At 61.7% G+C, this 57,671-nt stretch carries 48 protein-coding genes (1 of these 48 cut by a window edge); 21 read left to right on the plus strand and 27 right to left on the minus strand.

From position 1 onward, the window contains the following. Nucleotides 1–308: 308 nt before the first annotated feature. Nucleotides 309–1,757 (plus strand): histidine-type phosphatase, encoded by a 1,449-nt coding sequence (locus R4P70_RS26250; RefSeq protein ID WP_317832531.1) that lies wholly within the window; start codon nucleotides 309–311, stop codon nucleotides 1,755–1,757. On the opposite strand, the gene R4P70_RS26255 is transcribed toward R4P70_RS26250, so the two are convergent. Next, nucleotides 1,703–2,086, minus strand: coding sequence for a helix-turn-helix domain-containing protein (locus R4P70_RS26255; protein ID WP_070384744.1), 384 nt, complete (start codon nucleotides 2,084–2,086; stop codon nucleotides 1,703–1,705). The two genes, R4P70_RS26250 and R4P70_RS26255, sit on opposite strands and share 55 nt — an antisense overlap. A gap of 154 nt (nucleotides 2,087–2,240) precedes the next feature. Then, on the minus strand, nucleotides 2,241–2,699 hold the full coding sequence (locus R4P70_RS26260; protein WP_019746277.1) for a hypothetical protein: 459 nt from the start codon (nucleotides 2,697–2,699) through the stop codon (nucleotides 2,241–2,243). Between the two features lie 170 nt (nucleotides 2,700–2,869). On the opposite strand from R4P70_RS26260, the gene R4P70_RS26265 reads away from it, so the two are divergent. Continuing rightward, nucleotides 2,870–3,766, plus strand: a complete 897-nt coding sequence (locus R4P70_RS26265) for an oxygenase MpaB family protein (protein WP_069146724.1) — start codon at nucleotides 2,870–2,872, stop codon at nucleotides 3,764–3,766. A gap of 21 nt (nucleotides 3,767–3,787) precedes the next feature. Then, entirely contained in the window at nucleotides 3,788–4,285 is a 498-nt protein-coding gene (locus R4P70_RS26270) for a hypothetical protein (protein WP_317832534.1), read from the plus strand. Between the two features lie 7 nt (nucleotides 4,286–4,292). Here the strand turns inward: R4P70_RS26270 and R4P70_RS26275 are convergent, their stop codons facing one another. Beyond that, nucleotides 4,293–4,901, minus strand: coding sequence for a hypothetical protein (locus R4P70_RS26275; protein WP_042950232.1), 609 nt, complete (start codon nucleotides 4,899–4,901; stop codon nucleotides 4,293–4,295). Beyond that, nucleotides 4,898–5,362, minus strand: coding sequence for a GNAT family N-acetyltransferase (locus R4P70_RS26280; protein WP_317832538.1), 465 nt, complete (start codon nucleotides 5,360–5,362; stop codon nucleotides 4,898–4,900). Before R4P70_RS26280 ends, R4P70_RS26275 begins: the two co-directional genes overlap by 4 nt. A gap of 150 nt (nucleotides 5,363–5,512) precedes the next feature. Here R4P70_RS26280 and R4P70_RS26285 point away from each other — a divergent pair, with 150 nt between their 5' ends. Next, on the plus strand, nucleotides 5,513–6,088 hold the full coding sequence (locus tag R4P70_RS26285; RefSeq protein WP_232816822.1) for a hypothetical protein: 576 nt from the start codon (nucleotides 5,513–5,515) through the stop codon (nucleotides 6,086–6,088). Between the two features lie 10 nt (nucleotides 6,089–6,098). On the opposite strand, the gene R4P70_RS26290 is transcribed toward R4P70_RS26285, so the two are convergent. Genes R4P70_RS26290 through R4P70_RS26300 form a run of 3 tightly spaced genes read right to left on the minus strand, consistent with a single transcriptional unit; the run spans nucleotide 6,099 to nucleotide 9,469 of the window. Continuing rightward, nucleotides 6,099–7,034, minus strand: coding sequence for a tyrosine-protein phosphatase (locus tag R4P70_RS26290; protein ID WP_019746272.1), 936 nt, complete (start codon nucleotides 7,032–7,034; stop codon nucleotides 6,099–6,101). A 51-nt stretch (nucleotides 7,035–7,085) separates the two neighbouring features. Beyond that, a complete protein-coding gene (locus R4P70_RS26295) occupies nucleotides 7,086–8,249 on the minus strand; it encodes a hypothetical protein (RefSeq protein ID WP_317832542.1) in 1,164 nt (387 codons plus the stop codon). After that, nucleotides 8,246–9,469, minus strand: a complete 1,224-nt coding sequence (locus tag R4P70_RS26300) for a phosphotransferase family protein (protein ID WP_317832544.1) — start codon at nucleotides 9,467–9,469, stop codon at nucleotides 8,246–8,248. Before R4P70_RS26300 ends, R4P70_RS26295 begins: the two co-directional genes overlap by 4 nt. Nucleotides 9,470–9,593: 124 nt before the next feature. Between R4P70_RS26300 and R4P70_RS26305 the strand changes: the two genes are divergently transcribed. Continuing rightward, on the plus strand, nucleotides 9,594–10,217 hold the full coding sequence (locus R4P70_RS26305; RefSeq protein ID WP_003943532.1) for a TetR/AcrR family transcriptional regulator: 624 nt from the start codon (nucleotides 9,594–9,596) through the stop codon (nucleotides 10,215–10,217). 29 nt (nucleotides 10,218–10,246) lie between these two features. Continuing rightward, a complete protein-coding gene (gene rraA / locus R4P70_RS26310) occupies nucleotides 10,247–10,723 on the plus strand; it encodes a ribonuclease E activity regulator RraA (protein ID WP_003943552.1) in 477 nt (158 codons plus the stop codon). 15 nt (nucleotides 10,724–10,738) lie between these two features. Here the strand turns inward: rraA and R4P70_RS26315 are convergent, their stop codons facing one another. Further along, nucleotides 10,739–10,966, minus strand: coding sequence for an RNA-binding S4 domain-containing protein (locus tag R4P70_RS26315; protein WP_003943569.1), 228 nt, complete (start codon nucleotides 10,964–10,966; stop codon nucleotides 10,739–10,741). A gap of 88 nt (nucleotides 10,967–11,054) precedes the next feature. Here R4P70_RS26315 and lysX point away from each other — a divergent pair, with 88 nt between their 5' ends. The 4 genes from lysX to R4P70_RS26335 all read left to right on the plus strand — a co-directional run bounded on the left by lysX (nucleotide 11,055) and on the right by R4P70_RS26335 (nucleotide 17,408). After that, complete coding sequence (gene lysX / locus R4P70_RS26320) at nucleotides 11,055–14,411, plus strand: bifunctional lysylphosphatidylglycerol synthetase/lysine--tRNA ligase LysX (RefSeq protein WP_019746266.1); 3,357 nt, start codon at nucleotides 11,055–11,057, stop codon at nucleotides 14,409–14,411. 13 nt (nucleotides 14,412–14,424) lie between these two features. After that, a complete protein-coding gene (locus R4P70_RS26325; protein ID WP_020968026.1) occupies nucleotides 14,425–15,315 on the plus strand; it encodes an alpha/beta fold hydrolase in 891 nt (296 codons plus the stop codon). Nucleotides 15,316–15,393: 78 nt separating this feature from the next. Continuing rightward, a complete protein-coding gene (locus tag R4P70_RS26330; protein WP_020905658.1) occupies nucleotides 15,394–16,803 on the plus strand; it encodes a GGDEF domain-containing protein in 1,410 nt (469 codons plus the stop codon). A gap of 5 nt (nucleotides 16,804–16,808) precedes the next feature. Continuing rightward, nucleotides 16,809–17,408: a histidine phosphatase family protein gene (locus tag R4P70_RS26335; RefSeq protein ID WP_029254119.1), complete on the plus strand. Its 600-nt coding sequence runs from the start codon at nucleotides 16,809–16,811 to the stop codon at nucleotides 17,406–17,408. On the opposite strand, the gene R4P70_RS26340 is transcribed toward R4P70_RS26335, so the two are convergent. The 6 genes from R4P70_RS26340 to R4P70_RS26365 all read right to left on the minus strand — a co-directional run bounded on the left by R4P70_RS26340 (nucleotide 17,409) and on the right by R4P70_RS26365 (nucleotide 25,025). After that, nucleotides 17,409–18,398 (minus strand): ABC transporter ATP-binding protein, encoded by a 990-nt coding sequence (locus R4P70_RS26340; RefSeq protein WP_205907222.1) that lies wholly within the window; start codon nucleotides 18,396–18,398, stop codon nucleotides 17,409–17,411. It abuts the gene before it with no gap. Then, on the minus strand, nucleotides 18,398–19,495 hold the full coding sequence (locus tag R4P70_RS26345) for an ABC transporter ATP-binding protein (protein ID WP_020905655.1): 1,098 nt from the start codon (nucleotides 19,493–19,495) through the stop codon (nucleotides 18,398–18,400). The genes R4P70_RS26340 and R4P70_RS26345 overlap by 1 nt, the downstream gene beginning before the upstream one ends. Next, complete coding sequence (locus tag R4P70_RS26350; RefSeq protein WP_020968023.1) at nucleotides 19,492–20,586, minus strand: ABC transporter permease; 1,095 nt, start codon at nucleotides 20,584–20,586, stop codon at nucleotides 19,492–19,494. Before R4P70_RS26350 ends, R4P70_RS26345 begins: the two co-directional genes overlap by 4 nt. Then, complete coding sequence (locus tag R4P70_RS26355) at nucleotides 20,579–21,535, minus strand: ABC transporter permease (protein WP_019746259.1); 957 nt, start codon at nucleotides 21,533–21,535, stop codon at nucleotides 20,579–20,581. The genes R4P70_RS26350 and R4P70_RS26355 overlap by 8 nt, the downstream gene beginning before the upstream one ends. A gap of 92 nt (nucleotides 21,536–21,627) precedes the next feature. Beyond that, nucleotides 21,628–23,247 carry an ABC transporter substrate-binding protein gene (locus R4P70_RS26360; RefSeq protein WP_020968021.1) on the minus strand — a complete coding sequence of 540 codons (1,620 nt, stop codon included), beginning with the start codon at nucleotides 23,245–23,247 and terminating at the stop codon, nucleotides 21,628–21,630. A gap of 182 nt (nucleotides 23,248–23,429) precedes the next feature. Continuing rightward, on the minus strand, nucleotides 23,430–25,025 hold the full coding sequence (locus R4P70_RS26365; RefSeq protein ID WP_020905652.1) for a Na+/H+ antiporter: 1,596 nt from the start codon (nucleotides 25,023–25,025) through the stop codon (nucleotides 23,430–23,432). Nucleotides 25,026–25,051: 26 nt separating this feature from the next. On the opposite strand from R4P70_RS26365, the gene R4P70_RS26370 reads away from it, so the two are divergent. Together R4P70_RS26370 and R4P70_RS26375 are read left to right on the plus strand one after the other, a co-directional pair. Beyond that, entirely contained in the window at nucleotides 25,052–25,372 is a 321-nt protein-coding gene (locus R4P70_RS26370) for a UBP-type zinc finger domain-containing protein (RefSeq protein ID WP_317832552.1), read from the plus strand. 292 nt (nucleotides 25,373–25,664) lie between these two features. Further along, nucleotides 25,665–27,977: a transketolase-like TK C-terminal-containing protein gene (locus R4P70_RS26375; protein ID WP_317832553.1), complete on the plus strand. Its 2,313-nt coding sequence runs from the start codon at nucleotides 25,665–25,667 to the stop codon at nucleotides 27,975–27,977. An 83-nt stretch (nucleotides 27,978–28,060) separates the two neighbouring features. Here the strand turns inward: R4P70_RS26375 and R4P70_RS26380 are convergent, their stop codons facing one another. Beyond that, nucleotides 28,061–29,680, minus strand: a complete 1,620-nt coding sequence (locus tag R4P70_RS26380; RefSeq protein WP_092765199.1) for an ABC transporter substrate-binding protein — start codon at nucleotides 29,678–29,680, stop codon at nucleotides 28,061–28,063. A 361-nt stretch (nucleotides 29,681–30,041) separates the two neighbouring features. On the opposite strand from R4P70_RS26380, the gene R4P70_RS26385 reads away from it, so the two are divergent. Then, entirely contained in the window at nucleotides 30,042–30,944 is a 903-nt protein-coding gene (locus R4P70_RS26385; protein ID WP_020968018.1) for an SDR family NAD(P)-dependent oxidoreductase, read from the plus strand. A gap of 1 nt (nucleotide 30,945) precedes the next feature. Here R4P70_RS26385 and R4P70_RS26390 read toward each other — a convergent pair whose 3' ends face one another. Further along, on the minus strand, nucleotides 30,946–31,671 hold the full coding sequence (locus tag R4P70_RS26390) for a hypothetical protein (protein ID WP_092765197.1): 726 nt from the start codon (nucleotides 31,669–31,671) through the stop codon (nucleotides 30,946–30,948). Between the two features lie 150 nt (nucleotides 31,672–31,821). Further along, entirely contained in the window at nucleotides 31,822–32,694 is an 873-nt protein-coding gene (locus tag R4P70_RS26395) for a hypothetical protein (protein WP_317832557.1), read from the minus strand. 212 nt (nucleotides 32,695–32,906) lie between these two features. On the opposite strand from R4P70_RS26395, the gene R4P70_RS26400 reads away from it, so the two are divergent. Further along, nucleotides 32,907–33,467: a DUF732 domain-containing protein gene (locus R4P70_RS26400; protein ID WP_317832559.1), complete on the plus strand. Its 561-nt coding sequence runs from the start codon at nucleotides 32,907–32,909 to the stop codon at nucleotides 33,465–33,467. On the opposite strand, the gene R4P70_RS26405 is transcribed toward R4P70_RS26400, so the two are convergent. The 3 genes from R4P70_RS26405 to gltB form a co-directional block, all read right to left on the minus strand. Then, entirely contained in the window at nucleotides 33,468–34,364 is an 897-nt protein-coding gene (locus R4P70_RS26405) for a cutinase family protein (RefSeq protein ID WP_020905644.1), read from the minus strand. A gap of 184 nt (nucleotides 34,365–34,548) precedes the next feature. Next, nucleotides 34,549–36,000, minus strand: a complete 1,452-nt coding sequence (locus R4P70_RS26410) for a glutamate synthase subunit beta (protein ID WP_020968013.1) — start codon at nucleotides 35,998–36,000, stop codon at nucleotides 34,549–34,551. Further along, on the minus strand, nucleotides 35,993–40,591 hold the full coding sequence (gene gltB, locus R4P70_RS26415) for a glutamate synthase large subunit (RefSeq protein ID WP_020968012.1): 4,599 nt from the start codon (nucleotides 40,589–40,591) through the stop codon (nucleotides 35,993–35,995). The genes R4P70_RS26410 and gltB overlap by 8 nt, the downstream gene beginning before the upstream one ends. A 556-nt stretch (nucleotides 40,592–41,147) precedes the next feature. Between gltB and R4P70_RS26420 the strand changes: the two genes are divergently transcribed. Further along, nucleotides 41,148–42,593, plus strand: coding sequence for an NAD(P)/FAD-dependent oxidoreductase (locus R4P70_RS26420; RefSeq protein ID WP_317832560.1), 1,446 nt, complete (start codon nucleotides 41,148–41,150; stop codon nucleotides 42,591–42,593). Here R4P70_RS26420 and R4P70_RS26425 read toward each other — a convergent pair. Both R4P70_RS26425 and R4P70_RS26430 read right to left on the minus strand, forming a co-directional pair. Continuing rightward, on the minus strand, nucleotides 42,572–44,275 hold the full coding sequence (locus R4P70_RS26425; RefSeq protein ID WP_317832562.1) for a TerD family protein: 1,704 nt from the start codon (nucleotides 44,273–44,275) through the stop codon (nucleotides 42,572–42,574). The two genes, R4P70_RS26420 and R4P70_RS26425, sit on opposite strands and share 22 nt — an antisense overlap. Before the next feature lie 134 nt (nucleotides 44,276–44,409). Beyond that, nucleotides 44,410–44,892, minus strand: coding sequence for a hypothetical protein (locus R4P70_RS26430; protein WP_051649508.1), 483 nt, complete (start codon nucleotides 44,890–44,892; stop codon nucleotides 44,410–44,412). 361 nt (nucleotides 44,893–45,253) lie between these two features. On the opposite strand from R4P70_RS26430, the gene R4P70_RS26435 reads away from it, so the two are divergent. From R4P70_RS26435 to R4P70_RS26450, 4 genes are all read left to right on the plus strand, one after another. Next, complete coding sequence (locus R4P70_RS26435) at nucleotides 45,254–46,696, plus strand: phenylacetate--CoA ligase family protein (RefSeq protein WP_317832565.1); 1,443 nt, start codon at nucleotides 45,254–45,256, stop codon at nucleotides 46,694–46,696. A 50-nt stretch (nucleotides 46,697–46,746) separates the two neighbouring features. Next, nucleotides 46,747–47,799, plus strand: coding sequence for a ThiF family adenylyltransferase (locus tag R4P70_RS26440; RefSeq protein WP_317832567.1), 1,053 nt, complete (start codon nucleotides 46,747–46,749; stop codon nucleotides 47,797–47,799). A 275-nt stretch (nucleotides 47,800–48,074) separates the two neighbouring features. Continuing rightward, on the plus strand, nucleotides 48,075–48,290 hold the full coding sequence (locus R4P70_RS26445) for a LuxR C-terminal-related transcriptional regulator (protein ID WP_317832658.1): 216 nt from the start codon (nucleotides 48,075–48,077) through the stop codon (nucleotides 48,288–48,290). 118 nt (nucleotides 48,291–48,408) lie between these two features. Beyond that, nucleotides 48,409–48,798 (plus strand): hypothetical protein, encoded by a 390-nt coding sequence (locus R4P70_RS26450; protein WP_042920685.1) that lies wholly within the window; start codon nucleotides 48,409–48,411, stop codon nucleotides 48,796–48,798. On the opposite strand, the gene R4P70_RS26455 is transcribed toward R4P70_RS26450, so the two are convergent. From R4P70_RS26455 to R4P70_RS26465, 3 genes are all read right to left on the minus strand, one after another. After that, entirely contained in the window at nucleotides 48,790–50,133 is a 1,344-nt protein-coding gene (locus tag R4P70_RS26455) for a CHAT domain-containing protein (RefSeq protein WP_317832570.1), read from the minus strand. The two genes, R4P70_RS26450 and R4P70_RS26455, sit on opposite strands and share 9 nt — an antisense overlap. A gap of 77 nt (nucleotides 50,134–50,210) precedes the next feature. Then, nucleotides 50,211–51,650, minus strand: coding sequence for a hypothetical protein (locus R4P70_RS26460; RefSeq protein ID WP_317832572.1), 1,440 nt, complete (start codon nucleotides 51,648–51,650; stop codon nucleotides 50,211–50,213). Next, nucleotides 51,647–53,188 carry a hypothetical protein gene (locus R4P70_RS26465; RefSeq protein ID WP_042920693.1) on the minus strand — a complete coding sequence of 514 codons (1,542 nt, stop codon included), beginning with the start codon at nucleotides 53,186–53,188 and terminating at the stop codon, nucleotides 51,647–51,649. The genes R4P70_RS26460 and R4P70_RS26465 overlap by 4 nt, the downstream gene beginning before the upstream one ends. A 188-nt stretch (nucleotides 53,189–53,376) precedes the next feature. On the opposite strand from R4P70_RS26465, the gene R4P70_RS26470 reads away from it, so the two are divergent. Further along, complete coding sequence (locus tag R4P70_RS26470) at nucleotides 53,377–54,189, plus strand: hypothetical protein (RefSeq protein WP_317832573.1); 813 nt, start codon at nucleotides 53,377–53,379, stop codon at nucleotides 54,187–54,189. Nucleotides 54,190–54,191: 2 nt separating this feature from the next. Next, on the plus strand, nucleotides 54,192–56,639 hold the full coding sequence (locus R4P70_RS26475; RefSeq protein WP_317832574.1) for a tetratricopeptide repeat protein: 2,448 nt from the start codon (nucleotides 54,192–54,194) through the stop codon (nucleotides 56,637–56,639). Between the two features lie 23 nt (nucleotides 56,640–56,662). Here the strand turns inward: R4P70_RS26475 and R4P70_RS26480 are convergent, their stop codons facing one another. Together R4P70_RS26480 and R4P70_RS26485 are read right to left on the minus strand one after the other, a co-directional pair. Continuing rightward, nucleotides 56,663–57,277 (minus strand): vWA domain-containing protein, encoded by a 615-nt coding sequence (locus R4P70_RS26480; protein WP_042920700.1) that lies wholly within the window; start codon nucleotides 57,275–57,277, stop codon nucleotides 56,663–56,665. A gap of 14 nt (nucleotides 57,278–57,291) precedes the next feature. After that, nucleotides 57,292–57,671, minus strand: the 3' portion of a protein-coding gene (locus R4P70_RS26485) for an Hsp70 family protein (protein WP_317832576.1). The gene runs 1,159 nt beyond the window's last position; 380 of the gene's 1,539 nt are visible here — the last part of the coding sequence; the start codon falls outside the window, past its right edge — the gene reads right to left on this strand; its stop codon occupies nucleotides 57,292–57,294.

Raw genomic sequence — 57,671 nt, forward strand, 5'->3', positions numbered from 1 at the left:
AATCGGGGTAATGGAACAGTAATATGTGCTGAGTACCCACGGACAAACGGGAGACATCAGTGAGCAAGTTCGGACGTAAGAAGCAGCCCACGCCCAAGAGCTACCAGTGGCTGGCCATGACCCTCATCGCGTTGTCGCTCTCCGTGTCGATCGGGATTGCCGCCAAACCCTCCTGAGCTCCGCGAATCCGAAACTTGTAACCCCGCGTCCATCTACACATGGGCAAATAGGTGCAATTCGGACGCTTAGCTGTTCTAACTTTCCTTCCGTCGTGTCACCCCGGCACCGACGGAGAGGATCAACTCACCATGCGAAGCTCACGCTTCGGCGTGCTGGCTGCTGCCGGCGCTGTCGGACTCGTGCTTGTCACCAGCAGCGTCCAGTCCATCGCCACGGCGTCACCGTTCGGTTCGCTCGACGCCGGTTCGAGTTCCGGTTCGACAGAGACACCGACCGTCAGCGACGGCGGCTTCACGTCCAAGACGCCCTACACTCCCGGTCAGCGCATCGCCGACTATCAGGCGCCGCCGACCGGATATATCCCGGTGTACACGGAAAGCGTTGCGCGCCATGGCTCCAGAGCACTGTCGAGCCTGAAGTACGACGACCTGAGCCTGCAGCTGTGGGAAATCGCCGAAGCCGAGAACGCATTGACTCCCGTCGGCAAGGAATTCGGCCCGGCGCTTCGTGATCTCATGGCAGCCAACAAGAAGCTGGGGTACGGCAACCTCAGCGGACTCGGGGTGACCGAACATCGGCAGCTCGGAGCGCGCGTCACCGAGCGCCTCCCGCAATTGTTCGACGCCATCGCAGCGCAACAGGGCACCATCACTTTGACTTCGTCGGGCGTCGACCGTGCCGTGGACAGTGCCGAGAACTTCGCTCAGGGCCTGACCGGTGCGTTTCCGGCCGTCGCCGGCGATGTTGCGCCAGTGACCACGGATGCCGACCTTCTCTACTTCCACGACTCGGATGCAAACGCCGACTACAAGGACTACGAAGAGTCCGATCCTCGACTGAAAGCCGTCGACGACCAGATCGCCGATCTTCCCCGCACCCGCGAGGTCTCGCGGCACATGATGCTCAGGCTCTACTCGGAGGACTTCGTGAACCGGCTGAGTGCGGGCGAGTTCTCACTCGTCGACCGTGGCAAGGGCTCCAGCACGATCGACAACGAGGTCGACGCCGCGTACATGCTGTACAACACGTACATCATCACTCCGGGCATGGCCGAAGAAGGCACGTGGAATTTCGAGCGGTTCATCGACTCCGACGACGCTCAGTGGCTCGCGTACACGAACGACGCCGAGGACTACTACGCCAAGGGCCCTGGCTTCACCGGTGAAGACGTCACCTACCGGATGGCAACCGTCCTGCGCGACGAGTTCCTGCGCGGGTTGCAGGAACACACCGGCGACGCCGCCGTGCCGGGAGCGGACTTCCGATTTGCACACGCAGAAACGATCATCCCCTTCGCTGCGCTCCTGAAACTGCCGGGAAGCACCGCCTCGCAGGCCGAGGGCGATCTCTACACCTACGCGAACAACCCCTGGCGCGGAGCGAATGTCAGCCCGATGGCCGCCAACGTGCAGTGGGACGTCTACGCCGGACCGGACGGTGAGCGGCTGGTCCGAATGCTCTACAACGAGCGCGAGACAGCATTTGCTGCCCCGTGCGCTCCGGTGAGCGCCGGGAGTTTCTTCTACACGCCGGCCGAACTGGCCCGCTGCCTACCGGAGATTTCACCGGCGGCCTGAGGTCCGACAACTCGGGATCCAGCCAGCGGTCGACGAGGGCGCGCCCATGCCTGGTGCAACGCCAGCATGCGCGCCTTCTCGTCGTCTTCCATCAACAAGGCGTCGCAGATACGTACGATGACCGGAGCCGAAACACCAACGGACGTACCCTGTTCCAGCCGCTGATAGTGATTGAAACTGATGTCGGCTATCTGCGCGACATCACGCCGACTGAGGCCGTGCATGCGGCGAGCACCCTCGCAGCGCATGCCGACCTTTTCGGGCGCAAGACTGTTTCGTTTCTCGACGAGCATCTGGCTCATCAACTGACGCGCGCTCGACCCGTTCACGTCGCCACCTTTTCCATCCCTGAAATATGCTTTCAACTAACACGTTTCAGAATATGGGATGGGACGGGCACGGCGGTATCTCCGAGATGACAGATAATCACGCGATACCGCCAACCCTGTGCCCGTTCAGGCTGTGACGATCAGGGGCCGAAGATCAGGCTATGAACCTGCCGATCGTCGGATTCGACTGGCAGATGGGACTACTGCCCCAATTGATCGAACCGAACGCCGTCGCAACGACATTGCCGACGCCGGTATTCACCGTCGCAGAGAGATACGGGTACGCCCCTACCAGGTCGACGATTCCGGACTTACCCGTGTCGGTGTTGACCCACGCAACGGTCACCTGACCCGCCGCCGGAATGGGCGCGGCTGCCGGGAACGAATCGAAGCGAATATCACCCTTGGCGATGGGCGGATTGGACTCTGGTCCGGACTGGCCGGTGAGCCCGGTCAACGAGGCCAGTGACCCCTGATTCGGGCACCCGATGGTGACGGCGGCGCCGCCGAAAGGGTGGGGCGGATCAGCCGAGGCGACTCCGGCGAACATGACGCTCGCGGCAATCGGTAATCCGATGGCCGCAAAAACCCCGGCCGTGCGTGTGACGCTCATAGCTGCTCCTCGGGTCGACAACACTTTCCGGATACCCCTGGTACAACGCCCGAAACGATGGAAAGTCGACTATTCACACCCCTAGACAACGCGTGTTGTCAGAACTACAGTCGGTGGTGCAGCTCACACCTACCTCTGCAGCGCGCAGACCAGTCCCAGGGAGTGTTCAGATGAAGCGCTACGACCTCCGCAGTCGCACGGATCGACTCGATCCCGAAACCGATTACGAAGAGATGTCGCGCATTCTCGCGGCGCAAGAGTTTCCCTGGGACATCAATCAGGCGCTCAGCTTCGCCCTTTTTCGCACGTACGCCGTTCCCTCGATCGGCAAACTTCTCTTCTCCACCGGGGAGTTCACCGACAAGGTTCAAAAGCGCTACGACGACACCAGCCTGATCCTCGACGCCATCCTCGAGCACGGCCTCAGCAGCACCGAAGGCCGCAAGAGCGTGCGTCGTATGAATCAGATGCACGGTTCGTACGACATCTCCAACGACGACATGCTCTACGTACTGGCAACCTTCGTCGTCACCCCGGTCAGATGGCTCGACGAGTACGGCTGGCGGAAGATGACCGAGAACGAGATCGTCGGGTCGACGAACTACTACCGCCACTTGGGCAGGTACATGAACATCAAGGACACGCCGGACACCTACGAGGGGTTCGTCAGACTTCTCGACGACTATGAGCGCGAACACTTTTCATTCGACTCCGGAGCGCGTGCCGTCGCCGATTCCACCCTCGACCTGATGTGCACCTTCCCGCCCAACAACCTGGCGCCGAAGGCTCTGGTCAAGGGATTCGCGTTCGCCCTCATGGACGATCACCTACTCGACGCCTTCCACTACAAGCACCCGAGCACCGCGATGCGCGTCGTCTCACGCGGCGCGCTGAAAATCCGTGCGCGTCTGCTGCGGTTCTTCCCGGTGCGCACGAAGCGGAAATTCGCCCGCGAGCTGCCCAACATCCGCAGCTACCCGAGCGGTTACAAGGTCGAAGACCTCGGCACCTTCCCCACGGGGTGCCCGGTCAAGCACCTGCAGGCAGACCAGCAAGCCCAAGCGTAGACGCGTTGGGATACTCGAACGGTGGCGCAACTCTGGATGCTCGAGGATCTCGAACCGTGGCGCGACACCCCCATGCCTGGCGATACTTGCGAACCGACGACCTACTGGGCCAGTCCCGAAATGTTGGACCTTCCTGCCGAGGTGTGCTGCGAAATCGATGCACGCATCGCGACCGTGACAATCGACGGCCGCACTGAGCACATAGCCCATCTCGGACACGGATTTACGACACTGATCGGCGACGATGTCGGAAGCGTCGGCGAGGTGCGGTTGAGAGGTTGCCTGGTGTGGGATCGCTACCTCTGGACGCAATACCGCACTCAGCCCACCGGGCGCATGCGGGTGAAAGCGCGGCCCGGCCACCTCATTCAACACGAAACACTCTTGACGACAATTCATTCCGGTCTCTTCAACGTCGTTTTCGACGGGCCGACGGTGTATTGCGAGACGGGTCAGGTCCCCACAAATTTCGGCGTCCGCTGGAACACGCTGGTAGTCGAACTCGAGACTTGGCCGTGATCGGTCGTCAGTGCCAATACGGCGGAACGATATCCGGGTCGTCGAGGACGGCATCGATCCGCGAATCGGCCACAATTCGAATGATCGCTTCCTCAGGGGCGGCGATGATCGCGAAATGTGGGTCGACATCATTGGTTATGCACCATGCATGATCCGCCGGCCAGATGAAGGCCGGATCAGGGGAAGAACCCCACGGCCAACGAGCTGAGTTCTCCACGCTCCAATCGGCGTAGTCGGCAAGCGTTCCACGGAAGAGCCAGTAGTCACGATTGGGGATCTCGAACCGCGGAACGTCATCACCGACTGCCGACCCCCACCCGGTCCACATACAGAAATAGCACTCGTCGGGTGTGGTTGTGTAAGTGGACAACACATCCAGGGCGAAGCCGATCAGCACTTTCTCTTCCGGCCCGGTTTGATCGAAATCGACATCATTGGATTTCTGACCGGGAAAGCTCGGATCTGGGATGAACCGCAGGCGCGCATACTTCGGAAATCCGATCGGGCCGCGCCCAGCCAACTGATACCAAGGCAAATCCTGATCGACCAGCCAATCGGTAGCCGTCAGATCGGTGCACAGTGTCAGGCCCGTGCTGGGCTGATCCGTATTTCTCATGCCGGCGATTGGGAGGAGTCGCGACCAGTACGACGCAGGGTGATCAATTCATGGTTTGTCTCGGCGTCGTGTCGGCGCCCCTCTTCTTCGAACTCCATCAGCGCATAGAACCTGCGGGCGCGATCGTTGAGGGTGTAAACCTCGAGTGTCACCTCGCCGTGCATGGTTGTGGCGTGTTCGACCAACGCCCGACCGACACCCAACCCTTGCGACGCCGGCGCGACGAACAGTCCGCCGATCTCGGAGCCGATCATTCCCAACAGGCCGACGACTTCGGAGTTGTGCTCAGCCACCCAATTATCGGCCTGGATCAGATAGACCTCTCGCATCTTCTGCTCCCGTTCGCCCGTTCCCTCGCCTGCAAGGAATGGATGGGCTTCGCGGGCAGCGCGCGACCACAGGTCGACGACCACATCCTCATCCGAGGGTATGTAGCGGCGAATGATCAGATCCTGGTTCACAATCCGACCATACCCTCCGGCATCAGAGAGATAGCCGGCGCTGAAAGTGACCAATTCTCGGTTCAACGCACGACGGCCTCGACGTAAACCAGTGGCAACAATTCCATTCGTTGCCACCCCACAATTACTGCCTTGTGCAAGGGTTGTCCGATGACTGACGGTGATCCGACAACTGCGCGCGGAGGTCCGGCATCCTGGTGGAAGGTGATGGCAGTTGTCATCGCAGTGCTTGTCGCTCTCACATGCGGCGTCATCGTGTGGTCCTTTATGCCGCCGGTTGTGTACTTTCCATTCTTTGCGCTCGCCGCCTCAGTGTTACTCGGTTTGGGTGGAGTGTGGTTGATACTCAGCCTGATTGGCTGGATGAAGTACAAAACCCTGCGTTTGAGCACGATCGCGCCGGTGATAGTCCTCGTCACCGGCGCGCTCGTGACCTTGTCCGTCCCCTCGCGTGTTGCGTTTGCATTGTCGAAAGATTCGCTCGAAGCAGTGGCCGCGGATTGCCAGAAGTCGTTGGACAACCGAACAATTGGCGTCTACCGGGTCCTGCAGGTCTGGCCCGTCGGCAACGGGTGCCGCTTCCACATCGAGGGCGGTCTGATCGATTCGATCGGACTGGCGTACTTACCCGACGGCGCACCATATCTCGGCAAGCCCCGCCGCGACGGCGAGATCGGATACCAGGAGTTCGACGGCGACTGGTACTCATTCGTTCAAGCGTTTTAGCGGCGCGCAACTAGTCGACGAGCTTGGCCTTCAGAAGTGCGATCGTGTCCGCAGTGAGTCCGAGACCTTCGGTGAGATAACCGTCGACGGTTCCGTAATCGCTGGCTATCTGCGCGAGTCCAGCTTCCAGGTACGACGCATCGACACCGAGGGCCGGCTCGAGATTGGTCGCTACCTGCGGGCTCAGAGCCTGAGAGATCTGCGCAAGGATCTTCTCGTTGGTCGCCTGAAGGTAGGTGTTGCTCAACAGATAGTCGTCCATGATCGTCTGGGCGGGGACACCCGCGATGGTCTGCAGCAACATCGCGGTCCAACCCGTGCGGTCCTTACCTGAAGTGCAATGGAACAACTGCACCCCGTCACCAGCAGCGATGTCCGAGAGAACCTGCTTGAAGCCGGCACGGCGCACAGGGTCGGTGACAAAACTGCGGTTGGTGTCGACCAAGAACTGCTTGGCCTCTTCCGGCGACTTGATCGTTGTGGCGAGCTGAGTGAGATCCTTGAACTCGATGGGGATGTTCGTGTACGTCACACCGTCCGGGAGCTTGTCCGCGCCACCGATGAACGGGTTGGAGATCTCGGTTGAACCGCGCAGGTCATAGGCGTCGGCAAGTCCGAGGCCGGTGAGCGTCGCCTTGTCTGCGTCGCTGGTCGCGGTCAGCGCATTGGACCGGTAGATGACGCCGCGCTTGAGGTGCGAGCCGTCGACGGTGGCGTATCCCCTACCGTCATTGCCGGCGACGTCGCGAAAGTTGGCCACGGAGGCCAAGTTCGGTGTCGGCGCGAGCACAGGATCGAGCGAGCCGAGATCGACCGATCCCGTGTTGAGAGAGCCCAAGTCGAGCGGGATGGCCGTGGCGGGAGCGGCAAACAACAGGCCTCCGGTGACAACAAGTGCGGCGGCCTTCGCAGTGCGAGCGAACAACATTCGTGAGCGTGTGGACATGTGGCAGTGTCTCTCTCTGTAGTTTGGGATTTGCGGTTTGGTGAGCTGGAGTTACGGTGCGACGTCACCGATTCCGGTGAACCCGTATCGCTGGTGGGGTCCAATGACTGCTACCTCGAACAGACCTGTCCCGGTGCGAGTTACGGCGTCTTCTACAAGGGTGAACCGGGCCAAGTTGTCGACCGGGCACAGCATCTTCTTCCACGGTTCGATGTCCGAAACCTTCTCTCGCAGGCCCTGAACCACCAGTTCTCCCTGCCACATCCCGTGGCGCCAATCCTGCTCGAGTCCGTAGCCCGTACCGACACCGATGTAGTTGGGCAGAATCGGTTCGCAGGTTATCTCCAGGATGTGGTCGGATTCGCCTGGTGCACCGGGACGCCGGAAGTACAGAGTTCCGCTCTTCACCTCGCGGGTACCGGAAATGAAGGTGAGCTGGTGGTCCGGTCGACCCAACCACTCCGGCTCGCGCGAACGATCCGCCCAGACGCGTGTCGCATCCTCCAGAATTCGGCGTCCCTGCTGATCCTCTTGAACGACCGTGACGACGGTGAAGTCCCCGAATTGCATGATCGAGTAGATCCAGAAGAAGTTCTGACTGCCGGCGATCGACGGATCCGCCTTGCGTCCAGGAGGTTCCGCCTCGCCGACCGGTCGAACACCCCAGGATCGATCGCGATTACCCCGCCACGTCTCCGGGGTGACCGGGATGACGTCGCCGTCGACGGTCAGGGATCCGGACCATGTTCCGGTCTGCACGAATCGTTGCGTGTCGAAGGTGACTCGTTCGAGTTGGCGATGGAAATGTCTGGCCTCGAGATTGGCGGGGCCGTCGGACTCGAAGGTGAGGTCGAAGCTCAGGTCCGGCGCTTCGGGACTCGGGTCCAACACCACCCGCAGACGGTGCAGACCCTCGATGATCTCGATCCTCAACGGGCCTACAGACAGGTCCATACGATCGTCGCCCAAGGCGCGGGATGCCCGGAAGACGATATGGTCGTCGCCGCGCCGAAGAACCGCAAAGCCGTCGCACACACCAAGATTGGGGTACTGACCGAGACCGATGATGAGAAACAGCGGCTCGCTGTCGCCGTCGACGCCGGCATGGCAGTTGAAGTAGTAGCGGTCGTAGAAGTTTCGATCCGAGGTACCCACGTGGCGGATGGTCTCGGCGATCTGATGTACCGGGTAGTCGTCGAGCGGGGACAGTGTCATCGTGCATCTCCTGTTGCGGCCGACGCTGTTGTGAGCGTGGCTGTAGCGAGCGATTCCCAATAGGTGCCGTCGAGCATGGCTTCGAGTGTCTTGTGGTGCAGGATCATCTCGTCCGGGTTGTCGGGGAATTCCGCCTGACCGAAAGCCACTGCGCGACTTTGGACTCGGAACATGATCACCGCATGCCGCAGCGCGGCGTACACGATGTAGAAATCTAGATCCGCAACCTGGTGGCCGGAAAGCGAGCCGTAGGCATCTGCCACGTCCTCGCGACGAAGGAAATCCGGCATTCCGGGGAGTCCGGCCATGGCAGCGAGATCCTCGAAGAACCTGTGCTGGAAGATCATCCAGCCGAGGTCCAGTTCACGCGGCCCCAGTGTGGCCATCTCCCAGTCGAGGACCGCCGCTGGCTCGAAGTCGCGGTAGATGACATTTCCGATCCGCGAGTCACCCCAGCAGAGCACCGCGGAACCGGCATCGACGGGAAAGTTCGCTTCGATCCAGTCGAAGCCGCGCTCGATCAACGGAGATCCTGGTCCGTCGGCTGTTGCCCACTCGTAATAGCGTCGCTGGTCCTCGAGGTGCGCGCGAAGCGCTTCTGCCCCAGTCGGTTCGGCACCGCCGCCGCACAACTCGGGGAGAGCCAGGTGTGGATCGGCCATAGCGTGCAACTCCGCCAGCACTCGGACCGATGACTGCTGGAGTCGAGAACAGTCGTCCGCTGAAGCCTCCGAGAGCCAGGATCCGAACGTGTACGGCATGACGTCTGGCGGGATTTCGCCCTCGCGCCGTTCCATCACGAAGAACTCGCCGCCGAGCGCGTCCGGGTTGCTCTCGGACCAGTACACGCGCGGAATCGGCACCGACGTGTGAGCTGCGACGGCGCTCATGACCCGAAACTGCTGGTCCAGGTTGTACGACGGGAAGATCGGCACCGCACTGTCCCGCGGGGCGATACGGGCGACCAGGCGATGCTCGCCTCGAATCCCGTCCTCGATCCACGTCGCATCGAAAAGCACAGTTTCGTTGGACATGCCGTTCGCGGCCGGCACCTCGACCGAGGTCACGGAAGGTTTCGAGCCTCGCCACAGCACGGTCGCGAGCCAGCCTTCGAGGCTGCGCCGCATCTCCGCCGGGTCGTTGCGGGATTCGCCGGGCCTGGCAAATTCGGCGTAGTCGGGATCTTCGCCGGAGGTTTCTGTTTCGGTTCGAAGGTTCATCACCACTCCTCGTGGTTCGGTGGCGCCGATGCGCACGTGCCGATTGTCGATACAATATGTATCGACTAAAGCCGTGACAGAATGTAACGGCCATCACAGCGATACCGCAAGGGATTTGCCCAAAATGTCCAAAGATTCCGAAACTCAGCACCGCCTGGGCCCGCAGCGAAACCCTGCAATCGACGACGCAGTACTGGACGCGACCAGGCAACTGTTGGAAGAAAAGGGGTACGCGGGCACGTCCATCGACGCCATAGCCACGCGTGCGGGAGTAGGACGTCCAGCCATCTACCGTCGGTGGCCGTCGAAGGCACACATCGTCAACGACGCGATCTATCCCGTACTCGACGTCGAACAGGGCGCGGACATCGACACCGAACTCGGCACCGAGGGCACGATCACGGATCAGATTCGCGCGCTGGTGCACGGCGCGGTTGCTCTGTTCGCAGCTCCCGCCACACGAGCCGCTGCTCCCGGATTGATGAGCGAAGTGCGAACAAACGCGGAATTACGCGACGTTCTCGTGGTGCGGCAACTGGCCGGAGTCCGCGTCGAGCTGAACCGTCGACTCGAGGCGGCGAGAGAGCGCGGCGACATCCGAAGCGGCGTCGACGCCGACGCTCTTCTCGACATCATGGCGGGCGCGGCCATCTTCGCGCTGTCGGTTCGTGACGTCTCGGACCCGGGACCGTTTGCCGATTCTCTTGCCGACATAGTGCTGAACGGCATACTCCCCGACGACAACTAGGCGCCAACCTCGCCGACTATCCTGTGGGCATGACCGAGCCTGTAGCGACCGCTGACCTTGCCGACGAGATCGGACCCGACATCCGTAGCTGCGACACGCAGTTCACCCAGTTCGGTGGACGTGAAGTGTTTGCCGGCCCCATCACCACCATCAAGTGCTTCCAGGACAACCTGCTCGTGAAGCAGACCCTCAGCGAACCGGGCAACGGCGGAGTCCTCGTCGTCGACGGTGACGCAAGCATCCACACCGCCCTGGTCGGCGACATCATCGCCGGCCGCGGCGTCGACAACGGCTGGGCCGGAGTCATCGTCAACGGAGCTGTCCGCGACTCGGCGATCCTGCGCACCCTCGACATCGGCGTCAAGGCGCTGGGCACCAACCCGCGCAAGAGCACTCAGACCGGTTCGGGCGAGAAGAACGTGCCGATCGAAATCGGCGGAGTCACCTTCAACCCCGGCGAGATCGTCTACAGCGACCAGGACGGCGTCGTCGTTCGCGAAAGCTAGTCAGAAGTCGCGGGATCAGGCGGGGGCTTCCACTTTGGCGGCCATCCCGCCGATCTCGACGACATCGCCGTCACGAAGCTGGCGGCCCCGACGATCTTCGACCTCACCGTTGACCGAAACCATGCCGTCGGCGATCACTTCCTTGGCCTCCGCGCCCGATTCGATGAGGTTCGCGAGCTTGAGAAACTGACCGAGCCGAATCATTTCGTCGCGGATGGGTACTGCTGGAATGTTGTCGGTCATGTCAATCATCTTCCTCCTCCCACAAAACTGGACACGACAGACCACACTTAGCGTGAGGATCTGATCGACCGGTAGGAGAGGAAGCTCGATGGCACCATTGACCGAGGTATCGGACACCACTGCAGAGTTGGTGGAATCGCCACCCGAAAATCCGCGCCAGGCGCGGCGATTCCGCAAAGGGCGGTTCAGCCAGGTTCCCCATATCTCGGGATTGATCCTCGGAGTCTTCTCCGTACTGGTGTTCCTGTGGAGCATCTCGCCGGTTCTGCGGCACATCCTCCGCGTCCCACGCGAATACATCGACAGCTACTACTTCGACGCACCGGATACGAGCCTGTCGTGGGCGCTCGTCGTCGCCCTGCTCGCCGCGGCCCTCGCGAGTCGCAAGCGCATCGCCTGGTGGCTGCTGACGATCTACCTCGCGCTGATCACCCTCACCAACATCGCCTCCACGATCGTCGACAAGAACCCGAACAACGCCGTCGCCGCTGTCGTTTTGCTTGTCGTGATCGGAATCCTCATCGCCGCGAGGCCCGAGTTCTACACACGCGTACGACGCGGCGCCGGTTGGAAAGCGCTCGGCGTACTGATCGGCGGCATGGCTGTCGCGACCGTGATCGGTTGGGGCCTTGTCGAACTCTTCCCGGGCGACCTGCCGCAGAACCAGCGATTCCTCTGGGCCCTGAACCGCGTCACCGCGGCGGCTTCGGTCGACAACGAGGTGTTCGACGGCCACCCACGCGTCTTCGTCAACACGGTCCTCGGTCTCCTCGGCGCCATCGCACTACTCGCCGCCGTTATGACGCTCTTCCGCGCGCAACGCTCCAACAACGCCCTCACCGGAAACGACGAGTCCGCGATCCGCGGGTTGATCCAGAACTTCGGCGCCGACGACTCCCTCGCCTACTTCGCCACCCGCCGCGACAAGGCCGTCATCTTCGCGCCGAGCGGCAAGGCCGCGATCACCTACCGCGTCGAGATCGGCGTCTGCCTCGCCAGTGGTGATCCCATCGGCGATCCCGAAGCGTGGCCGCACGCCATCGAAGCGTGGCAGGACCTGGCCTCGCAGTACGGCTGGGCGACAGCCGTTATGGGCGCCAGCGAAACCGGGGCGACGGCGTACAAGAAGGCAGGCTTGAGCGTCCTGCAACTCGGCGACGAAGCGATCCTGCGCACCCGCGAGTTCAACCTCAACGGACGCGACATGCGCCCGGTGCGCCAGGCCGTCACCCGCGTCAGGCGCCACGGCGTCACCGTGCGGATGCGACGCCATCGCGACATCCCGCCGGAGGACATGGCAGCCGTCATCATCCGCGCGGACGACTGGCGTGACACCGACACCGAGCGCGGCTTCTCCATGGCGCTCGGCCGACTGGGCGATCACCTCGACGGCGACTGCCTCCTCGTCGAAGCCGTCATGGGCGAAGGCACGGAGGACGAAAGCGTCGTCGGCATGCTTTCGCTCGTGCCGTGGGGACCGAACGGCGTTTCGCTCGATCTGATGCGTCGCAAGCCGACGGCACCCAACGGAGTCGTCGAACTGATGGTCTCGGAGTTGGCCACACGTTCCGACGAGATCGGCGTCGTGCGGGTCTCGCTCAACTTCGCCGTCTTCCGCTCGGTGTTCGAGGAAGGTTCGCGCATCGGCGCCGGGCCGATCCTCCGTATCTGGCGCTCGGTGCTCGTCTTCTTCTCCCGCTGGTGGCAGCTCGAAGCGCTGTACCGCTCCAACGTGAAGTACCAGCCGGATTGGGAGCCGCGCTTCCTCTGCTTCGAGGACAACCGTGAGCTGCCGCGCGTCGGATTCGCGTCGGCCATCGCCGAAGGCTTTGTGGTGCTGCCCAGTTTCGGACGCAAGTCGAGCCAGGTCGTCAAGCACACCGGAACACATGCGGCGGTGCCGGCAGCTCTGGTGACTTCCGAAGGGCTGCACGCCGACGGCAGTCCGCCGGACTCGGCGCCGTCGTTCACCACCAACGGTCCGCGTCGACCCGAGCAGGTTCGGGTGCGCATGAACAAGCTCGCGCAACTCGCCGACGAAGGGATCGCCGCCTACCCCGTCGCCTATCCGCCGACGCATACGATTGCCGCCGCAGCGAAGTCGCCGGAGGGCACCCGCGTACGCATCGCGGGACGCCTGCTGAGGGTTCGCGACTACGGCGGAGTCGTGTTCACGGACGTGCGCGACTGGTCCGGCGACATCCAGGTTCTGGTCGACCAGGACAACGTCGGCCGGGAGAAGTTGGCGGAGTTCGCTGCCGAGTTCGATCTCGGTGACCTGATCGAAGTGAGTGGAACCATCGGGCGTAGCCGCAAGGGCGAGCTGTCGCTCATCGCCGTCGAGTGGCGCATGAACGGCAAGTGCCTGCACCCGCTGCCGGACAAGTGGAAGGGCCTCTCGGATCCCGAGACCCGAGTCCGCCAGCGGTACCTCGACATCGCCCTCAACCCGAAGGCCCGCGAACTGCTCGAGGCTCGAAGCGCCGTCGTGAAGTCTCTGCGCGATTCACTCGGTGGTCGCGGATACCTCGAAGTCGAGACCCCGATCCTGCAGCAGGTGCACGGCGGCGCGAACGCCGCTCCGTTCCTGACACACATCAACGCGTACAACCTCGACCTCTATCTCCGCATCGCACCCGAGCTGTACCTGAAGCGGTTGTGCGTCGCGGGTATGGAGAAGGTGTTCGAGATCGGCCGCGTGTTCCGTAACGAGGGCGTCGACTTCAAACACAATCCCGAATTCACGATCCTCGAGGCCTACGAGGCGCACAGCGACTACGAGGGCATGATGCGGATGTGCCGCGAGCTAATCCAGGCGGCGGCCGTCGCAGCGTTCGGGCGCGAAATCATCATGCGACCCGGCCCGGACGGCGAATTGGTCGAGGTCGACATCTCCGGCGAGTGGCCGGTGAAGACGATGCACGGCGCCGTCGCCGAAAAGCTTGGTGTCGACGTCTCCCCCGAGACGAGTCTCGAAGACCTGCAGAAGCTGTGCGACGCCAACGAGATCCCGTACCAGTCCAGCTGGGATACCGGCGCCATCGCGCAGGAGATGTACGAGCACCTGGTCGAGGACTACACGGAGTTCCCCACGTTCTACACGAACTTCCCCACCTCGATGTCGCCGCTCACCCGGCCGCATCGCAGCATCCCCGGCGTTGCCGAGAAGTGGGACCTCGTCGCATGGGGTGTCGAACTGGGAACCGCGTACAGCGAGTTGACCGACCCCGTGGATCAGCGCAACCGGCTCACCGAGCAGTCGATGCTTGCGGCCGGCGGTGATCCAGAAGCAATGGAATTGGACGAGGACTTCCTTCAAGCCCTCGAACACGCGATGCCGCCGACGGGTGGTCTCGGGATGGGCGTCGACCGAATCGTCATGCTGATCACGGGTGGCAGCATCCGCGAGACGCTGGCCTTCCCCCTCGCGAAACCGCGTCAGTAGTCCGGATTCTCACGTGCCGGAATTGTTCCACGTGAAACCACCGGGCGAGATCTTGCAGGTCGGCGAGAGCCGACTGCATGTTCTTGCCGAGGGCGACGGCCCCGTCGTCGTCCTGTGCGGCGGACTGGCGGGCAACTGGTTCGACTGGGATGACTGCGCGCGTCATCTCCAGTCGGACCACACCGTCGTCCGCTTCGATCGCCCGGGCTTCGGACTCAGCGAGCCGTCTTCCGACGTGCCGACTGTCCGCGGCGAAGCTCAGCGGATCCGCGACGTGCTCGACACTCTGGGACTGACTGGTCCGGCCGTCGTCGTCGGCCACTCCATCGCCGGCTTCTATGCCGAAGGCTTCGCGCGACTGTTCCCCGATCGGGCGGCGGGGATGCTGCTCCTCGATTCCAGTGCCGAGAAAGAACCGAAACGTCTTTTCCCCCGCGACCTGCTGCTGATCGCCTCCCGGGCCGCCGCGGCCTCGTTCAGCACCACCGGACTCCAACGACTCCTCGGCACCACGACGCGCAAGATCCTCAACCAGTCCGTGCCGCCGAGCGGGTCGTCCGAAGCCACCCTCGAATGGGTCAGGAAGATCTACCGCGAGCCTCATTATCTGGAGGCGGCGATGATCGAATACGTCGCGTACACCGATATGGCGCTGGAGCTCACCGCTTTACGACGCTCGAGCAAGCACCCACTGCCCGACATCGACCTCAGCGTCGTCGCTGCACACACTGGCCACACCACTCCCTGGTCCATCGCCTGGATGGCAAAGCAGCAGAAACTCGCCACCTACCTCGGCGGGAGTTTTCACGTCCTGCGCCCGGCGCATCACCACGCGATGATCGATCAGCCCGAGGAGTTGGCGAACTTGATTCGACGCCTCACGCAGCCGAACCCTCGGGAATGACACTTCAACGTACAACTCGGACAGTAGCCGGATCATTGCTAGGCTCGGACAGCTTCTGCTTTCTACGACAGGCTGGCCATGGATCGTTCGACAACCCGGGTGCGCTCGTCGCTGATCTTCGTCGCCATACTCGTTGTCGCACTCGCCGGCATCGCCGCCCGTCCGCCCGGGTTTCTGTCGACCTTCTGGCCCGCCAACGCGATCCTTCTGGGCATTCTCCTTCGTAACCCGCGCTCGTTTGCGCCGATCGGACTCGCTGTCGGCGGCGCCGCGCTGCTGACGGCGGATCTTGCGACCGGAAGCCCCGTGCAGAGGGCCTTCGAACTGAATGCGATCAATCTGGTCGGCGTCACGACAGGATTGATCGCCGCGAACTTGCTCGGCTGTTTTCCGCGGCGGATCTCCGAGACGAAGTACACGACCAGAATCTTCGTCGTCTCGGTTCTGGCGTCGTTCACGGCTGGGTCCGCCAGCGCACTGCGCACTCAACTCCACGAAGGAAGCGGTGCGGGAACGGAATTGGTGGGTTGGTTCTTCGCCGACCTGTGCACCTATCTGATCGTGCTGCCGATCCTTCTTTCCGCACCTCCGTTCGACCACGTCCGTCGTACGTTCGGGCCGTCCGTGCGGCAGAATCTGCGACTTCGACGGGTCGCCCAGATCCTTCTGCCGCTGGCAGCGCTCCTCGCCTGCCTCCCGCTGGCCCTCGAAGTGCAGGGAGCCCTCGCATTGCTGCTTCCGATGCCGGCGCTCTTGTGGTGCGCGATGCGCGTCTCGCTGTTCAGCACTTCGCTCCTCGCGGCTGGGTGGAGCGCGTGGGCGCTGATCATGGCGGGCCAGGGGCGGTTGGCCCTGGCCGATCCGGTTCATCTGCTCAGCGAAGGTGTCACCACCAGAATCTCCGTCATCTTGATGGCGCTCTCCCCCATCGCCGTAGCCGTCGCCACGGGCGCACAGCGACGCGCTGAACGTGAACTCCAACGCATCGCCGAATGCGACGCCCTGACCGGAACGCTGAGCCGACATGCGTTCTGGACCCAGTCGCAGGAACTCCTCGACACCCAACACACAGCGCGAAAATCGATCGCCGTCATGATGCTCGATCTCGACCACTTCAAATCGATCAACGACAACCTCGGCCACCTCACCGGAGATTCGGTCCTCGAACAATTCGGAAACACCCTCCTCGCCACTACCGAAGGACTGGGACTGTCCGGTCGCCTTGGCGGTGAGGAATTTGCCGTCGCCGCCGCCGACTGCACATTCGAGGAAGCAATTGCCCTGGCAGAACGCATCAGGCAGAGGCAGGAGGCGCACTCCCGATCCATCCGCGGCTTCGCCGGAACGGTCAGTATCGGAGTCGCCTGGGTAGATCAGGCCATGGCCGAGATGGACGCTCTGCTCGACATCGCCGACACCGCCATGTACCAGGCGAAACGCGAAGGCCGAAACCTCGTGGTGGCCGTCGATCTGTACATGGCAAGGTGACGTGGGTGCAACTACTCCTGATCCGACACGCGCTCCCCGAACTGGCCGAGGTCACCGAAGGCTTCGCCGATCCCTCACTGACCGACGCCGGTCGAGTGCAGGCACTTCGGCTGCCTGCGGCATTGGCCCCCTACCGGATCACCGGGCTCTTCAGTAGCCCGCAGAAGCGCGCACTCGAGACCGCGGACCCGGTAGCGCAGGCATTGGATCTTCCGGTCACCCAGCTCGAGGGTCTGGCGGAGTACGACTACGAGCAGCCCCACTACATCCCGATGCACGAGGTCTTGGAACGCGCACCGGAAACGTATGCGCGCATCAAGGCCGGATGGCTACCCGAGTCGGTGGACGGCGACACTTTTCGTGCGCGAGTCCTCGGTGCGATCGACGACGTCGTAGCCGCAACCGACAACAACGCCACCGTGGCGATCTTCTGCCACGGCGGCGTCATCAATATCGTTCTGCAGGAACTACTCGGGCTGGAGCGTCCGTTGACCTTCCCGATCGAGTACGTGTCCGTCACGCGAATTCTTGTTTCCCGGGACGGAAGCCGCAGGGTCGGGTCGATCAACGAAACCGGTCACGTACGCAACATGCTTCGCGTGTAGTCACACGTTGTGGCACGCCACCTGATGACCGCCCTGGACGAGACGAAGTTCGGGAACTTCCTCGGCGCAGAGATCCGTGGCCAGCGGGCACCGAGTACGGAACCGGCAGCCGCTGGGCGGATTGAGCGGCGACGGCAGCTCGATGACCTTCTGCTCGACGTTCTGCGCTGCGGTGACGGTGGCATCAGGATCGGGAATCGACGACAGCAGTAGCTGCGTGTACGGGTGCAGCGCACGGTTCTGCATGTCTTCTGCGGGAACGATTTCGCAGACGCGGCCCAAGTACATGATCATCACGCGGTCACTGATGTTCTTCACGACGGCCATGTTGTGCGCGATGAACAGCAAAGACAGCCCGTGACGCTTCTTCGCATCCTCGAGCAGGTTCAGAATCTGCGCCTGCACGGAGACGTCGAGGCTCGAGACCGGCTCGTCACAGATCAGGACCTTGGGGTCCAGCATCAACGCGCGGGCGATGCACACACGCTGGCACTGTCCGCCCGAGAGTTCGCGCGGGGTTCGGTCCCACACCATGTCCGGGTCCAACCCGACCTCGGCAAGAACCTCGCGTGCCCGAGCTTCGATGGCGGCCTTGTCTTTTCCGCCCCAGATCGACGGACCCTCGGTGATGAGAGCCTTGACCTTGCGACGAGGGTTCAGGGAGGAGATCGGATCCTGGAAGATCATCTGCAACTGAGTGCGACTGCGACGCAGTTCTTCCGCGCCCAGTGCCGTCATTTCGGTCTCTCCGAGGCGAATGGAGCCCGACGTCGGTGAGGGCAACTGCATGATCGCCCGGCCCGCCGTGGACTTGCCACAGCCGGATTCACCGACAACGCCCAATGTTTCACCCGGAGCGACGGTGAAGCTGATCCCGGACACGGCGTGAACGGTCTGCCCCTTGCCGACGTTGAATTCGACGACCAGGTCCTCGACCGTCAGGGCCGCGTCCACCGTCTCGGGCTTTCTGGTTTCGATTGCTGCAGTCATCAGACCATCTCCTTCACCGCGAGCGAGAGGCCCGCTGCGGTAGTGCCGGCCTTCTCGTTGGCGACCAATGCCGTTGTGCCTTCAGGGGTGTCGACCGGGTAGTGGCACGCGAACGTGTGACTTTCGGTTGTGTTGTCTCCCAGGCCACCGGGAGCCAGAGCCGGTTCGCCGGTCAGGCAGTCGTCCTGGGCATACCGGCAGCGAGCGGCGAAGCGGCAACCGGTGATCGGCTTCGTCATGTCCGGCAGTCCACCCGGAATTGTCTGCAGCACTGTGTGCGTCGGCGATTCGAGTCGCGGAATCGCGGCCATAAGCGCTTCGGTGTACGGGTGGCGTGGACGAGTGAACAACTCTTCGGTGGCCGACGTTTCCACGACGGAACCGGCGTACATGACGGCGACGCGATCCGATCGTCCCGAGACCACACCGAGGTCGTGGCTGATCAGGATGACGGCCATGTTGAGCTTGTCGTTGAGCGAGGCGAGCAGGTCGAGGATCTGCTTCTGCACGGTCACGTCGAGAGCTGTGGTCGGCTCGTCCGCGATCAGCAGTTTCGGCTCGCAGGCCAGGGCCATCGCGATGACCACACGCTGACGCATACCGCCCGAAAGTTCGTGGGGGTACTGATCGAGCCGACGCTTGGGCTCGGGGATACCCACCATCGACAGGAGTTCCGCAGCGCGATCGCGGGCCGCGTCCTTCTTCAGACCCAGGTGGAACTTCAAGGATTCGGTGATGTGGGTACCGATGCGCTTGAACGGATTGAGCGAGGTCATCGGATCCTGGAAGACCATGGCGATCTCGGGTCCCCAGAAGTGCTTCATCTCCGACTTCTTCATGGTCGACATGTCGCGGCCGGCAAACGTCACCGTCCCGCTGATGTCCAGAGCCGGACCCTTCTGGAGCAGACCCATGATGGTGCGTCCGAGAACCGACTTGCCGGAACCGGATTCACCCACGATACCGAGAGTTTCACCGGCGGAAACGTGGATCGAGACACCGTCGACTGCTCGCAACTGGCCACGCGGAGTGGCGAATACGGTCCTGATGTTGTCCGCCTGCAGTAGCGGAACGCCGTTCTGAACTGAAGTGGTCACAGCTTACTCCGATACTTCTCGCCGATGAGGTTGAAGGAGAACACCGTCAGGAAGAGGAAGACGCCGGGAACCAGAACGATGAACGGATGCTTCTCCACGATCCCGCCCTGGCCTTCCGCAATCATGTTGCCCCAGGTCGGATCAGGTTGTGCGATACCGAGTCCGAGGAAGCTGAGTGATGCTTCCGCGACAATCAGGCCGGAGACGGCCACCAGGCCGAGCGCGGCGACCGGAACGAGGACGTTGGGAACCAACTCGCGCCAGATGACGCGCCATTTGGTGGCGCCCATGGCCCGCGCGGCAAGCACGAACTCCCGTTGGGCGACGACGATGGTGTTGGCCCTGGCGATTCGAACCATGCTGGGAATGCAGAGAATCGAGAGTGCGAGGGTGATGTTGCGCAGGTTCGACGTAAGCACCGCGGCCAGTGCGATCAACAGCACCAGAGAAGGAATGGCCAGCAGCGAGTTGGTCAGGATTCCGACGACTGCGTCGACCTTGCCGCGGAAGTAACCGGCCATGACGCCGATGGTGCCGCCGATGATCATGCCGATCAGTACGGCGCAGATGGCCACGGTCAAGGATGCCCTGGCACCGAACAAAGCGCGGGCAAGCAGGTCGAGACCGAAGTTGTTGGTACCCAGCGGGTGATCGGAGAGCAGGCTCGGCGAGGCGAAGCCCGGCTCGGCCAAGGTCTTGACCGTGTCCTTGTACTCACCGAGCGGCAGCAGCGGTGCGAAGATCGCGGCCAGGATCAGCGCGGCCAGCCAGATGCACGCCAACCAGTACGAGAGATCGAACTGACTGCCCCACTTGGACGTACCGAGTTTGCCGAGACCCTTGAAGAGGAAAACCAGGGCAACGAGCGCGAGCACGATGCGGACGGTCATCATGATGGCCGAACCGAAGAGTGCGGTGCCGAGCAGCGCAACGCCGATCACCGTGAGAATCGATCCGATCAGGACCAGATTCTTGGGCTGTTCCAACGTCTCGACGGGACCGGGAGCCAGCAGGACTGTCTGCTGCCGGTATGTCATCACCTCGGACGGGGCCGGCGACGGGGCCGCTCCGTCTGGCGTCACTTCAGACATGGACACGACGACTCCTCGGGTCAAGATAGGTGTACAGAACATCGATCGCACTGTTGACGAGGACGTAGATGACCGCGATCACGACCACCGCGCCAAGCAGCATCGGCGAATCACCTTGCTGCGCTGCGCGGACGATGAGCGTGCCCATTCCTGGCAACGAGAAGAGCGTCTCGACGATCACGGTGCTGCCGATCATGCCGCCGAGAGCCAGACCCATCATCGTGATGAGCGAGAACGACGACGGGCGGAGCGCGTCACTGAAAAGCACTCGCAGCGTGGGCATTCCCTTCGCCTTCGAAGCGAGGATGTAATCCTCACGGAGCGTCGTCACCAGATCGGATCGGAGAACGCGAGTGAACATCGCCATCTCGAGGAGGCTGATGGTGATCGCCGGGAGTATTGCATGTGAGAGGTTTCCGGAGAGGCTGTCCCCGATGCGCACCCACTGTGATCGCGGGAACCAGCCGAGCCAATTGACGGTGACCATGATCAGCAACAGACCGGCGAGGAAGCTCGGGACGGAAAGAACACCGAACGTCGCGGCGCTGATGACGCGGTCGATGACGCCGCCTTCGTGGTGCGCCGACCAGAGTGCGAGCGGCACGGCGACGACGAGTGCGATGACCAGACCCATCACGGCCAACTGAACGCTGACGGGCAGTGCCGAGCCGATCGCAGTCAGAACGTCCTGCTGCGGGGGAACAAGCGAATTACCGAGGTCGCCCTGGAGAGCGCTGGTCAGCCAGTCCCAATAGCGAACCAGGAGTGGATCGTTGAGCCCGAGCTGCTGCCGAACTTCCTCGTACTCGGCGGGCGTTCGGCCTTCACCGAGAACGGAGACAGCAGGATCGCCGGGGATCAGTGATGCCAGCACGAAGGTTCCGAAGCTGACGATCAGGATCACAATGACGAGCTGGCCCAATTTCTTACCTATTGCGCCGATGTTCATCGATTTCGTCTCCTTCGGACAGCGAGCTCGCAATACACAGCAGTTCCTCTGATTTCAGGTCTTGGTTCAAGCTCTCCAGGACTTCAGGCTCTCTAGGACTTCCAAGCTCCGTCGAAGAGCACGATTCCGTCGAGACTCTGCTCGAGACCGTGAACGTTCTGGTTCCAGACGTCGAGTGCGGCGACGTTGCCCCACACCTGCCACGGGACGGTCTCGTTGGCGCGTTCCTGAATCTGTGCCAGGACTGCCTTCTTGTCGTCGTCGGTGGTTGCGACGCCCAACTTGTCCAGGAGAGCGTCCATTTCGGCGTCGGAGTAGCCGGTGGCGTTGTTACGGCCGCCGGACTTGATGCCCGTGTACAGACGCTCGTAGGGATCGGCCTCGGCGAGGCTCAGTGCTGCGGTGCTCATGTCGTAGTCGTGATCGGCATACATCCGCTTGACCAGATCACCTGCACCGGTGACGTATTCGATCTGAGCGTCGAATCCGACAGCGTTGAGCATTGCCTGGATGGCCAGAGCCGTTGCCTGGGCGGACGGTTCCTGGATGGAGAGGAAGGTGATCTTTCCGTCGTAGCCGTCGGCCTTGGCCTGATCGAGCAGTTCCTTCGCCTTGGCGGGATCGACGCCGATCGGTGCGACGTCGTTGTGCCAGCGCGAGGTGTCCTGGAAGATCTCCTGGCCGGGCAGTCCCTTGCCGTTGTTGACGCGGGTGTTGAGCGTCTCCGGATCGACGGCAAGCGCCATCGCCTGGCGGACACGAACATCCGAGCCCGGGCGACCCGGGGCCATGTTCACGTTCGCGATGTAGCCGAGCGACGGGATGTCGACGAAGCCGGGGTAACCCGACTCGATCAGATCCAGGATCGGGGTGAGCGTACGCATGTACGCGGCGTCGATGCCGCCCGTCTTGAGGGCTTCAGCGGTGGGCTGAGCGCCGACGATGCTGATCAGCTTGAGCTTGTCGATGTTCGGCGCGCCGTCGTAGTAGTCGGGGCGAGCAGCCAAGAGCAGTTCCTCGTTGGGAGCGAACTTCTCGAGAGTGAACGCGCCGGCACCGATCGGGGTGAACTGGTCGCCCTGCTGGGCGCTCGGGGCGACGATCATGCCGGGTCCGGTAGCGAGCATCGACTGGATGCCCGTCCACGGATCAACGAGGTTGAAGACGACGGTCGTCGCGTCGGGGGTGTCGATCGAGGCAACCTTGGAAGCCCACAGGCTCGACTGCGGTCCCTTGTTGGTGACGTAGCGGTTGATACTGTCCGCCACTGCCTTGGAATCGAAAGCTGTTCCGTCGCTGAATTTCACACCGTCGCGGAGCTTCAGCGTCCAGGTCTTGCTGTCCGAACTCGCTTCGAGCGACTGGGCGAGCTTGGGCTCGAACTTCTGCCCGATGGGGTCGTAGCGCATGAGCACGTCGTAGATGGCGCTGAGCTCGCTGCCGCCGGTGGCGCCGGCAACCTGAGCCTTCGCGGGATCGAGAGTCGTGACCGCCGAGTAGCCGCTGAACGTCAGCGTGCCGCCCTTGGTGGGAGTGCCGGGGTCGGCCTGCTCGTTGACCATGCCGATCTTCAGCGAGGAACCGGAATCAGCGGATTCGCCGCCACCATTGCTCGAGCCGTTGTCGGCGCACGACGCCAGGAACATACTTGCGGTGATCGCCAGCGCAGCCGCAGCCAATCTGCGACTTCCGCGGCGGGAACTACGACTCATTCGAATGCCTCCAAGGCGGGGTAAGACCGTGACGTGATGTTGAACACGAAACAGTCTGTGACGGGAGGCACAGAAAATTGGATCGAGTCTCGCTCAGTGGAATCGGTTAAGTTGCAGGCCTCAACGGCCAGGTAAACCGACCCTGGCCAGCGATTACCCTCACCGACATCAGACCAGCCGGTCTAGTCCCGGTCGAGCGTGGCTTCCTCGAGATCGAGCTCTCGAAGTACCTTGCGGAGAACCTCGTCGTCGATCCGGCCGGCATCGCGCTCGGCGATGAACACACCTCGCTCGGCATCGATCATCTCGAGGCGCAGCGAGCGGAAGGCGTTCGACGGGCTCTCCCCCAGATCCTCGTCGCTGCGTCCCAGTCGCTCCCACGCCGAGTTCGCGCGGTGGGTGTTCCAGCTTCGCAAGATGTCCGCGGCGCGATTGCGGACCTGAGGGACGTCGTCGGCGTCTGCTCCGACCAATTCGTCCAGGCGCGCCGCAGCAGCGCGTGCAGCCTTGTCCTGAGCCGCCGCCTCGGCGCGTGCGTCGGACTGCTCCTCGTCTCCTTGCACACCGAGGACACGGATGACCCACGGCAACGTCAGGCCGTGCAGCAGCAGCGTGCCGACCACGACGACAAACGTCAGGAACAGGATCAGCGAACGGCCCGGGAAGTCTTCACCACTGTTGACCGTCAACGGAATGGCGAAGGCAGCAGCCAGCGACACGACCCCTCGCATACCGGCCCACGACACGACGAACACTGCCCGCGCCGAAATCTCCGGCTCCCTCGCTCGGATACGGGGCGACAGCCAACGCGGTACGTACGTGAACGGGAACACCCAGGCGATCCGCACCACCACGACGGTCACGAGCACGGCAATCGACGCCCAGACGACGATCGAGGTGCTGTACCCCTGCAATCCGTTGACAACACTGGGCAATTGGAGCCCGATCAACAGGAAGACGAAGGACTCCAGGATCAGGTCGACGGCCTTCCACACTGCCGTGTCCTGCAAGCGCGTCGCATAACTCGCGCGCGTGGAGCGCTGGCCGAGGAACAATCCGGCTACGACGACCGCGATGACGCCCGACGCGTGGACCTCTTCAGCAGCCAGGTAGGTGAAGAACGGCACCACCAACCCGATTCCACTCTCCATCACCGGATCCTGGAGTTTGCCGCGAACCTTCGAGATGACAAAGCCCACCGCGAGGCCGATCACCGTTCCACCGACCGCTGCGACGAGGAAGGTCTCGAAGCCGCCGATCAGTGTCGCACCGGTACCCACCGCCGCGGCGAGAGCAACCTTGTAGGCCGTCAGGGCGGTGGCGTCGTTGAGCAGGCTCTCCCCGCCCAGCAGGGTCATGATTCGGCGCGGCAGACCGAGCTTGCGTCCGATTGCGCTCGCGGACACCGCGTCCGGCGGCGCCACGATGGCGCCGAGAACCAGTGCGGCCGCAATCGAGAATTCCGGCACGATCAGGTAGGCGACAAAGCCCACCGCTGCCGTCGTCGCCAGGGGCAGCCCCACTGCGAGAAATCCGATCGGACGCAGATTGGACCGCAGTGCCAGGTATGAACTGTCCAGCGCCGCCGAGTACAGAAGTGGAGGCAACACGACGAACAGGACGAGGTCCGGATCGAGCTCCAACTCCGGAACACCGGGTATCTGGCAGGCGATCAAACCGACCAGGACAAGGATCAGCGGCGAAGACAATCCGAACCTTCGCGCAACCGCCGCCACCAGCAACGCCGCTACTACAACCCCCAGTAATATGCCGTTCACTCTGGCAGCATGCAGTATGGAAGGCGATGAAGAAAATCCTGAAGCGAGCAGCAGCTCGCACACAGCAGCCCGCACCCGCTCCGACCGGTTGCGAGGAACTAACCAATGCCCCCGAAACGGACCCGGCGGCGCTGACGCCCGGCGCCTGCCAGGAGTGCGCCGAGTTGGGCGAGGATAACTGGTCTCACCTGCGCATGTGCCTGTCCTGCGGCCACGTCGGGTGCTGCGATTCCAGCCCCCATCAGCACGCGACCAACCACTACCGCGACACCGCGCACCCGGTCATGCGCTCGCACGAGCCCGGCGAATCCTGGCGCTGGTGCTACGTCCACGATCTGATGGATTGAGCGCGCACGACTCGCAGTGTGCTGCGCATAGTGCCCACCTCGCACGGCGCACAGGCCTCGGTGTTGCGCACATTGCTCAATCCACTGGGTAGCTATTGCCCAATCTGTATGCCGATGATGGACTTTGACGCAGAATCTGCACAACAGATCGACAGGTGCGGCTGGACTTTGCCGCGCCGAACGGTTCGGCCTCAGGAAGTCCTGCCAAACATCACAACCACATCGTCGGCCCCATGATCTGGGGTACAGGCGGTGTGGCGATCGATGTCAACTATTGAAGGCAGGACCGGCCGTGAACAGCCCCAGCATCAACCAGAACGCTCCCGATCCACTGACTGAGATCGAGAAGCGTGTTCTGTGGTTGTCGACCGCGATGATCCATCACGCCAACCGTGTCCGTCCGAATCCCAGTGGGCTCAAAGTCGGCGGCCACCAGGCCTCGTGCGCGTCGATGGTCTCGATCATGACGTCGCTGTGGTTCGGCCAACTTCGTTCCGGCGACCGGGTTTCCGTCAAGCCGCACGCGGCTCCGGTGCTCCACGGCATCAACTATCTGCTCGGTGAACTCGACGAGTCGTACCTGACAACGCTGCGCGAGTTCGGGGGCCTGCAGAGCTACCCGAGTCGATCAAAAGATCCTGATCCGGTTGACTATTCGACCGGATCGGTGGGAATCGGTGCGACGGCTCCCATCTGGGGCGCGATCGCACGCCGATACGTCGACGCCTCCCTCGGCGGCGCCGGAACCGGGCGTCAGTACTCCCTTGTCGGTGACGCCGAACTCGACGAGGGCGCGGTGTGGGAAGCAGTTCTCGATCATTCGGTCGCCGAACTGGGTGAGATCGTGTGGATCGTCGACCTCAACCGCCAATCACTCGACCGGGTGGTGCCGAACATCGCGGCCACCCGCCTGGAGCGCATGTTCTCGGGCGCCGGTTGGCAGGTCATCACCGTGAAATTCGGCGCGCTCCTGGAATCACTGTTCACCCGGCCGGGCGGCACCGCGTTGCGCGAACGAATCCTGGACATGCCGAATCCGGAGTATCAGCGTCTGCTGCGATGCACGGCCGACGAGGTACGTCTGAGGCTGCCTGGCGACGCGGCGGACGCCGACGCGATCACGTCGCTGATCAACGACCTCGACGACGCCACAGTGCTCGAGGCCATCCGCAATCTCGGTGGCCACGACCTCGACGCTCTGCGAGAGGCGTACGCGCAGATCGACGACACCCGTCCCACCGTGATCATCGCGTACACGATCAAGGGCCGGGGCCTGCCGACGCAGGGCCATCCGCAGAACCACTCGTCGCTACTCACCACCGAGCAGTACGAGATTCTGGCGGCGGAACTCGGCATGGATCCGTCGAAGCCCTGGGAACGGTTCGAGGCGGACGGCCCGTCTGGCCGCATCTGCGCCGAAACCGCTGAGCGCCTGGCTCGCCCGAAGGAGGAGCATCTGATGCCCCCGGCAGTTCCGAAAGACATCGGCCGTACCCCCTCCGGCACATCCACCACTCAGGCAGCTCTCGGCCGGGTGCTACTCGACCTCAGCCGAGAGGCGCCGGACGCCGCGAAACGTGTTGTCACACTGAGCCCGGACGTCAGTTCCACCACCAACCTGGCAGGGTGGCTGAACAAGGTCGGGGTGTGGTCCCCCAACGAGCGGCACAACTGGTTTGCCGACGACGCCGAAACGATCATGCACTGGCGTGAGAAGCCCACCGGTCAGCACATGGAACTCGGTATCGCCGAGACCAACCTGGTCGGACTGATGGGCGAACTCGGTGCAACCTGGAGTCGCTGGGGCCAGCCGCTCTTCCCGATCGGCGTGATGTACGACCCCTTCATCGAGCGGGCTCTCGAACCGTGGTCGTACGGCATCTACGCCGGTGGACAGTCGATCATGGTCGGCACTCCGTCGGGCGTCACCCTGGCAGCCGAAGGCGGTGCGCACCAATCGATCAAGACCCCGTCCATCGGACTCGAACAGCCGGGATGCGTCAGTTTCGAACCGGCATTCGCCGTCGACGTGGAGTGGACGCTCCTCGACAGCATCGGACGCCTCGGCCGACCAGACGGCAGCTCGTCGTATCTGCGTCTGTCGACCCGTCCGGTCGATCAGGCCTTGGCCGCGGTACCGACCGATCCGGCTGCGCGAGAACGCCGTCGACGTCAGGTGGTGGCCGGCGCGTACACGCTGCGGCACAACCCTGATCCGGCCGTCACCCTGGTCGGTATGGGTGCCACCGTCACCGAAACACTTGTCGCCGCCGAAAGACTGGGCGAGCAAGGCATTTCCGCCGACGTCGTGTGCGTGACCAGCCCCGGATTGCTCTTCGAAGCGCTCCAGTCTCGGCGCGGTCTCGCGGACGGTCCGTCGTGGATCCTGGATCAGGTCTTCCCGAGTAGCCGGTCAGCGCCGATGGTCACCGTTCTCGACGGGCACCCGCACACCCTCGCGTTCCTGACGGGAATCAACAATGTCCCGGGTGCTGCGCTCGGAGTGAGCCGGTTCGGTCAGGTCGGTTCACTCGAAGACGTCTACCGGTACCACGGCCTCGACTCCGACAGCATCGTTCGCGCCGCCCTCGATCTCACTTCTTGATCGGTCACACTCTCTGATGCCGAGAAGCGTCCCCGCGGGGACGCTTCTCGGGTCTGATCAGTTCTTTAGTTCTTCAGAGGCCTTCAGTTCTTCCAGGCCTTGTCGAAGAACATGATTCCGTCCAGGCTCTGCTGAATGCCGTGGACGTTCTGTCCCCACACACCGAGCCACGGAGTGTTGCCGTAAACCTGCCACGGCACAACCTCATTGGCGCGCTCCTGGATCTTGGCTAGCACCTCGATCTTCGCGTCGTTCGACGTCGCTACACCCAGCTGGTCGAGCAGCGTATCCATCTCGGGGTCGGAGAAACTCGCGGCGTTGTTTCGCCCACCGGTCTTGAGGTTCGAGTACAGACGCTCGAAGGGATCGGCTTCCGCGAGGTTGGCGGAACCTGTTGCCATGTCGAAGTCGCGGTCGGCGTACAAACGCTTGACGACGTCGGCAACCGAGTTGACGTACTCGATCTGGAAATCGAAACCGACGGCGTTGGCCATCGACTGCAGAGCCAGAGCCATCGCCTGCGCCGAATTCTCCTGCAGCGTCAGGTATGTGATCTTGCCGTCGAAACCGTCGGCCTTGGCCTCGTCGAGAAGCTGCTTCGCCTTGGCGGTGTCTACGCCGATCGGAGCGACGTCGTTGTGCCAGCGAGAGGTGTCCTGGAAGATGACCTGGCCGGGCAGACCCTTACCTTCGTTGAGGCGATTGTCGAGAGCGACGGGATCGGTCGCGAGCGCCAATGCCTGTCGCACCCGCACGTCGGCACCGGGACGACCGGGAGCCGTGTTGACGAGCGAGAGGTACGACAGCGACGGGATGTCGACGAAGCCCGGGTAGCCGGAGTCGATCAGATCCAGGACGTTCGGAAGCGAACGCATGTACGCGACGTCGGTGCCGCCGCTCTTGAGGGATTCGGTGGTGGACTGTGAACCGACGATGCTGATCAACCGCAGCTTGTCCACGTTCGGGGCGCCGTCGAAGTAGTCTTCCCGAGCGTCGAGGATCAATTCCTCGTTGGGAGCGAACTTCTCGAGGGTGAACGCGCCGGCGCCGATCGGGGTGAACTGATCGCCCTGCTGGGCGCTCGGCGCGACGATCATGCCGGGTCCGGTGGAGAGCAGTGACTCGATACCGGTCCACGGGTCGACAAGATTGAAGACGACCGTCGACGCGTCCGGGGTGTCGACCGACGCAACCTTCGACGCGTACAGGCTCGACTGCGGCCCCTTGTTGGTGACGTAGCGATTGAGGCTCGCCGAAACGGCCGCCGAATCCACCGGAGTCCCGTCGCTGAACTTCACACCGTCGCGCAGTTCGAGAGTCCACGTCTTGAAATCGGAACTCGGTTCCATCGACTCCGCGAGTTTCGGAACAAATTCCTTCGACGCCGGGTCGTAGCGCAGCAAGGTGTCGTAGATGGCGCCCAGCTCCGAACCAGCGACCGAACCGGCGATCTGCGTCTTCGCGGGGTCGAGATTCGTGACAGCGGAATACCCGCTGAACGTGAGCGTGCCACCCTTGACCGCGTCACCCTCGTCGGACTGCTCGTTGACCGGGCCGATGGACAACCCTGAACCGGAATCCGGTGCGTCGCCGCTCCCACCCCCGTTCCCGCTGTCAGCGCACGACGAGACGAACAGGCCGGCGGAGACAGCCAGCGCGACGGCGGCAACCTTGCGGTGACCGCGCCGAGAACTGCGACTCATTCAAAACCTCCAGGTCAGAAACTGTGATGTGAAGCATTGTCGAGACAGTTTGTGACGTAAGGCACAGGGATTAGTTGCAGGTCCCGCTCAGTGGAATGTAGCGAGAAGATTGTTCAGTTTTCGAGCGACATTTGCAGGTCAGGCCGTTAGCGAAGGTCAGGAATTCATTCCGATTCGAGTGTCCTCAAAGGGTGAACCGCCGGAGCACCGTCGAGGAGTGGGCAGCCGCGGCCAGTGCAGCCTGCAGATGTGCGCACTCTAACGACTCGTACGACACGAAGCTCCCTCATCGGATACCTTTCGCAGAGGGGAAGTCAGCTAGAGACACACGCCGCAAACGTACACACGAAAAGGGCAACCAATGGGGCTACTGAAGGACGTCACCGGCTGGCGACGCGGCACGAAGTTGCAGCGTCGACTACGCGACCTCACCGGCACGCTCGTAGTTGTCACCGGTGCAGGCAGCGGCATCGGGCGTGAAACGGCCCTCGCCTTCGCGGCCCAGGGAGCTATCGTCGTCGTCTCCGACATCAACCTCGAAAGCGCGCAGGACACTGCGGCACTCATCAACACACCCACTCAGGCCAGCGGAGCCGAAGCGGTTTTCGGTGGCGGTTCGCACGCCTACCAGGTCGACGTGTCCGACGAACAGGCCGTGATCCGATTCGCGGAGACAGTCGCGGCGCATCACGGCGTGCCGGACATCGTCGTCAACAACGCTGGAATCGGGTTCTCCGGGACATTCGCCGACACCGAGCAGCGCCAGTTCGAGCGCGTCATGGACATCAACTTCTGGGGAGTTGTCTACGGCTGCCGGGCATTCACCCCGATGATGATCGACCGGGGAACCGGCGGACACGTGGTCAACCTGTCCTCGGCTGCCGCCTACACACCCCAGAAGGCCCTCACCGCGTATTCGACAAGCAAGGCAGCGGTATTCATGCTCTCGGATTGCCTACGGGCAGAGCTGCTTCCACACGGCATCGGCGTCAGCACCATCTGCCCCGGCCTCGTGCACACGAACATCCTCAAGACCACCGAGTTCGCCGGGACCACCGCCGAGGAACAACTCGAGAATCAGACCAAGGTCGACAACTTCTACCGCAAGCGCAACTTCACCCCCGACCGGGTGGCCAGTGCCATCGTGAAAGCAGTTCGCACGAACAAGGCCGTGGTGCCCGTGACCGTCGAAGCCAAGCTCGGACGCACGATCAGCCGGTTGTCTCCCGGGTCGATGCGCGTCGGAGCTCGGTTCGAGATCTAGGTCAGCTGCCGAAACTCAGGCTGCCCGTGAAACCCTGCTGCACATCGGCTTCCGAACGGGGAAGAACCTCGTAGGTGCTGGCGTATTGGCCACTGAAACCGGTGACGGTGATCGGGCGTCCGACTGCAATGGCGTCGACGTCGATTCCGGTCTGGGTGTTGACGAAGATGACGGTGTTCCCGTCGATGCCGGACACCAGGATCTTGTGACCGTACGGCAGATCGTCGACGACGGGTCCGCTCACGATTCCGGACACCGTCACGAGACGACCTTCGCTGCCCTCACCGATTGCATTGAGGGGCAATCGCGCCGGGCTGATCTGAGTGGTCGTGCCGATTACCTCGATGGCAGTCGGGCGGACGACGAGCAGGCCTTCCTGATCCGCGAGGACTCCGGTGACCTGAACCTGATCGCCGAGAGCAATCCCGGAGTTGTTCGGATCGCTGATGTAAATGCCCGAATTGCCGCTCTGGAGACCAAAGCCCTTGTCGTAGAAGCTGGATTCGAACACTCCGGACGGCGTAGTCGCGGTTCCCACGACGGTGACCGTCGTTCCGATGGCCTGCGCACGGGCTGCCGCGATGGAGTCCGCGGACACCTCACCGACAACTGCTGCCGGCTCCGCCGTTGCTGCGGTGCCGACAAACATGGTGGCCGCGGCTGCAACTGCCAGCGCCGTCACACCCCGACGCAGGACCGGACCGGCAAGAACGCTGTCTCGAAACATGTTTGAGGACTCCCCTGTGATTTCGTGGCCGCGCAGGTCCTCCTGATGGAGTGCCGCCTTCGCCCACCCTGAGGCACAGGTTATTACAGGTCGGACGCCGCAGCGGTGGTGACATTCCGTCACCACCGCTGCGTCTAGGCTTCCGATTTTTCAGGAACCGGAGCTTCCGGACGAACCGCTCGAGCCACTGGAACCGCTGGATCCTGTTCCGCCACCGAGATCGTCGAGAGGATCGCTACCGGTGAGCCCTCCCGGGTACAGGTAGGCGTCGGAGATCGTGCTGAGCGAGGTTCCGGACGTAGCCGGTACCTTTGCTCGCCAGTTGACGATCGGATTCAGCACTCCGAACGGTCCGCAACCACTGGCAGCGGGCAGCGCGAAGCCGGTGGCCTCGTTCCCGACCGGGCTCACCTTCAGCGCAGTCGACGGAAGCACCGTGTAGGTAGGGACCACCGACGGGTCAGGCGCGAGACGAAGATTCACCGGCGCCGCCGCGGAACCCAGGTAGCAGTTGTCACCGAGGAACGCGTTGTTGATCTTCATCCGCACCGGGATGCTCAGATCCATGTCGGTGATGATTCCGTTGAGAGTCGGCGCAGCCGTTGCCTCCACCTCGGCCGCTACTGCGGCAAGGCCGAAGAGATTGCCGAACGGAAGATCGATTCCCAGAACTCCGCCGGGAACGGTCAGCGGCTTGGAGTAGACACCGTTGTGTCCGTCGTCGCGCGGGAGAAGAACGGTGGACTCACCTTCACCGGAGCCGGCCTCGGCGGCGATGATCATGTCGCCTTTTCCGATCGGGAGGTTGAAGCCGTTGTTGTCGAAGGTTCCGCTCTGAACCACTACCGACACACAGGATTCGGCAGTAGCCGGACACACTGCGGCGCCCGGTACCGAATTGTCGACCGGGTCCTGAGCCGAGGCCATCGGCGCTGCAAAAGCCAGCACTGCACCTGCGGTACCTGCAATAACGGCCACGCGCGTGCCGAGACGTCTGTTGCCGTTCTTGTGAGATTTCTGCACTGATTTCTCCCTGCCGTTTATGTGATGGGGGACGAAACTCGCAGTCATTGCTTGTGTTTCGACCGCCGCCGACAAGGTCTTGCGGTGTGCTCCTACTCACAAGTAACAACTGAACAGATGTATATCACAGGACTTCGACTTAAAAACAGGGCAAAAGGGAGTTTCCTTAAAACGGACAAACTAAGCGGTACGGTGTGTAACACTCACGGGTGATGAACACGAACAGACTGGTCCTCTGCGTCGCGGCAGCGGGCCTACTCCTCAGCGGCTGCAGCAGCCAATCCGACAGCGACGCAGCGGAATCCACTTCTGCTGCCACCAGCACCACGGTGGCGGCAACGTCGAGTTCGACTGCTCCCAGTTCGCTCCCCGAATTGCCGACCAGCCCACTCGCCGAACCTGCGGAAGCAGCGCCGAGCGTCGTCGAATCGACGCCCCCGCAGCTGTCGCTTCCGGTAGCGCCACAGGTAGCGCCACCGGCAAACTCACCGATCGACGCCCGGTCACCGGACGAGATCGTCGCGAACGCAGGCGAGAAGGGGCAGCGGTACATCGCCGCTCTGCGTCTGGCCGGGATCCCGCCCGCCGGAATGGATTCCGCAGAGATCCTCTACGCCGACGGCACCTGCAAGGCTCTGGCCGACGGCATGCCGCGGTCCGAGGTGCTGGCGGAGTTCAACTCCGTCGGCGAGGTGTACTCACAGATCACGCCGATGTCTTCGCAGCGGATCGCCGAGATCTACGTCGACACCGCGGAGCAGACGTACTGCTGATCAGGCTTTGCCGGCCAACCAGTTGTGCAGCCAGGATGTGGCCGAATTGCCTGCGCCGTCAACGACGTAACGCGTGTAGTCGGTGTGAACCTGCGAGCCGTAGAAGGCGACCAGTTGATCGACGCGCCGGGAGTTCGCGCCTGGATCGAGCTGAGCCATCAGTGCGGGGAGTCCGCCTGCAGTGACCAGATCGTTGACGATCACGGCGGCCTCGTCGCGAAGCGAGAGAGCGTTTGCCGGAGTGGGGTCGGAAACCTGAGCCATGAACCCGGCCAGACGCATCACGAAATCGTCCTTGGGCGTCGAGCAGTACAGATCACCGACGGCGCACAGCGTCACCGTTTTGCCTGACAGCCAACCGAATCCACCGATGCGAGCGCCGCTGGCTCCGTTGCCTCCGACAGCAGGTCCGATCAGGACGTCTGACTCGGAGCGGCGGGGATCGGACAGGAGGCCGACGCCCTCGACGCGAGTCGGGGGAACAACGCCGATGCCGGTTCCGATCTCGGCTGCGAGATCGCCTGCCGCGTCGGCGCCCTGGCTGTATCCGACGATCGCGAAGCGGGTGTCACCGCACGAGGCGGCCATCGCGGCGATCATGCCGCGCGCATTGTCGACAGCCTGCTGCTTCGACTTGGCGTAGACGTTGGACTCCCACGGGAAGGCCGTTGCCGAGTACGTGACGTAATCGGTGCGTACGGAACCGGGAAGGCCGTTGGTGACCGGGGCAAGCATGCCGGCACCGGGAGAAGTACCCGAAGGCTCCCAGGTTCCCGGAATGGCCACGACGTACAGACCGGGGCAGGGATCAGCCGACGCCACGGGAGAACTGACAACCGGTACCACTACTGCCGCAGCTAGTGCCGACAACACCGCAACGAGACGCCTCGCACGCATGAAACTCCCCTGATTTAACTTAAGCAACCCATACACCACTATCGATGCTCCGGAATCATACTGTCTGGGCGTTGTGTCTGTCCGATGCACGATTGATGAAGGTTTGTTACAGATCGTGCGAACTACTTGCAGAAACAAAGCCGCACCCCACCGAATGCGATGGGGTGCGGCTTTGTAAGAGCCTCTAGCGCTGCGGAGCCGCTGTCGGGTGGATCGGTGACGGAAGGGCGGTGACACCCTCGAGGTAGGTGTCCACAGCGGCTGCTGCGGAACGTCCCTCGGCGATGGCCCAGACGATCAGGGACTGACCGCGGCCCATGTCACCGGCCACGAACACGCCGTCGACGTTGGTGTTCCACTTCGACGTGCGGGCGACGTTGCCGCGCTCGTTCAAGTCGACACCGAGATCGGTGAGCAGACCCGGCTTCTCGGGGCCGACGAAGCCCATTGCCAGGAGCACGAGATCGGCTTCGAGCTCGAAGTCCGAGCCCTCGACCTTCTCGAAACGACCCGACTTCATCTCGACCTCGTGAGCCTTGAGTCCGGTGACCTTGCCGTTTTCACCGACGAAGTTCTCGGTGTTGACGGAGAACAGACGCTCGCCGCCTTCCTCGTGAGCCGAAGCCACGCGGAACATGAGCGGGTACGTCGGCCACGGAGTCTGCTCGGCGCGAGTCTCCGGCGGACGCGGCATGATCTCGAACTGGTGCACGCTGGCTGCGCCCTGACGGTGCGAGGTGCCGAGGCAGTCCGCGCCGGTATCGCCGCCGCCGATGATGACAACCTTCTTGCCCTCAGCGGTGATGGTGGGAGCGTCGAGGTCACCCAACTGCACACGGTTGGCGATCGGCAGGAACTCCATCGCCTGGTGGATGCCGTCCAGTTCGCGGCCCGGGATCGGCAGATCGCGAGCTGCGGTGGCACCGCCGGCCAGAACCACTGCGTCGAACTGCTCGCGCAGCTCGTCCGCGGTGATGTCCACGCCGACATTGACGTTGGTCTTGAAGACGGTGCCTTCGGCTTCCATCTGCTCGAGACGGCGGTCGATGTGCCGCTTCTCCATCTTGAACTCGGGGATGCCGTAGCGCAGCAGGCCGCCGATGCGGTCTGCCCGCTCGAAGACCGTCACTGCGTGACCGGCGCGGGTCAGCTGCTGCGCTGCAGCCAGACCGGCCGGACCACTGCCGACAACTGCGACCCTCTTGTTGGTGGCGTGCGCGGCGCGAACCGGCTTTACCCACCCTTCGTCGAAGGCCTTGTCGATAATCTCGACCTCGACCTGCTTGATGGTGACCGGATCCTGGTTGATGCCAAGGACACAGGACGCCTCACAGGGCGCGGGGCACAGACGACCGGTGAACTCCGGGAAGTTGTTGGTCGCATGCAGACGCTCGATGGCGTCGTGCCAGTGGTCCTTGAAGACCAGGTCGTTCCACTCGGGAATCAAGTTTCCGAGAGGGCAACCGTTGTGGCAGAAAGGAATTCCGCAGTCCATGCAACGGCTGGCCTGGGTCTGGAGGGTTTCCTTCGGGAACTCCTCGTAGACCTCTTTCCAGTCGAGCAGGCGCAACGGCACCGGCCGGCGAACCGGAAGTTCGCGCGACGTGTGCTTCAGGAAGCCGCTTGGATCACCCACGAGCTGCCTCCATAACTGCCTCGTCCACGTTCTTGCCATCCTTCTCTGCGGCCGCGATGGCCAAAAGAACCTTCTTGTAGTCGCGGGGCATCACCTTTGCGAAGTGACCCACCTGCTGCGACCAGTCGCCGAGGATGCGCGTGGCAACCTCGGAGCCGGTTTCGTCGCGATGACGTTCGATGACGCTCTTCAACCAGGTGAAGTCGTCGCCCGAAAGATCCTCGAGGTCCACCAGTTCGGTGTTGAGGTTCTTCTCGAATGCCTTGTCGGGGTTGTAGATGTACGCGACGCCACCGGACATGCCGGCGCCGAAGTTACGTCCGGTGGCTCCGAGGATGACCACCTTTCCACCCGTCATGTACTCGCAACCATGATCGCCCACACCCTCGACGACGGCAGTGGCGCCGGAGTTACGGACTGCGAAGCGTTCGCCGACGACACCGCGAAGCAGAGCCTCGCCGCTGGTGGCGCCGAACAGGATGACGTTGCCACCGATGATGTTGTCCTCGGCGACAAAGCCTTCCGCTGCATCGAGCGGCGGGCGTACGACGATGCGTCCACCCGAGAGGCCCTTGCCGACGAAGTCGTTGGCGTCGCCGTGCAGGCGCAGGGTCATACCGCTGGGCACGAAAGCACCGAAGCTGTTACCGGCGGAACCGGTGAACGTGATGTCGATGGTGCCCTCGGGCAAGCCCTCTCCACCGAACGCCTTGGTGACCTCGTGGCCGAGCATGGTGCCGACCGTGCGGTTGACGTTGGTGATCGCGGACTCGAACGAGACCGCCTCACCCTTGTCGAGTGCGTTGCGGGCCGAGACGATCAACTGCTGATCGAGCGCCTTGTCGAGACCGTGATCCTGCGTTCCGGTGCAGTGGACGTCCTGGTCCATGAACGCGGACTCGACCTGGGTCAGGATCGGCGACAGATCGAGATTGCCTGCCTTGCTTCCCTTCCAGTGATCGAGAGCGCGCGTGGTGTCCAGCATGTCGACCTGGCCGACTGCTTCGAGCAGCGTGCGGAAACCGAGTTCGGCGAGAAGCTCGCGAACCTCCTCGGCGATGAACATGAAGAAGTTCTCGACGAATTCCGGCTTGCCACTGAAACGCTGACGCAGCAACGGGTTCTGTGTCGCGACACCGACGGGGCAGGTGTCGAGGTGGCAGACGCGCATCATGATGCAGCCCGAGACAACCAGCGGTGCGGTGGCGAAACCGAACTCCTCGCCGCCGAGCAGGGCAGCAACGACGACGTCGCGACCCGTCTTGAGCTGGCCGTCGACCTGCACGACGATGCGGTCACGAAGACCGTTGAGCAGCAACGTCTGCTGGGTCTCGGCGAGGCCGAGCTCCCACGGTGCGCCCGCGTGCTTGACGGAGGTCAGCGGGGTGGCACCGGTGCCACCGTCGTGACCGGAGATCAGAACGACGTCGGCATGTGCCTTGGAGACACCGGCCGCGACGGTTCCGACGCCGACCTCGGAGACCAGCTTCACGTGGATGCGGGCCTGCGGGTTGGCGTTCTTCAGGTCGTGGATCAGCTGCGCGAGATCCTCGATCGAGTAGATGTCGTGGTGCGGCGGCGGCGAAATCAGCCCGACGCCAGGCGTGGAGTGCCGAACCTCGGCCACCCACGGGTACACCTTGTGAGCCGGAAGCTGGCCGCCCTCACCGGGCTTGGCTCCCTGCGCCATCTTGATCTGGATGTCGGTGCAGTTGCTCAGGTAGTGCGAGGTGACACCGAAGCGTCCCGACGCGACCTGCTTGATGGCACTGCGTCGCAGATCGCCGTTCTCGTCCGGCGTGAAGCGCGACGGATGTTCGCCGCCCTCACCGGAATTGGAGCGGGCGCCCAGACGGTTCATCGCGATGGCGAGAGTCTCGTGAGCCTCGGCGGAGATGGAGCCGTAGCTCATCGCACCCGTCGAGAAACGCTTGACGATCTCGCTGGCCGGCTCGACCTCGTCGATCGAGATCGACGGCCGCTTGCCGATGTTGAAGTCGAACAGACCACGCAGAGCGGCAAGGCGCTCCGACTGGTCGTTGACCATAGTCGTGTACTCCTTGAACACCTCGTACTGACCTGTGCGAGTTGCGTGCTGGAGCTTGAAGACCGTGTCCGGGTTGAACAGGTGGTACTCGCCTTCACGACGCCACTGGTACTCGCCGCCGACCTCGAGCTCGCGGTGAGCGCGCTCTTCGGGGCGATCGAGGTACGCGATGCGGTGACGTGCTTCGACGTCGGCTGCGATCTGGTCGAGGCCGATGCCACCGAGCTGCGACTGCAGACCGGTGAAGTACTCGTCCGTCAGCTCCTGCGAGAGGCCGATGACCTGGAACAGCTGAGCACCGGTGTACGACGCGAGCGTCGAGATGCCCATCTTGGACATCACCTTCAGGACACCCTTGCCGGCTGCCTTGATGTAGTTCGCGATGCCCTTCTCGAGAGTCAGGCCCTCGAGTTCCTTGTTCTGCAGGAACTCGTCGATGGTCTCGAAAGCCATGTACGGATTGACCGCTGCGGCACCGAAGCCGATGAGGAGCGCCATGTGGTGCACCTCGCGGGCGTCGCCGGCCTCGACGATGAGGCCGACCTTGGTGCGCGACTTCTCACGAACCAGGTGGTGGTGCACGGCTGAGGTGAGGAGCAGCGACGGGATCGGCGCGTAGTCCTCGGTGGACTCACGGTCCGAGAGCACGACGATGCGTGCGCCACCCTCGATTGCCTGCGAGACCTGGTACTTGATGCCCTCGAGCGCACGACGGATACCGTCGCCGCCTTCCTTGACGGGGTACAGGCCGCGGATCACAACGCTGCGGAAGCCCGGGAATTCGCCGTCGTCGTTGACGTGAACGAGCTTCGACAGGTCGTCGTTGTGCAGGATCGGCTGCGGGAGCGCAATCTGCTTGCAGGAGTCCGCATTCGGGTGCAGCAGGTCGCCCTCGGGGCCGATGGTCGCGCCGAGGCTGGTGACAACCTCTTCACGAATCGCGTCGAGAGGTGGGTTGGTGACCTGAGCGAAGAGCTGCGAGAAGTAGTCGAACAGCATCCGCGGACGTGACGAGAGCACGGCGATCGGAGTGTCGGTACCCATCGAGCCCAGTGCCTCGGCACCGGAGAGTGCCATCGGCTTGACCAGCAGGTTGACCTCTTCGCTGGTGAAACCGAAGAGCTGCTGACGCAGCACGACGCGCTCGTGCGACATGTATGTGTACGGGCGGTCCGGCAGGTCGTCCATGTGGATCAGACCTTCGTCGATCCACTGCTGGTACGGGTGCTCGGCAGCGAGTTCGGACTTGAGTTCGTCGTCGCTGATGACCCGGCCCTGCGCGGTGTCCACGAGGAACATGCGGCCGGGCTGGAGGCGGACCTTACGGACCACGGTGGACGGATCGATCGGCAGAACGCCGACCTCCGACGCCATGACGACGAGGCCGTCTTCGGTGATCCACAGACGCGACGGACGCAGACCGTTGCGGTCCAGCACGGCGCCGATGACGGTGCCGTCGGTGAAGCACACCGACGCCGGTCCGTCCCAGGGCTCCATGAGAGCCGAGTGGTACTCGTAGAACGCCCGACGAGCGGGGTCCATGCTCTCGTGCTTCTCCCAGGCTTCCGGGATCATCATGAGAACTGCGTGCGGCAGGCTGCGGCCGGCGAGGTGCAGCATCTCGAGCACCTCGTCGAAACGAGCGGTGTCACTGGCGCCCTGGGTGCAGATCGGGAAGATCTTGTCCAGGTTCTCGCGGCCACCGAAGACGTCACTGTCAATCAGGGACTCGCGAGCGCGCATCCAGTTCTCGTTGCCGGTGACGGTGTTGATCTCACCGTTGTGAGCGACCCGGCGGAACGGGTGCGCCAGCGGCCACGACGGGAACGTGTTGGTGGAGAAGCGCGAGTGGACGAGTCCGAGTGCGCTCTCGACACGATCGTCCTGCAGATCGAGGTAGAAACCCTTGAGCTGCGGGGTGGTGAGCATGCCCTTGTAGACGAACGTCTGGCCGGACAGGCTGGGGAAGTACACGGTCTCGCTACCCGGGCCACCCTTGCCGGCGCCTTCGGAGCCGAGTTCGTGCTCGGTGCGCTTACGCACAACGTATGCACGACGCTCGAGATCCATGCCGGTGTACTTGTCACCCTCGGAGCCGATGAATATCTGACGGAACGTCGGCATCGCGTCGCGCGCCAGTGCGCCCAGCGAGGAGTCGTCTGTTCCGACCTCGCGCCAGCCGAGAACCTTCAGGCCCTCTTCGACGACGATCTTCTCGACTGCAGCAGCAGCCTCGTGTGCATCGGCATCGCCCTGCGGGAGGAATGCGATACCGGTTGCGTACGCGCCTTCGGCGGGCAGCGCGAAGTCCACGACAGCTCGGAAGAACTTGTCGGGAACCTGCAGCAGAATGCCCGCACCGTCACCCGTGTTGGGTTCTGATCCGGCAGCGCCGCGATGCTCGAGGTTGACCAGAGCGGTGATCGCCTTTTCGACGATGTCCCTGCTGCGGCGACCATGCATGTCGACAACAAATGCGACTCCACAGGAGTCGTGCTCATTGGACGGGTGATAGAGGCCCTGGGGGCCTGGAAGTTGCTTCATACCCAGCCTTCGTATGCCATAAAGATGCACCGACGACCAGCAGCGCTGATGGCCATCAACTTGCAATGCAAGTCCTTCAAAGCACCGACACGACGATGTGTTCGGTACCACCGAAGTAGCCGCCCTGCGCAGACGCGATGGTGTGCGTTCTGGCACCCGGCGACGTGAGTCTTCGGTCGGTTGAAACTTTTGTGAGTCAACCGTGTAACGAAAACGATAATTCAGAACCCCGGCACGGGCGCAACTAAGGTAGCCCTATAATTGCTCTGAACTGCGGCGATGCAGGGAGCCAGAAGGCCCCTCGACAGATTTCGGAGCTGCGTCTGTGCAGAGAAGTTCCGATTCACAGGATACCGAATCCGCAGGAAACAGGCGCGATGGGCGATGAATGCAACAACTGGCCGCAGCGATAAGAATCAGCTGCGGCCAGTGCGCCTCGAACTGTAACAAAAGTTGATCGATCAACCAAGGTCTAGGCCTGAATTGTTTGCTCGCAGAATGCCATCGCTGTAATTTCCGTAGGCTCACCCTTGAGAAGACGGGTGGCGAAGCGCAAATGACAACAGCAGTAGTGGTGGGCAGTGGCCCCAACGGTCTCGCGGCGGCGATCGAACTCGCCCGCGCCGGAATCGACGTCCATGTCATCGAGGGTGCGGACAAGATCGGCGGCGGTACCCGCAGCAGCGAATACATAGTCGACGGACTCGTCCACGACGATTGCTCCGCCTTCCATCCCACCGCTTTGGCTTCTCCATACTTCAAGGCCCTCGACCGCGAATTCGGGCTCGCCAAGCACGGCCTGACGTGGCTGTGGCCCGAGATCGATCTGGTCCATCCACTCGACGACGGCACCGCCGGGGTTCTCTGGCGCGACATCAACCGGACCGCTGAGGGACTGGGTGTCGACGGTAAGCGCTGGCTCGACGTCTTCGGATACATTGCCGAGAACTTCGACGAGTTGGTGCAGGACGTCTTCCAGCCCATCGTGCATCTCCCGAAGCACCCGCTGATGCTCGCCCGTTTCGGGACGGGTGCTCTGCTTCCCGCGACGGGTTTCGCTCGGATGTTCAAGACCCCACAGGCGCGGGCGCTGTTCGGTGGCGTCGCGGCGCACATGTTCGGGCGGTTGGACCTTCCCCTGTCCAGCGCTGTCGCGTCGATGCTCACTGCGGCCGCTCATGCTCACGGTTGGCCTGTGGCGCAAGGTGGTTCGGGCTCAATTGCAGCCGCCCTCGCGTCGATCCTGCGCAGCCTCGGTGGCACTATCGAAACCGGCAACTGGGTCACCAACTACTCCCAGATCGCCGGTTACGACATCGTCATGCTCGACATCGCCCCCGACGCAGCCGGTCGTCTGCTCGACGGTCGGCAGCCCGACCGCATTGCCCGGGCCTACCGCAAATTCCGCTACGGCACCGCCGCGTACAAGGTCGACTACGCCGTGCGCGGTGACTCCGACGGAAGCGTCGTGCCGTGGACGAATCCGCATGCCCGCAAGGCCGGCACCCTGCATCTGTCCGGGACGATTTCGCAAACTGCGGCTGTCGAACGCCAGACCGTTCGGGGTCAGATGCCGGACAAGCCCTTCATTCTGTTGGGCCAGCAGTTCTTGGCCGACCCTTCCCGTTCCGTCGGAGACATCCACCCGGTCTGGGCGTATGCGCATGTGCCGCACGGATATCCGGGTGACGCCACAGAAGCGATCACCCGTCAGATCGAGCGCTTTGCGCCGGGGTTCCGGGACCGGATCGTGGGCGTCCACGTGCGCAATGTGCCGCAGATGCAGGCGTACAACCCCAACTACGTGGGTGGCGACATCTCCGCTGGGGCGAACACTGCGCGGCAGATCATCGCGCGCCCCCGATTCGGGCTCGACCCCTATGCCACCGGCGCCCCGGGCGTGTACCTCTGCTCATCCGCGACCCCGCCGGGCGGCGGGGTCCACGGGATGGGTGGGTTCAATGCCGCGCGGGCGGCGCTTCAATCCACGCTGATTCCATAATCAGTTGCGACACCCCTCAAACCAGATGCGTAGCCTTGCCCCACTGCTCGAAACTTCCATACCCCGGCGCGTCGATACAACTCCCCGACGAGCAACGCAGTTTCAGTCGTAAGTCCGTCGATCGGAAAGTTGATCACCGTCCGACCAGTGTCAAGATCGACCACGGTCGCATGGAGGCCATGAAGACTCGAGAACTGCCCATGATCGACCGATCCGACAATCACTATCTTCTCGGTATAACTCTCCGCTCGGGGTAGATCAATCCGGATGGAATCACGACCGGCATTGCCGTTCTCCACCTGGCGGCACTCGTAGCTAACAGCGCCGGTGGGATGTACCGACTGGTTGTAGAAGACAAAATCAGCATCCGATTGCACTCTCTCGTTCGCGCCGAGAAGTAGGGCCGACGTGTCCACATTGGCTTCGACAGGATTGCCGTGCCACGCAAGCGAGACACGAATCTGCATCGTCCCGACTGGAGTGTTCGAACCTTTGGTCAACGTCAAGACGTTTGGAACAATGGATGTCTCGCCTGAGTACAGGAACCTCCCTCGGTCGAGGACGCGCTCCGTCGCAGCCTGTACGTCCGCCAATGACGGAGGCGAACACAGCGGTTTGATCAAGATGATGTGTTCGTATTCGACACCGATCAGGCAATCACCCAGATCAATACCACGCAAGCTCTCCGGAATCTGCCCGTTCTCCGACGGTCCGAGCACGAGAAAGATGGAGTGTTTATCTCTCCACGGCGCAAAATACACATTCGAAATACCCGCCGGGGATGGCACGTCCTTCTTGTAGTTGTCACCGTCGACAGAATCCCACCCGTTCTCCGACAACTCACGCTTGAAAGCCCACGAAAGCTCGAACGGTCCGTGGTCGTGAGGTCTGAGATGTTGAAGACCTGGAAGATGCCAAATACGACGGTGAACCGATCGGGCGAAGATTTCAGCAAAGGTGCTGGGCACCAGCGTTTTCTGTGCCAACGCCGTGAACCAAGGTGCCCCCAGAGCGTCAAGGGGATTAACGAATTCGCGGAGCACCCGACCAGAATCGGCATCCGGCAGAACCGTAACGATGATCGCGGAACTGTCTGCACTCTCGATCCCGAACCACAACACGTTCTCGATGCTCGGGAAGGACCCGAGCCATCCACCATCTGTCGCCGAACTGCGGAAAGCGGGAATAACTCCGGCAACGGCTGTGAAGCAACTGGCCAGATCTGACGAACCGTAGACGACAAGGCTCAGACCTACGCTTGACATAAGCCCGAACGCCATCTGTATCGGGTCATTCTCGCCGAGGCCCGGGTCACTCAACCCAGCCGTATCGCTCGAGTCCGGAGACATAATCGGCAGGCCGTCAGGAGTGGCATTCCCGGATTTCGAAAAGCGCCCTTCTCGTGCCATCGCCTCGAAAGTCTCGGCCATTTGCGGTCCGACCAGGATACCACCGATATGTTCCGACACCGCAACACCTTTGGCGGCGCAATGAGTAAAGTAGTTCCAGATCTCGTCACGTTCGGGCCCGGGACGAGACATGATCGCCCTGATCGCTTCCGCACTTTCCGGAAGATGCTTTACGGCGAGCGATTCCACAATGTTGACAATGGCCTGGACAACCTTGTCGATATCGATGTCATTGGAACTTCCCGCATAGCTGTCGGCCAATGCCTGTGCCACGTCTGACAATCCCGGTCGCAGGCTTTGATGGGTCGCCCAGTTCGGAACGGCCGCTATTCGTTCCGTAGCCCAATCGATGGTCGGCGCCTTCGTTCGAGAGAACAGTCCCATGATGTACAGCCCTTCTGATCCTGCTACAACCGAGCCTCGGACTCTCCTTCGAGTGCTGCGAGTTTCCTCAACAACGTCCATCGTTTCGTTACAACGCGGTCACAGGAAGATACGATCCCCGAACGAGTTGTCCACTTCGACATCCAGATTGACACCTCAGTGCCGCCGTCAGCAGTGGGCGAAAGGCTGATTGATACCACAGGGTTCTCCGAGTTCCACGAACTGAGCCCGAACCCTCGCGATTGGAAGTTCATCAAACCCTCGCCCTGGACGTTCTTCCATCCAACCCCACTGAAGTGGTTTTCGATTATCTGTTGAACTGTAGGGGGGTCAGCGGAATGCACAACGTCTATTTGCTGTTTGGCGTAGGCACCGAGAACGAAGCTCAAGATCACGAGACCCACGATGAACACGAGGAGAAACCAGAAGACCGCTGCCCCACCTATTGCAATTGTCCCGAAAAATCCTGCTACCAAAACGATCACAATCAGCAGAAAGATCTGCATCGAACTTCCTCTCACCTAATGCGCGACGGCCCTGGCAGGCTACTTCCAGTACCCACCGTGCTCATTGCACGTGGAGCCGGTGTTGTTGCACTTGCTGCACGTGAGCTTTCCAAACATGCCGCTCGCTCGTCCTCCATTGCACGACGAGCAGTCATGAACTGGTCGCTGGCACTTCCTACAATTCGCCATGTCGAGTTCCTTTCCTTTGAAGTGGCGTTCACAACCATGCATGACTCGGACGTCTCGCTCATATAGTCCGTTTGAACGACAGGCCGCAAAACAACCCTCCGAGATGCTCCGGGGGTTCGGTCTTCTCGGTGCACGGCGACAACACATCTCGCCACACGAGAGGAATATGTCCATGTATTCGACCAGGCCATCAGCAACTTCACCCGGCTCCGAACATGCTCTGGCTACCTTCCGGCACGCCGTCGAGAACGTGCCCGCCTATACGAAATTCTTGTCGGCACAAGATTTCGATCCCGAGTCGGTGCGTTCGGTCGAAGACTTTGCCAATGTTCCGGCAACAACAAAAGGGAACTACGTCGCAGCTTACGACCTGAACGAACTCATGCGTCGTGGAGACGTCACCGGAGCACGAATCTGGTCGTCAAGCTCCGGATCGTCGGGTCAGCCGACGCATTGGGCTCGCTCCGATGTGTCTCTGACCCACAGTGTTCAGCTTCACGCACGCATCATGCGGCAATTCGGTGCGGACAAGCGATCGACGCTGCTCGTCGTGTGCTTCGCGATGGGTAATTGGATCGGAGGAACTTATACGTTGCGCGCGGCCGAGGAACTGAACCAGAGAGGGTTCCCACTGTCCGTTGTCGCTCCGGGTGTGGATGTCGAGACTGTTCGCCAAAACGTCGCCACTCTGGGCAAACACTATGAGCAGGTTGTCATTGCCGGTTATCCACCGTTTGTGCGCGATGTTCTGGACGGCGCAGATGCGGCGGTCTTGGGCCAGGATCTGAAGCTGCTGCTCGCCGGCGAGAGCATCGGGGAATCATGGCGAGACGGAATTCTGGATCTGATCGGAAAGTGGGGGCGGACAGAGGACGTGTGCCTTGTCTACGGGACGGCCGACGCGGGGATGATGGGGCACGAAACGCCGACGTCGATTTCCTTGCGCCGTCTCGCCCTCGAACACCGCGATGTCGACGAGGCTCTGTTCGGTGGTGCCGCCGCGTCATCGACTCTCGTCGAGTACGACCCCGCCTTTCGCTACACGGAAATCGATGCCGACGGTCGTCTGCTGTTCACAGTCGACAATTCGATTCCATTGGTCCGATACAGGATCAACGATGTGGGCCGGATCTTGAGTCCACACACCCTCGGCGTGAAACTGGCCGAACTCGGGCACCGCATGGATCTTCGAACATCCTCCGACGAAGCAGGTTTCATTGTTCTCCAACGTCGCGCCGATGTAGCGGTGTCGTTCTACGCAGTCAATATCTATCCCGAACCGGTTCGTGTAGCCCTATCTCACCCACAGTTAGGCGACACGATCACGGGAAAGTTCATTCTCGCTCGACGATCCGGCATCGACCTTCGCGATGTGCTCGAGCTGAGGGTCGAGTTGCGCCACGACACGGCTGCACAAGAGCGAGCTACGAGAGAGAACGAGCAACTGATTTGCCGAAAGGTGGTCGAAGCTCTCTCATCGTCCAGCAGCGAATACCGCGAACTACTGCAAATTCTCGGAGAACGGGCATTGCCCCGTGTGAGTTTTCATCTATTTGGCAGCACTGACTTTCAATACGAGATCAAACAGACCCAGGTGGAAAAGGTGAGCGCATAATGATCGAAATACTGCATCCAACAGAAGATTCCGCACGTATCAGGACACTGATGGCTGCGGATTCGGGCCTCCGGTTCGTCGATGCGTGGAGTACTGCACGCTCCGAACTTTCCGCCATCGATTCATTCGGCGACGCGGACCGACGCGACTGGGACGATGACCGCGTCGTCGAGTGCGCGAGTCGCTACATCCTGTACCCATGGCGATCAACGCTGGTCCGGTTGCCTGACGCAGAAAACTTCTACCGACTTCGCACCGCTCGAAACCGCTACTTGCTCGACGACGACGAGCAACACACATGGGGCGGGGCACTTATCGGGGTTGCCGGACTCAGCGTTGGATCCTCGGTCGTCTCCGTGTGTTCCTTGACGGGCGCGCGTCGTTTTCGCATCGCAGATCCTGACACATTGGGGCCAAGCAATCTCAATCGCCTAGCTGCGTCCGTCTGCGACTTGGGCGAGCCGAAGGTGACTCTTTCGCAAAGACGTCTACTCGAAATCGATCCCTATACCCAGGTAGATTCCGTCCCTGACGGGTATTCCGAATCCGCTTCGGACAAGTTTTTGGGCGGTGAAGATACCGAGCGTCTATCGGTACTGGTGGAAGAGATGGACGACCTGGCGATGAAGATCGCCATTCGCAAGCAGGCGCGGGAAAAGCGCATACCCGTCATCATGGCGACTGACAACGGCGACAACGTCATTCTCGACGTCGAACGCTTCGATCTCGATGCTGACTATCCTCTGTTCCACGGTAAGGCCGGCGAACTGGCCGGATTGAATGACCAAGAACTCAACGACCCCGCGAACCGCGCTCGGATCGCCAATGCGATCGTCGGATGCCACGTCACCCCGCGAACTCGTTTCTCGCTCACCGAAGTCGGACGGACTTTGCCCTCCTGGCCGCAACTCGGTACTGCCGCCACAGCGGCCGGATCCGTAGCAGGGCTGGCCGCGCGCCTGCTGGTGTGCGGTGCGGACCTACCCTCACGTCGATACCGCGTCGATCTTGACAAGATTCTACTCGGCGATGCTGCCAACTCGACTAGTCGCTGGAACGAACTCGACGAATACTCGTTCACATCCCTCATGGAGAATCGCTGATCACGGGAATCGACATCTGGGCGGACCATATAGAAGCAGTCCACTGATGAAACTCGCCACGGGATCGAGTTCTGCCCTCGACCGAGCCAACACCCCATATCGTCAATTTTTGAGAGTATCCGCTATCTCGGGAGTTCATTCGCAGCCACCACGTGGAGTGACCCCGCGACGGTTCTCCATTCTCATTGAATCTCGAATGCTGGCTTGGCCACCATGCCCCCCGATCGAAAGGACGCGCATTGAGCACTCCCATCTCCCATACAAATGATCCGGGTTTGAGCTCACGCGAGAAAGAGGTACTACTCGCCTGGATTCAGTGCGATTCCAAGTCGGTCGTCTCACGACGATTGTTCATCGCGCCGGGAACAGTCAACACTCACCTGACTCGGATTCGTTGTAAATACGATGAAGTCGGCAGAACGGCATCTACAAAGAGTGCGTTACTGGTACGCGCATTGCAGGACGGGTTGATCGCGATCGACGAACTCTGACGATTCGCAGGGGTCTCGCGTCGGTCCATCAGTGGATACACACCACGATCGTCGAGACCTAGGGTTGAGCGCGCAGCGTACAACCCTAGGTCTGCTGCCTCACAGGGAGCGGTCTTCGATGGGCGACTACGGTGATACGGCTGATCCGCGATGGTCGATCTACATGGTGGCCAAGATCCCCGAATACACCGAAGTGCGAGATGAAGTTCTGCGTCACTGTCGATCTCGACAAGCGAGCATCGACGGTGACCGTCTGTTACATGCAGTCGTATCTGCATCATGGCAATGCCTGCGCGAGTTGTCGATCGGGCGGCGGGACATCACGTGGGAAGCTTTGTGCCTGCTTCGTGCCAATCCCGATTTCGACCATCAGAAACTGGCCGCATACCTGAGCACCAAGGGTGCTGCAGGGATCGCTGTCAACGACAAGCTGTGCACCTACCTAACCCACGTGGTTCCCCGGAGACTCGCAGCCCTGGTCGACTGCGGAAACTTCGACCTAGATTGAACTCGAATGCGCCGACTTTGCAATAGGTTCGGCGGGACGGGCGTCTGCAACTGTGTGGGTCAGCGATGCCCAGACGATTGGGGAATAGGCGAGTTCACCCGAGCTGGATTCCCACTCCCGCAACCGGCTTCGTTGCCACTTGGCTACAGCCTCAACCGGATTAGCTTGATTGTGTGCGCGGTCAACGCTGAGCGCCAGGTCAGCCGTGGGAAGCACCGATCGTCTTACCCCTCCGATTCTGTGGAATGCATCGTCGGTCGGAAGTGTCCAACGGGTAGTGGTCACCAGAGAGGCACCGGAATCCAACAGAGCGACTACCAACCCAAAGGTTTCGGCAGACCGGAAGTCCACACCACCCTCGCACGCGATGAGGGCGACCCGGCAGGGAATGGGCCATATCTCGTGCCCGTAGTTCCGCCGATTCGATCCGTAACGGCGCCAGACTTTTTCGTCCGAACATTGCTGAGTTCCCAGCAGGAAATCCAGTGCGCACAGCGGCAAATGGTAGCCCTCCCGAATTGGTACCATTTCACCAGAGGCCATCGGGGGGCGCACGACCGCAGCCATTCCCCACATGTCATTACCTGATGTGCGGCCTCCCGCTGTATCAAAGAGGTGGATGGAGGCAGATCCAGGCTCGTCCGGCCTCGCGGACACATGCCCAAAGTACAACATCCTGGATCGTCCTGTTTTCAGAGCTTCTGACAATGCCACCCGGTCAAATTTTCGTGGCACCTCAGTGCTGACATCGGTGCCACCGGTCGCGGCGATTTCATCTGAAATACCGTCAAGCAATGCATTTTTCGAGAGCCCGGCAAGCGTCTGCCGAAAGCCGTGATCGAGAGCCGATGCAGGCAGAAGCGGGTCTACAATGTGAAGCGGCGGGAGGTGGTGCACGTCGTCCCAGTGCGGAGGCAGGACGCTTCGATGAGCGTGAACTGTCGCCGGCGGATCGAAGGTCACCACGGCAATGTCGAGCAGTCGCCGACGGGTGTCTACGAATAGTAGTTCCCACGGCACCCGCGCAATTCGAGGACTAGGGGTGATCCTGACGTGGATAATGCCCTGTGCATCGAACCGCTCACCGAGTTGTCGACGCAACGCTTCGGGGAGCACGGCCTCGGCGAGCAGAGCAGCCAACCGTCGCTCGCCTTCGAGAGTAGCGAACGCGCCGCTGCATAGCGCGCGTGTAGCTGCCGACTCCTTGGACTCGATCCCAGTACTCGAATCTTCCGACAACAGCGGCGCAGTCAAGGCATTGTCAAGTAAAGACACTGCTGCGAAAAGGGTTTCGCTGTCAAGACGGACGGCATGCGGCACGTTGGGCATATCCATCCACGTCCACGACAGATACGTGGGGCCGGCATCGGCTGCCCTGACGAGGACAACCTGGGCGTCTCCGTGACCCACCGCTACCACCGCGCTCCCCCTACAGCATCGTCGGATTCTCTACGCGCGATCAACAATTCACACAGGAGGGGATGTCCCCCCGCTTGGACATCGTTGCCGGACTCCACAGCTCGCACATAGCTCTTGATCGCCTCGATTCGCTTGGTCAACAGAACACTCAATACTGCACTGCCGTCACCTAATTCGCTTACCATATTCATCAGTGTCTCGACCGCAAATTCGGCGGCCTCCAAAGATTCCCGGATGAACCCGCGAACTGCGGACATCGCCGCTCGCCGCGTAGCGGAATCCGAAGACGAATCAACGGCATACCGTGCAGCAACTGCGGCGCGTCTCGAGCGCCATGATTCGACCATGAACCTGTCTACTTCAACCAGCGCAGTAAGGGGATCGCCCACGCGAAGATCATGTAGATCGGTAGATGCGTGGAAGACTCCGAAACATGCGTCGGCGAAGGCGTCCTCGCTCAAATCCAGCATCCCGACCAGGTTGTGCCCGTTCCACGTCATAGGAGCGGTCGACAGCAATGTCCCCGATCTGCGATCCGCCGCATAGGCCGACATCTCACACGCTTCACGACAGTTCGAATCGACACCGGGTGCCAACTGCGCCGACAGGATCACACTCCCGGATTCAGTTCCTGCCAAGAGTGTCGCCTCGAGATCCGGCGTGCCTGCGCCTCTCCAGGCGAGAATTCGTAGAGGAAGAACATGCGGATCGGAGTACCCGCTCGACACAGTGGGCCGGAGTGTTCGAACACCGCCTGCCATATCGGTGTCGACGAGACCATGCGACGCAGCGTCCACCAACTCCTCGATCCACCGTCGCAGCGTTTCGTCGTCGAATGTGGTGATTGCCTGTACTTGCGCAGCGATACCGATCATGACGTGGCCCCACGCGGTCTCCGATAGAACGTCAGCCGCTGCGAGAGAAACGATTGCCAGTTCATCTGCTGCACTGCTGGACAACTCACCCCCGAGACATTCGTCGCCAAGAATCTCCAGCGTCGGAGATGCGAGCGCAAAGCGCCCGTATGACTCGACCCTATCTCCGAGCAGGTGTCGCGAAGTAGCGTCATCGAGCATTAGAACACCCTCGTCGATCGGCGCCACCGACCAGCGAGCAATTGCTGCAGTCAACGCACGACGAGTCCACAAAGGATTTAAATGTACGGCAGCACAATATATTTCGCGCCCATTTGAAGCGCCTGCGAGACGCTCGTGGAAATCGGTTTCGGCGCATGCTCCTGACAGTGCCTGGGCGTCACTTCCCTCCGCAACGCGCCAGCGTACTACCGTCGATGTATCTGCCGCATCTACTACCACATCGATTCCGGCAGCAATCGGAACAACCACTTCTGCGACGGAAGGAGCAACGTCGCCGTCCCAGTAAAGATCACCGCCATCAACTTGGATCGGTTGCAGAGTCATCGATTCACTCATCTGTTCGTCTCCGTCAACTCGGTCCATCCGTTGCGATGCTTTCGAAGGTCCTGCAGGACTGCTGCGGATTTCTGTGCCCAGGTTTGCTCGGCGGCTTTGTGCCCGACGATTTCGATACCGTCGCTACCGAAAACATCGTCGTCGCAGATAGCCATCGCCAGGGAACCCTGCAGGAGTTGCAGAACGAGCGTGATCGATTTGTCGGGGGTTGGGGCGAGTGTGTTCGTAGGCTTATGAATGTCGAACAAGTGACGTACCATCGCCCGAGCCGCACCGCGATCGACGAACTCAGCGATTTCAGAAACAGAACCATCGGAAAGTGCCTGGGCGTCCGATGCCAAGAGGTCGAGAACGATCTCGCGTTCCCAACACGGCCACGGCCCGTCGAACGCGCCGCCCCACGGATGATTCGATTCGATCGGACTTTTCGAGACGTACGCATGCGCGCGATCGAACAGGAGTCTCATCAGTACACCCCGATAGCCGAGTGCAACGCCGATCGGGTGTACAGACGACGAAGCATGGTCACTCTCTTGTTGTGCCTCAGGGCTTGTCGACTGCCTTGCCGATTTGAAGACCTTGCGCTGCAAATCCTGCGTCGCACGATTGAGGTTCGACTTGTAGACGCGCACTACGAGGTCATCAGTGAGCTCCACCTCGTCGATGTGAAGCCGCACAAGATTTCGGCGTGCACGACGCCATGCTTCACCGACAACGTCTGAGATCGTATACAGGTTGCTCCCCTGCACCAGGGGCATTTCCGAGTCCGTAACCGCGATACCTGTCTGATCGAGATACCAGTGCAGTCTGGCATCGGCGAATTCAATTTCCTCGACTGTGGGGAGGCGGTCCGCGATGTCGGGTTCACCGTACTCATCAGTCATTCTTTCGATTGCAGCACTGAGAATTTCGAGATCCTCCTGCTCGGACACATCGGCGATTCGATCGAGATAGTCAACCAGCCTGCCGCTGTACGCGCGCACGGCCGAAGCTACTATCGCGTTCTTGAATGGTTCGGCGTCAGCGACAAAACGATCAGCGTGGCCGCGACTGGAAACGACCGCGCCACACGCTTCCGAACCGATCATCGCATTGCGGGCTGCCGTGCGCGGAGGTCCGTCCTCGTACTTCCGTATTGCCGACGCCATGGCCCGAGGCAAGTTCCGCGGCCGCTCCTTCCTCACATTCTGAACGACGTCTGCCGAGCATCGCGCAAACGGATCACCGTACGCAGCGGCAATGTCGCACACCATGTCCCAGATTTCCACGCCGATGGCCGTTTGATTGGTACCCTGCCGCATCCGCCGTGCAGCCTCCGGGACGGTCAGTTCCTCGACCCATGCTCTCGTTCCGAGTTCACTGGTCCACTTCGCCAGATCCTCGGCGAAGTGCTTGACGTTCGGCTTCGGTGACGGTGACGCCTTGACCCACAGCTCGATCAGTTCGTTTCTCGTAAGGGATGCTTCTGCCCGCCGGCCGTCGCTGAGTTCACGGCCGATCCACCATCCACTGGTGGTCAATTCACTGTTCGGCAACATGTCACCTACTCCCCGTAATAGAAATCAGAACTGAACTTCGCAGATTAGTCTCATTGAATGACTTTCGGTCGAGGGTGAACTCGTTCATCATTAACTCGATCGACAGGTAATCGTCCTTCTTGTTCGAAACCTTGCGACTATCGAATCAGACAGGAGGCAGAGTCGACAGTGTCTACCGAAATCGCATCATGAGCGCAATCGTCATCGTTCTCGCGTTCATGATGATGGTGACGTACTTCGTCCTCGGTGGGCAAACCGGCCGCTCGGGTGGGATGTCCCTCCGCCAGAAGTCCGACAGTGGCGAGAACCGGTTCGGCCGATGTTTCCTGGCAGGATTCATAGTTCTGAGCGCACTCGTCGAGCTTGCTCCATCCTCGGGTTCGACCTACGACTCGCCCGTTCAGACAGGCATAGCAGTCGCATTGTTTTCCCTGGCAGTCGGCCTTTTCAGAGGGATTCCCGGAGTCTCCCTCGGGACCGACCTGCTCTATTCCGTCATCGGCCTTGTTGCTCTGGTACCGGCATTGTCGGAACTCACCGCACCGAATATTTGTGGCATCGATTCGAATGTTCCCGTACGGATCGCCGCTGTCGCATTGTTCGTCGTAATCGGGTCGCTGAGCGGAACTGCAGGCTTCTTTCTCGGAGGCGCAAAAATCAGCGAACTGACCGTCGTTGGTCTCGCCTGGTTCGGGGCTATCGATATCGTGCTGGCATTGACCTCACCGGTCGGAGTGGTATCAGGCACGGCGCCGCTGATTCTCGGTCTGGTCGCCGCCGTTGTTCTGGGAGGTATCATCGGAGCGAAACCGGAGTTGGGTCTCCTGGTAGTAGGCACTGCGTTAGGCCTTATCGTGCTGCTTACCTCAGCATCCGGGATAACCACTAGTTGCGACGAGGTTGATTCCGTGGGATCTGTGACAATATTCGTCGCCTTTGCCGTGATATTCGGCCTCGGCCGATTGACTATCGGAAAACTCCTGCCCGGACGCGTCCGATAACTATGGACGACCAACTCTGGCCAAGTCAGCTGTATCTGGACGGAACGGCGCTCGTCGCCGATGGCCGCGCCGGCGATGCACTCGTCCCTCTGCAACTGGCTCTCGACGTCTGCATCGAGACCGGAGAATTACACCAGATCGCGCAATGTCTGCGATGGATCGGGATTGCACAACACGAAATCGGACTGGCCGAAACTTCGATCGAGACGTTAGGCCACGCATTGGACATGTCGGCCCATGTAGACGACCCCGAACTGACGGCCGACTGCTCGGGCTTGCTCGGTGAGGTCTACGAACAGGTCGGCAGATTCGACGACGCAGTCGAGGCGTTTCGTCGAGCCGCAGTCGGATTCTTCGCCATCGGGAACCTGCCGGATTCGGCGGACTGCCGTGAACGCGCCGGATCATGCCTCATCGAGATGGAGGACGCCGATTCCGCCAGAGTCGAGTTCATCACGGCGCGTGCTCTTTACGACGAGAACGGCGGGCCCTTGGACGTTGCTCGTTGCCAGTACTTCATCGGACTCACCTCGACGGTCTCGGGGCTTGCCGATGCCGAGTTCGAGCTGCGCTCGGCAATCGAGTACTTCGCATTGACCGAGCACCGAGACGCCGAAGGCGACTGCTGGGAGCAACTCGGAGACCTCTACTTCGACACCGGGCGCATTGCGGACGCGGTGTCGTCGTATAGTGCCGCGATCCCACTGCACACGAGCACCGGACAGACGAGTAGCAGCGCACACTGCTACAAACAGTTGGGACTCCTGCAAGTACATCTCCGCTCCCCCCTCGACGCGATCAGTTCCTTGTCGTCTGCCCGCGAACTTCTGGCCGAAGAGCATCCGGACGAGGCAATCGGTATCGATATCGGACTCGGAATGATCTACGAGGATCTGGCTCGGTACCCCGACGCAATTTCCGCCTATAGCCTCGCGCGGCAAGCATATACAGATCTCGGTGACACCATCGGTGCGGCAACGTGCACCATGCACCTGGGGACTGTCCGAATGACGTCGGGCGATCTGATCTCTGCCGAGCACCTGTTGGCCAAGGCACTGTCGGAATTCGACGCGTCAGAGCAACCCGTGTTGCGTGCGACGTGCCTGCGGTATTGCGCGGTACTATCGCGCGAGAAGTTCCAATTTTCCGCCTCAGAAAGACTTTTGAACCAGTCGCTCGGGCTGATATCAAACTTGGACGAGCCCGAGTTGGAGTCGGATTGTAGACAAGATCTGGCAGTACTGCTGATGCAGAACGCCGAATACGAATCGGCAATCGAGAAACTTGAATCTGTTCAAACAGCATTCGCCGACTTGGGCATCTTCGAGAAGTCGGCCCAATGCCTTCAAACCATCGGCGTATGTCTGCTCTCGCTTGGACGGTACAACGATGCCGAACGTGCACTGCTCGAGTCCCGAAAAGTATTCTTCGACAACGGAATCGAATACGGAATAGCAACCAGCGACTCACACGTGAGTCAGGTCTATCTCGAAACCGGAAGACTCACGGAGGCAGAGTCGGCATTCTCCCGGGCTCATGCGACCTTCATGGAACTCGGCTTGGTCGACCGAGTTGCGATGGTCGAGCAGAACACCGGGGGTTTGCATATCGCGAGAAAGAACTTCGACGCGGCCGAAGAGGCATTTACCCGGGCCGCAACACTGTTCGACAGGCTCGGCCAACGCGGTCGAGCTGCTGTGTGCCGCTGCAACATCGGGGCCGTCGCCTTTATGAAATCAGATTTCGGTCGGTCCAAGAAGCTGTTGGCGGCAGCATTGGAAGACTTCGGATCAGAACCGGCCTATCGACGAAATGTCGGCTGGTGCGAACGCAACCTCGCGTGCGCCGAGATCATGGAGGGAAATCATGACCGGGCCTTGGTCCACCTCGGGACTGCTCGGAAGCAGTTCGAAGACCTCGAGACCATGATCGACGTTGCAAAATGCGATTTCCTGGCCGCTGCGTCCATCGACCAGACCTCCGGCGGTGAGCGTCTGCGGGAGGCCCTCGAACTTGCGCTTCCTGCCGTTCGCTACCTCAACGCACAACGGTTCCAATTCTCGCTTGCCGGTATGCGAATGGCCTGGGAGGCAACCGTTGCGCAATGGATGGCCGAAATATTTCGATGGGCCGATCAATTGGGCGATCAGTCGTTGATGAGCGAACTCATCGAATCGACTATCAACTCCGGAACACACGTAGCAGCAGTCTCGGCGCATCCCGTCACGATGCTGGTGGACGTCGAATCGACATCGCCGGGGATGCTAGCCGACGCTGCCGACTCGATCATGGGCGGAGCCGGTCTGCTGGTTGCCGGTGCGGTACTCCCGATGCTCCCTCCACCACTACTGCGAATGCCTAACGGACACATTGCACTTGAATGTTACCTCCACTCGATGACCACGCGATACGGCAGCATCGCAGCGTCTGCGATGGTGACGGTGGCCTGAGGCCGACCGTCACCGAACGTCCGTCACCGCACCCTACGAATCAGGCCCGACGTCATTCCGGCGATCGCGTCCGCGATTCCTCCGGAGTCCGCCACTCTCGCCTTGGAATCCCGCTCGTCGGAGATCACGGCAAGCATCTCGGCACTGGCCATCCCCAAACCACAAGTGATGATTCGGATTCCGTCCACGGTCAGAAGCGAAGCCGCTCTCTTTGCCGCGTCGACCGGCCCCAGGTCACCGTCACCGAAGATTGCAAGGACTCGGTCACCGGCAGGGCGTTCCATCAGCATCTTGTGCGCCTCCGCCAGGCACGGAACTATGTCATTGTTGCCGCGGACCTGTGCAGAATCGAGAAGCTCGCGTGCCGAGCGCGGCGACCGCTCCAACGGCGAGCGCCCTACCACGTCATGGTCCCAGAGCAGCATGCCCACGGAGTACCCGTCCTCGACCGCCTCGTCGATAAATCGAGCGCAGCCCGTCTTTGCCTCCGCGAGCCGCTCTCCGTACATCGACCCACTGACATCGAGCGCAAGAATCACCGAGCCACTCAAGCTCGCCTGCAAGAGTTCCAGGTTCTCACCGGGAGGCGATTCGGTGACCGGGTGCCCGCCGAACCTCTTCTTCGTCCAAGTTGCCATTCCACAGACCTTCGCTAGGTGGATAACATCAGGCCTGCAACAGCCTGCCGCTGCTCGACGATTTCGCCTTCGTCGAGGGTTCCTTCCATGAACGCCTCCATCGACAGTGGTCGATTTCGGCCGTCGGTCATCTCCACGGACAGTCGACCGTCGACGGCGACCGAGATCAGTACCTTGATTTCCGTTCCTGCCGGCGCCTTCTCCAGACCGGAGACTTCACAGTCGAAAATGATCCGGTTGTCAGCGGGATCTTCGCTTTCGACCGCACCGGCCTGTTCGTACAGGCGGATACGAACCTTGTCCTGATTATCGAAGATGGTCGAGACCGCGGTCACGGCCTTAGTCACGGGCAACGGCGTGTTTGCCTTGAGGATGTGCCGGACATACGGCTGCT

The sequence above is a fragment of the Rhodococcus sp. IEGM 1241 genome (assembly GCF_033142365.1).
GTDB classification, from domain to species: Bacteria; Actinomycetota; Actinomycetes; order Mycobacteriales; family Mycobacteriaceae; genus Rhodococcus_F; species Rhodococcus_F erythropolis.

What these genes read in the sequence shown, in the direction of transcription:
- R4P70_RS26470 (WP_317832573.1), top strand. Translation starts at nt 53,377, where the DNA reads ATGAGCGCAATCGTCATCGTTCTCGCGTTCATGATGATGGTGACGTAC.
- R4P70_RS26330 (WP_020905658.1), top strand. Translation starts at nt 15,394, where the DNA reads ATGGATCGTTCGACAACCCGGGTGCGCTCGTCGCTGATCTTCGTCGCC.
- rraA (WP_003943552.1), top strand. Translation starts at nt 10,247, where the DNA reads ATGACCGAGCCTGTAGCGACCGCTGACCTTGCCGACGAGATCGGACCC.
- R4P70_RS26480 (WP_042920700.1), bottom strand. Translation starts at nt 57,277, where the DNA reads ATGGCAACTTGGACGAAGAAGAGGTTCGGCGGGCACCCGGTCACCGAA.
- R4P70_RS26295 (WP_317832542.1), bottom strand. Translation starts at nt 8,249, where the DNA reads ATGACACTGTCCCCGCTCGACGACTACCCGGTACATCAGATCGCCGAG.
- R4P70_RS26465 (WP_042920693.1), bottom strand. Translation starts at nt 53,188, where the DNA reads ATGTTGCCGAACAGTGAATTGACCACCAGTGGATGGTGGATCGGCCGT.
- R4P70_RS26475 (WP_317832574.1), top strand. Translation starts at nt 54,192, where the DNA reads ATGGACGACCAACTCTGGCCAAGTCAGCTGTATCTGGACGGAACGGCG.
- lysX (WP_019746266.1), top strand. Translation starts at nt 11,055, where the DNA reads ATGGCACCATTGACCGAGGTATCGGACACCACTGCAGAGTTGGTGGAA.
- R4P70_RS26285 (WP_232816822.1), top strand. Translation starts at nt 5,513, where the DNA reads ATGACTGACGGTGATCCGACAACTGCGCGCGGAGGTCCGGCATCCTGG.
- R4P70_RS26385 (WP_020968018.1), top strand. Translation starts at nt 30,042, where the DNA reads ATGGGGCTACTGAAGGACGTCACCGGCTGGCGACGCGGCACGAAGTTG.
- R4P70_RS26420 (WP_317832560.1), top strand. Translation starts at nt 41,148, where the DNA reads ATGACAACAGCAGTAGTGGTGGGCAGTGGCCCCAACGGTCTCGCGGCG.
- R4P70_RS26455 (WP_317832570.1), bottom strand. Translation starts at nt 50,133, where the DNA reads ATGGATATGCCCAACGTGCCGCATGCCGTCCGTCTTGACAGCGAAACC.
- R4P70_RS26250 (WP_317832531.1), top strand. Translation starts at nt 309, where the DNA reads ATGCGAAGCTCACGCTTCGGCGTGCTGGCTGCTGCCGGCGCTGTCGGA.
- R4P70_RS26450 (WP_042920685.1), top strand. Translation starts at nt 48,409, where the DNA reads ATGGGCGACTACGGTGATACGGCTGATCCGCGATGGTCGATCTACATG.
- R4P70_RS26275 (WP_042950232.1), bottom strand. Translation starts at nt 4,901, where the DNA reads ATGAGAAATACGGATCAGCCCAGCACGGGCCTGACACTGTGCACCGAT.
- R4P70_RS26300 (WP_317832544.1), bottom strand. Translation starts at nt 9,469, where the DNA reads ATGAACCTTCGAACCGAAACAGAAACCTCCGGCGAAGATCCCGACTAC.
- R4P70_RS26350 (WP_020968023.1), bottom strand. Translation starts at nt 20,586, where the DNA reads ATGTCTGAAGTGACGCCAGACGGAGCGGCCCCGTCGCCGGCCCCGTCC.
- R4P70_RS26340 (WP_205907222.1), bottom strand. Translation starts at nt 18,398, where the DNA reads ATGACTGCAGCAATCGAAACCAGAAAGCCCGAGACGGTGGACGCGGCC.
- R4P70_RS26290 (WP_019746272.1), bottom strand. Translation starts at nt 7,034, where the DNA reads ATGTCCACACGCTCACGAATGTTGTTCGCTCGCACTGCGAAGGCCGCC.
- R4P70_RS26380 (WP_092765199.1), bottom strand. Translation starts at nt 29,680, where the DNA reads ATGAGTCGCAGTTCTCGGCGCGGTCACCGCAAGGTTGCCGCCGTCGCG.
- R4P70_RS26405 (WP_020905644.1), bottom strand. Translation starts at nt 34,364, where the DNA reads ATGCGTGCGAGGCGTCTCGTTGCGGTGTTGTCGGCACTAGCTGCGGCA.
- R4P70_RS26430 (WP_051649508.1), bottom strand. Translation starts at nt 44,892, where the DNA reads ATGCAGATCTTTCTGCTGATTGTGATCGTTTTGGTAGCAGGATTTTTC.
- R4P70_RS26265 (WP_069146724.1), top strand. Translation starts at nt 2,870, where the DNA reads ATGAAGCGCTACGACCTCCGCAGTCGCACGGATCGACTCGATCCCGAA.
- R4P70_RS26390 (WP_092765197.1), bottom strand. Translation starts at nt 31,671, where the DNA reads ATGTTTCGAGACAGCGTTCTTGCCGGTCCGGTCCTGCGTCGGGGTGTG.
- R4P70_RS26460 (WP_317832572.1), bottom strand. Translation starts at nt 51,650, where the DNA reads ATGAGTGAATCGATGACTCTGCAACCGATCCAAGTTGATGGCGGTGAT.
- R4P70_RS26355 (WP_019746259.1), bottom strand. Translation starts at nt 21,535, where the DNA reads ATGAACATCGGCGCAATAGGTAAGAAATTGGGCCAGCTCGTCATTGTG.
- R4P70_RS26305 (WP_003943532.1), top strand. Translation starts at nt 9,594, where the DNA reads ATGTCCAAAGATTCCGAAACTCAGCACCGCCTGGGCCCGCAGCGAAAC.
- R4P70_RS26435 (WP_317832565.1), top strand. Translation starts at nt 45,254, where the DNA reads ATGTATTCGACCAGGCCATCAGCAACTTCACCCGGCTCCGAACATGCT.
- R4P70_RS26360 (WP_020968021.1), bottom strand. Translation starts at nt 23,247, where the DNA reads ATGAGTCGTAGTTCCCGCCGCGGAAGTCGCAGATTGGCTGCGGCTGCG.
- R4P70_RS26315 (WP_003943569.1), bottom strand. Translation starts at nt 10,966, where the DNA reads ATGACCGACAACATTCCAGCAGTACCCATCCGCGACGAAATGATTCGG.
- R4P70_RS26400 (WP_317832559.1), top strand. Translation starts at nt 32,907, where the DNA reads ATGAACACGAACAGACTGGTCCTCTGCGTCGCGGCAGCGGGCCTACTC.
- R4P70_RS26260 (WP_019746277.1), bottom strand. Translation starts at nt 2,699, where the DNA reads ATGAGCGTCACACGCACGGCCGGGGTTTTTGCGGCCATCGGATTACCG.
- R4P70_RS26440 (WP_317832567.1), top strand. Translation starts at nt 46,747, where the DNA reads ATGGCTGCGGATTCGGGCCTCCGGTTCGTCGATGCGTGGAGTACTGCA.
- R4P70_RS26370 (WP_317832552.1), top strand. Translation starts at nt 25,052, where the DNA reads ATGAAGAAAATCCTGAAGCGAGCAGCAGCTCGCACACAGCAGCCCGCA.
- gltB (WP_020968012.1), bottom strand. Translation starts at nt 40,591, where the DNA reads ATGAAGCAACTTCCAGGCCCCCAGGGCCTCTATCACCCGTCCAATGAG.